General features: G+C 72.6%; 55 protein-coding genes and 1 tRNA gene (1 of these 56 running past the window's edge). 18 read left to right on the top strand and 38 right to left on the bottom strand.

Going from position 1 to position 56423, the window contains the following annotated elements; all coding sequences use genetic code 11:
* Positions 1 to 202 precede the first annotated feature (202 nt).
* Positions 203 to 276: transfer RNA gene (locus OG505_RS33540), tRNA-Gly, on the top strand.
* Between the two features lie 71 nt (positions 277 to 347).
* Here the strand turns inward: OG505_RS33540 and OG505_RS33535 are convergent.
* The 3 genes from OG505_RS33535 to OG505_RS33525 form a co-directional block, all read right to left on the bottom strand.
* Positions 348 to 1190: a hypothetical protein gene (locus OG505_RS33535; RefSeq protein WP_405430073.1), complete on the bottom strand. Its 843-nt coding sequence runs from the start codon at positions 1188 to 1190 to the stop codon at positions 348 to 350.
* Entirely contained in the window at positions 1187 to 1696 is a 510-nt protein-coding gene (locus OG505_RS33530; RefSeq protein ID WP_405430072.1) for a SigE family RNA polymerase sigma factor, read from the bottom strand. The genes OG505_RS33535 and OG505_RS33530 overlap by 4 nt, the downstream gene beginning before the upstream one ends.
* A gap of 486 nt (positions 1697 to 2182) precedes the next feature.
* Positions 2183 to 2728, bottom strand: a complete 546-nt coding sequence (locus OG505_RS33525; protein ID WP_405430071.1) for a hypothetical protein — start codon at positions 2726 to 2728, stop codon at positions 2183 to 2185.
* A 184-nt stretch (positions 2729 to 2912) separates the two neighbouring features.
* On the opposite strand from OG505_RS33525, the gene OG505_RS33520 reads away from it, so the two are divergent.
* Positions 2913 to 3254, top strand: coding sequence for a hypothetical protein (locus tag OG505_RS33520; RefSeq protein ID WP_355066199.1), 342 nt, complete (start codon positions 2913 to 2915; stop codon positions 3252 to 3254).
* Positions 3255 to 3269: 15 nt separating this feature from the next.
* Here the strand turns inward: OG505_RS33520 and OG505_RS33515 are convergent, their stop codons facing one another.
* The 4 genes from OG505_RS33515 to OG505_RS33500 form a co-directional block, all read right to left on the bottom strand.
* Complete coding sequence (locus tag OG505_RS33515) at positions 3270 to 3737, bottom strand: ribose-5-phosphate isomerase (protein ID WP_405430070.1); 468 nt, start codon at positions 3735 to 3737, stop codon at positions 3270 to 3272.
* Positions 3738 to 3825: 88 nt separating this feature from the next.
* Positions 3826 to 5025, bottom strand: coding sequence for a DUF1015 family protein (locus OG505_RS33510; RefSeq protein ID WP_405430069.1), 1200 nt, complete (start codon positions 5023 to 5025; stop codon positions 3826 to 3828).
* An 88-nt stretch (positions 5026 to 5113) separates the two neighbouring features.
* On the bottom strand, positions 5114 to 5668 hold the full coding sequence (locus OG505_RS33505) for a hypothetical protein (protein ID WP_405430068.1): 555 nt from the start codon (positions 5666 to 5668) through the stop codon (positions 5114 to 5116).
* 193 nt (positions 5669 to 5861) lie between these two features.
* The gene (locus OG505_RS33500; protein WP_405430067.1) at positions 5862 to 6485 is read right to left on the bottom strand and encodes a disulfide bond formation protein DsbA; all 624 of its coding nucleotides are present in this window, start codon (positions 6483 to 6485) and stop codon (positions 5862 to 5864) included.
* 221 nt (positions 6486 to 6706) lie between these two features.
* Between OG505_RS33500 and pepN the strand changes: the two genes are divergently transcribed.
* The gene (gene pepN, locus OG505_RS33495; RefSeq protein WP_405430066.1) at positions 6707 to 9256 is read left to right on the top strand and encodes an aminopeptidase N; all 2550 of its coding nucleotides are present in this window, start codon (positions 6707 to 6709) and stop codon (positions 9254 to 9256) included.
* Between the two features lie 82 nt (positions 9257 to 9338).
* On the top strand, positions 9339 to 9902 hold the full coding sequence (locus OG505_RS33490) for a Uma2 family endonuclease (protein ID WP_405430065.1): 564 nt from the start codon (positions 9339 to 9341) through the stop codon (positions 9900 to 9902).
* A gap of 69 nt (positions 9903 to 9971) precedes the next feature.
* Here OG505_RS33490 and OG505_RS33485 read toward each other — a convergent pair whose 3' ends face one another.
* The 14 genes from OG505_RS33485 to OG505_RS33420 all read right to left on the bottom strand — a co-directional run bounded on the left by OG505_RS33485 (position 9972) and on the right by OG505_RS33420 (position 23192).
* A complete protein-coding gene (locus OG505_RS33485) occupies positions 9972 to 10379 on the bottom strand; it encodes a DUF5130 family protein (protein ID WP_405430063.1) in 408 nt (135 codons plus the stop codon).
* Positions 10366 to 10659 carry a hypothetical protein gene (locus OG505_RS33480; RefSeq protein ID WP_405434882.1) on the bottom strand — a complete coding sequence of 98 codons (294 nt, stop codon included), beginning with the start codon at positions 10657 to 10659 and terminating at the stop codon, positions 10366 to 10368. The genes OG505_RS33485 and OG505_RS33480 overlap by 14 nt, the downstream gene beginning before the upstream one ends.
* A gap of 72 nt (positions 10660 to 10731) precedes the next feature.
* Positions 10732 to 12195 carry an amidase gene (locus OG505_RS33475; RefSeq protein WP_405430061.1) on the bottom strand — a complete coding sequence of 488 codons (1464 nt, stop codon included), beginning with the start codon at positions 12193 to 12195 and terminating at the stop codon, positions 10732 to 10734.
* A gap of 304 nt (positions 12196 to 12499) precedes the next feature.
* Entirely contained in the window at positions 12500 to 13501 is a 1002-nt protein-coding gene (locus OG505_RS33470; RefSeq protein WP_405430060.1) for an amidohydrolase family protein, read from the bottom strand.
* Complete coding sequence (locus tag OG505_RS33465; protein WP_405430058.1) at positions 13501 to 14025, bottom strand: 3-hydroxyanthranilate 3,4-dioxygenase; 525 nt, start codon at positions 14023 to 14025, stop codon at positions 13501 to 13503. Before OG505_RS33465 ends, OG505_RS33470 begins: the two co-directional genes overlap by 1 nt.
* Positions 14022 to 14453, bottom strand: coding sequence for a RidA family protein (locus OG505_RS33460; protein ID WP_405430057.1), 432 nt, complete (start codon positions 14451 to 14453; stop codon positions 14022 to 14024). The genes OG505_RS33465 and OG505_RS33460 overlap by 4 nt, the downstream gene beginning before the upstream one ends.
* Positions 14454 to 14526: 73 nt before the next feature.
* Complete coding sequence (locus tag OG505_RS33455; RefSeq protein WP_405430055.1) at positions 14527 to 15300, bottom strand: 2-keto-4-pentenoate hydratase; 774 nt, start codon at positions 15298 to 15300, stop codon at positions 14527 to 14529.
* Positions 15297 to 16355 (bottom strand): 4-hydroxy-2-oxovalerate aldolase, encoded by a 1059-nt coding sequence (gene dmpG / locus OG505_RS33450; RefSeq protein ID WP_405430053.1) that lies wholly within the window; start codon positions 16353 to 16355, stop codon positions 15297 to 15299. The genes OG505_RS33455 and dmpG overlap by 4 nt, the downstream gene beginning before the upstream one ends.
* Positions 16352 to 17275 (bottom strand): acetaldehyde dehydrogenase (acetylating), encoded by a 924-nt coding sequence (locus tag OG505_RS33445; protein ID WP_405430051.1) that lies wholly within the window; start codon positions 17273 to 17275, stop codon positions 16352 to 16354. The genes dmpG and OG505_RS33445 overlap by 4 nt, the downstream gene beginning before the upstream one ends.
* Positions 17276 to 17334: 59 nt before the next feature.
* Positions 17335 to 18132 (bottom strand): 2-keto-4-pentenoate hydratase, encoded by a 798-nt coding sequence (locus OG505_RS33440; RefSeq protein WP_405430049.1) that lies wholly within the window; start codon positions 18130 to 18132, stop codon positions 17335 to 17337.
* A 23-nt stretch (positions 18133 to 18155) separates the two neighbouring features.
* Positions 18156 to 19637, bottom strand: coding sequence for a 2-hydroxymuconic semialdehyde dehydrogenase (locus tag OG505_RS33435; RefSeq protein WP_405434880.1), 1482 nt, complete (start codon positions 19635 to 19637; stop codon positions 18156 to 18158).
* Positions 19638 to 19660: 23 nt separating this feature from the next.
* The gene (locus tag OG505_RS33430) at positions 19661 to 20998 is read right to left on the bottom strand and encodes an FAD-dependent oxidoreductase (RefSeq protein ID WP_405430048.1); all 1338 of its coding nucleotides are present in this window, start codon (positions 20996 to 20998) and stop codon (positions 19661 to 19663) included.
* A complete protein-coding gene (gene kynU, locus OG505_RS33425) occupies positions 20995 to 22275 on the bottom strand; it encodes a kynureninase (protein WP_405430046.1) in 1281 nt (426 codons plus the stop codon). The genes OG505_RS33430 and kynU overlap by 4 nt, the downstream gene beginning before the upstream one ends.
* Before the next feature lie 14 nt (positions 22276 to 22289).
* On the bottom strand, positions 22290 to 23192 hold the full coding sequence (locus OG505_RS33420) for a tryptophan 2,3-dioxygenase (RefSeq protein WP_405430044.1): 903 nt from the start codon (positions 23190 to 23192) through the stop codon (positions 22290 to 22292).
* A 148-nt stretch (positions 23193 to 23340) separates the two neighbouring features.
* On the opposite strand from OG505_RS33420, the gene OG505_RS33415 reads away from it, so the two are divergent.
* The 3 genes from OG505_RS33415 to OG505_RS33405 all read left to right on the top strand — a co-directional run bounded on the left by OG505_RS33415 (position 23341) and on the right by OG505_RS33405 (position 25380).
* Positions 23341 to 23781, top strand: coding sequence for an Lrp/AsnC family transcriptional regulator (locus tag OG505_RS33415; protein WP_405430043.1), 441 nt, complete (start codon positions 23341 to 23343; stop codon positions 23779 to 23781).
* A 228-nt stretch (positions 23782 to 24009) separates the two neighbouring features.
* A complete protein-coding gene (locus OG505_RS33410) occupies positions 24010 to 24531 on the top strand; it encodes a hypothetical protein (protein ID WP_405430041.1) in 522 nt (173 codons plus the stop codon).
* Between the two features lie 75 nt (positions 24532 to 24606).
* A complete protein-coding gene (locus OG505_RS33405; protein ID WP_405434878.1) occupies positions 24607 to 25380 on the top strand; it encodes a class F sortase in 774 nt (257 codons plus the stop codon).
* On the opposite strand, the gene OG505_RS33400 is transcribed toward OG505_RS33405, so the two are convergent.
* Complete coding sequence (locus tag OG505_RS33400) at positions 25326 to 26105, bottom strand: MerR family transcriptional regulator (RefSeq protein ID WP_405430039.1); 780 nt, start codon at positions 26103 to 26105, stop codon at positions 25326 to 25328. The genes OG505_RS33405 and OG505_RS33400 overlap by 55 nt on opposite strands.
* A 55-nt stretch (positions 26106 to 26160) precedes the next feature.
* On the opposite strand from OG505_RS33400, the gene OG505_RS33395 reads away from it, so the two are divergent.
* Positions 26161 to 27747, top strand: coding sequence for a DUF6194 family protein (locus OG505_RS33395; RefSeq protein WP_405430038.1), 1587 nt, complete (start codon positions 26161 to 26163; stop codon positions 27745 to 27747).
* A 182-nt stretch (positions 27748 to 27929) separates the two neighbouring features.
* Here the strand turns inward: OG505_RS33395 and OG505_RS33390 are convergent, their stop codons facing one another.
* A complete protein-coding gene (locus OG505_RS33390; RefSeq protein WP_354860605.1) occupies positions 27930 to 28466 on the bottom strand; it encodes an HNH endonuclease in 537 nt (178 codons plus the stop codon).
* Between the two features lie 266 nt (positions 28467 to 28732).
* Between OG505_RS33390 and OG505_RS33385 the strand changes: the two genes are divergently transcribed.
* From OG505_RS33385 to OG505_RS33375, 3 genes are all read left to right on the top strand, one after another.
* A complete protein-coding gene (locus tag OG505_RS33385; protein ID WP_405434876.1) occupies positions 28733 to 29791 on the top strand; it encodes a mechanosensitive ion channel family protein in 1059 nt (352 codons plus the stop codon).
* Positions 29792 to 30023: 232 nt separating this feature from the next.
* Positions 30024 to 31403 carry an MFS transporter gene (locus OG505_RS33380; RefSeq protein WP_405430037.1) on the top strand — a complete coding sequence of 460 codons (1380 nt, stop codon included), beginning with the start codon at positions 30024 to 30026 and terminating at the stop codon, positions 31401 to 31403.
* Positions 31404 to 31511: 108 nt separating this feature from the next.
* Entirely contained in the window at positions 31512 to 31901 is a 390-nt protein-coding gene (locus OG505_RS33375; protein WP_405430036.1) for a globin, read from the top strand.
* 33 nt (positions 31902 to 31934) lie between these two features.
* Here the strand turns inward: OG505_RS33375 and OG505_RS33370 are convergent, their stop codons facing one another.
* From OG505_RS33370 to ettA, 4 genes are all read right to left on the bottom strand, one after another.
* On the bottom strand, positions 31935 to 32519 hold the full coding sequence (locus tag OG505_RS33370) for a YbjN domain-containing protein (RefSeq protein WP_405430034.1): 585 nt from the start codon (positions 32517 to 32519) through the stop codon (positions 31935 to 31937).
* Positions 32520 to 32651: 132 nt separating this feature from the next.
* Positions 32652 to 33383 carry a hypothetical protein gene (locus tag OG505_RS33365; protein WP_405430033.1) on the bottom strand — a complete coding sequence of 244 codons (732 nt, stop codon included), beginning with the start codon at positions 33381 to 33383 and terminating at the stop codon, positions 32652 to 32654.
* Positions 33380 to 33826 carry an acyl-CoA thioesterase gene (locus OG505_RS33360; RefSeq protein WP_405430032.1) on the bottom strand — a complete coding sequence of 149 codons (447 nt, stop codon included), beginning with the start codon at positions 33824 to 33826 and terminating at the stop codon, positions 33380 to 33382. The genes OG505_RS33365 and OG505_RS33360 overlap by 4 nt, the downstream gene beginning before the upstream one ends.
* Positions 33826 to 35502, bottom strand: coding sequence for an energy-dependent translational throttle protein EttA (ettA, locus tag OG505_RS33355; RefSeq protein ID WP_405430030.1), 1677 nt, complete (start codon positions 35500 to 35502; stop codon positions 33826 to 33828). Before ettA ends, OG505_RS33360 begins: the two co-directional genes overlap by 1 nt.
* Positions 35503 to 35715: 213 nt before the next feature.
* Here ettA and OG505_RS33350 point away from each other — a divergent pair, with 213 nt between their 5' ends.
* The 4 genes from OG505_RS33350 to otsB all read left to right on the top strand — a co-directional run bounded on the left by OG505_RS33350 (position 35716) and on the right by otsB (position 40526).
* The gene (locus OG505_RS33350) at positions 35716 to 36000 is read left to right on the top strand and encodes a hypothetical protein (RefSeq protein WP_405430029.1); all 285 of its coding nucleotides are present in this window, start codon (positions 35716 to 35718) and stop codon (positions 35998 to 36000) included.
* The gene (locus tag OG505_RS33345; protein ID WP_405430027.1) at positions 35993 to 36379 is read left to right on the top strand and encodes a hypothetical protein; all 387 of its coding nucleotides are present in this window, start codon (positions 35993 to 35995) and stop codon (positions 36377 to 36379) included. The genes OG505_RS33350 and OG505_RS33345 overlap by 8 nt, the downstream gene beginning before the upstream one ends.
* Before the next feature lie 143 nt (positions 36380 to 36522).
* Entirely contained in the window at positions 36523 to 37923 is a 1401-nt protein-coding gene (locus OG505_RS33340) for a trehalose-6-phosphate synthase (RefSeq protein WP_030488230.1), read from the top strand.
* Positions 37920 to 40526, top strand: a complete 2607-nt coding sequence (gene otsB, locus OG505_RS33335; protein ID WP_405430026.1) for a trehalose-phosphatase — start codon at positions 37920 to 37922, stop codon at positions 40524 to 40526. The genes OG505_RS33340 and otsB overlap by 4 nt, the downstream gene beginning before the upstream one ends.
* Before the next feature lie 290 nt (positions 40527 to 40816).
* On the opposite strand, the gene cobA is transcribed toward otsB, so the two are convergent.
* Genes cobA through cobC form a run of 3 tightly spaced genes read right to left on the bottom strand, consistent with a single transcriptional unit; the run spans position 40817 to position 44251 of the window.
* Positions 40817 to 42049: a uroporphyrinogen-III C-methyltransferase gene (gene cobA, locus OG505_RS33330; RefSeq protein WP_405430025.1), complete on the bottom strand. Its 1233-nt coding sequence runs from the start codon at positions 42047 to 42049 to the stop codon at positions 40817 to 40819.
* Positions 42050 to 42089: 40 nt separating this feature from the next.
* The gene (cobT, locus tag OG505_RS33325) at positions 42090 to 43169 is read right to left on the bottom strand and encodes a nicotinate-nucleotide--dimethylbenzimidazole phosphoribosyltransferase (RefSeq protein WP_405434874.1); all 1080 of its coding nucleotides are present in this window, start codon (positions 43167 to 43169) and stop codon (positions 42090 to 42092) included.
* Complete coding sequence (cobC, locus tag OG505_RS33320) at positions 43169 to 44251, bottom strand: Rv2231c family pyridoxal phosphate-dependent protein CobC (protein ID WP_405430023.1); 1083 nt, start codon at positions 44249 to 44251, stop codon at positions 43169 to 43171. Before cobC ends, cobT begins: the two co-directional genes overlap by 1 nt.
* Positions 44252 to 44373: 122 nt before the next feature.
* Between cobC and OG505_RS33315 the strand changes: the two genes are divergently transcribed.
* Positions 44374 to 46503 (top strand): transglycosylase domain-containing protein, encoded by a 2130-nt coding sequence (locus OG505_RS33315; RefSeq protein ID WP_405430022.1) that lies wholly within the window; start codon positions 44374 to 44376, stop codon positions 46501 to 46503.
* Between the two features lie 9 nt (positions 46504 to 46512).
* On the opposite strand, the gene OG505_RS33310 is transcribed toward OG505_RS33315, so the two are convergent.
* Positions 46513 to 47082, bottom strand: coding sequence for a GNAT family N-acetyltransferase (locus OG505_RS33310; RefSeq protein WP_007464236.1), 570 nt, complete (start codon positions 47080 to 47082; stop codon positions 46513 to 46515).
* Positions 47079 to 48482: a cobyrinate a,c-diamide synthase gene (locus OG505_RS33305; RefSeq protein WP_405430021.1), complete on the bottom strand. Its 1404-nt coding sequence runs from the start codon at positions 48480 to 48482 to the stop codon at positions 47079 to 47081. Before OG505_RS33305 ends, OG505_RS33310 begins: the two co-directional genes overlap by 4 nt.
* A gap of 173 nt (positions 48483 to 48655) precedes the next feature.
* Between OG505_RS33305 and OG505_RS33300 the strand changes: the two genes are divergently transcribed.
* Positions 48656 to 49477 (top strand): SURF1 family protein, encoded by an 822-nt coding sequence (locus OG505_RS33300; RefSeq protein WP_405430019.1) that lies wholly within the window; start codon positions 48656 to 48658, stop codon positions 49475 to 49477.
* 43 nt (positions 49478 to 49520) lie between these two features.
* Here the strand turns inward: OG505_RS33300 and OG505_RS33295 are convergent, their stop codons facing one another.
* The 5 genes from OG505_RS33295 to OG505_RS33275 all read right to left on the bottom strand — a co-directional run bounded on the left by OG505_RS33295 (position 49521) and on the right by OG505_RS33275 (position 54695).
* Positions 49521 to 51113 (bottom strand): ATP-dependent DNA ligase, encoded by a 1593-nt coding sequence (locus tag OG505_RS33295; protein WP_405434872.1) that lies wholly within the window; start codon positions 51111 to 51113, stop codon positions 49521 to 49523.
* Between the two features lie 88 nt (positions 51114 to 51201).
* The gene (locus OG505_RS33290) at positions 51202 to 51408 is read right to left on the bottom strand and encodes a hypothetical protein (protein ID WP_007464240.1); all 207 of its coding nucleotides are present in this window, start codon (positions 51406 to 51408) and stop codon (positions 51202 to 51204) included.
* Between the two features lie 71 nt (positions 51409 to 51479).
* Entirely contained in the window at positions 51480 to 52823 is a 1344-nt protein-coding gene (locus OG505_RS33285; RefSeq protein ID WP_405434870.1) for a dipeptidase, read from the bottom strand.
* A gap of 36 nt (positions 52824 to 52859) precedes the next feature.
* Positions 52860 to 54005 (bottom strand): M48 family metallopeptidase, encoded by a 1146-nt coding sequence (locus tag OG505_RS33280; protein ID WP_405430018.1) that lies wholly within the window; start codon positions 54003 to 54005, stop codon positions 52860 to 52862.
* A gap of 66 nt (positions 54006 to 54071) precedes the next feature.
* The gene (locus OG505_RS33275) at positions 54072 to 54695 is read right to left on the bottom strand and encodes a uridine kinase (RefSeq protein WP_405434869.1); all 624 of its coding nucleotides are present in this window, start codon (positions 54693 to 54695) and stop codon (positions 54072 to 54074) included.
* A 431-nt stretch (positions 54696 to 55126) separates the two neighbouring features.
* Here OG505_RS33275 and OG505_RS33270 point away from each other — a divergent pair, with 431 nt between their 5' ends.
* The gene (locus tag OG505_RS33270; protein ID WP_354858820.1) at positions 55127 to 55528 is read left to right on the top strand and encodes a rhodanese-like domain-containing protein; all 402 of its coding nucleotides are present in this window, start codon (positions 55127 to 55129) and stop codon (positions 55526 to 55528) included.
* Between the two features lie 276 nt (positions 55529 to 55804).
* On the opposite strand, the gene OG505_RS33265 is transcribed toward OG505_RS33270, so the two are convergent.
* On the bottom strand, positions 55805 to 56423 hold the 3' portion of the coding sequence (locus tag OG505_RS33265) for a cobyric acid synthase (protein ID WP_405430016.1). Its footprint extends 923 nt past the window's final position; 619 of the gene's 1542 nt are visible here — the last part of the coding sequence; its start codon lies off the right edge, out of view — the gene reads right to left on this strand; it ends in the stop codon at positions 55805 to 55807.

The raw sequence follows: 56423 nt of genomic DNA, 5'->3' as shown, positions 1-56423 counted from the left end.
CCGGACCCTCCCGGCCCGCAAGGTCCGCACAACTTCCGGGAAAGAGGGGCCTCACACGGCAATGGAGGCCACTACATCCCTGAAGTTGTGCGGACCTTGGGCGGGGGTGGGACGCGACGCAGCGCCGTGGGGCGGCGCGGCTGCGCGTCCGGCACGATCATTGGGTACGCTGTCGGCGCGTCCCGTTTCGGCGGGGCCGAGCGCGGGCGTAGCTCAATGGCAGAGCTTCAGTCTTCCAAACTGACGGTGCGGGTTCGATTCCCGTCGCCCGCTCCACACACGAAGGCCCAGGCAGACCGCGAGATCGCGGCACCTGGGCCCACGCCCGACGAGGCGGGCTCAGCGTGTCACGTCAGGTGGAACCGTTTGTCGACAGCGAGGGCCGCCAGCTGCGGCACGGTGAACGGCAGCTTCTCCAACGCCGGGCGGTTCTCGTCGAGCTTCGCGCCCTGCGCGACGTAGACCACGACGCCGTCCGGGTGCCGGTAGGCCGCCCACTGGTCGAGCCGGTTGTCGTCGGCCGGCTTGGTCACCACGCCGACCTTCGCGGCCCCGACGGTCTCGACCTGGCACTCGCCCCGCATGCCCCAGAACTGCCGGGCCAGGGCGCACGGTTCGGTGGGCAGTTGGTTGCCGGCGGCGTGCACCTCGACGATCAGGTGCCCGATCTCCTGCCCCTGCGCCACGGCGACCGAGGTCATCCAGCTCCACAGGTCGACGCCGTTCACCCGGTCCTCGAACTGCGCCTGGTGGGTTCGCAGCGTCCGCTGGTCGGCGGGCTGGTTCGCCGGGTCCTGCGGGGCCGTGTAGCCGGGGGGCACCACCGAGACGACCTCGTCGAGCAGCCGTACGCCCTGGTCGTACTTCGACCCCGCCCGCGCCGTCCGGTCCTCCTGAGGTTTACCGTCGGGCCCGGTCGGCCAGGCCTGCTTGGTGTCTGTCGCCTCCGGGTGCCCGATGGCCTGCGGGCCGGCCCCCGGTTGGTAGACGTCGCCCTTCGGGGCGGCCACGGACGCGAAGCCGGCGACCGCCAGCACCACGGCCGTCGATCCGGCGCACACCCAGGCGACACGGCGGCGAGCCAGAGCCCGCCGGCCCGCTCCGAGCGCGGCCGCCGTAGTCGGCGGGGGTGGCGACGTCGCCTCCGCCATTTCACGGCGCAGCACCTCGCGCAGGTCATCTCCGTTCATCGCTCCCCCATCTCGATCCCGCTGTGTGTGGGTGCCAGGAGCCCGCGCAGCGTGTCCAGCCCGCGCGCCGCCTGGCTCTTCACCGTCCCCGGAGAGCACCGCAACAGTGCCGCCGTCTCCTCGACCGACAGGTCCTCCCAGTACCGCAGAACCAGCACGGCCCGTTGGCGTGGCGCCACCGAGGCCAGCGCCCGCAGCAGCACCAGACGGTTCTCCGGAGCGTTGGGTGGCGCGGGGTGCTCGGCGTTGTCGCCGCCCACGCGTTCCCGTCGCCACCAACCGCGGCGCCGCTCGTCGAGGAACGTCCGGACCAGGATCTGCCGGACGTAGTTGTCGAGCACCTCGTGCCGGGCGACCCGGTGCCAGACCAGGTAGAGCTTCACGAACGCGGTCTGGACCAGGTCCTCCGCCCGGTGCCAGTCGCCGCACAGCAGGTACGCGGTGCCACGCATGGCACCGGACCGTGCCGCGAAGTACTCCGCGAACGCCTTGTCGCGATCGCTCATTCAGGCCTCCGATCCCCGATTCGAGATAGTCACGCCGGGTCCGGCCCGGCGGGTTGCATCGCGACAGGGAGAACTCCGTGGACCAGACGGCGGACACGTGTCCGCCAACGAGATCCCTTGACAGGCCTCGATCAATGGACTGGTGTAAGGACCACTTCATGTGGCCGCCGGGGGCGTACCGGGCCGACGGGCGGATCACCCTGCCCCGGCCGTCGATCGACGAGTCGACGCTGTTCCTGAACAGTCGAGGACCCGCCCGCCCGGGTCGCCTCGCCCCGGGCCGACGCCGAGGGGCACGGCGGCGACCGCTGACCACCGCGGTTCGGGCAGACCCGAACGACGGACGCACCGGCCGGTCACGGATGAACCGTGGCCGGCCGGGTAAGCAGCGGCCTTGCCTGGTGGGGAGACGACCGGCGGCGCGGTGTTCCGCGACGCCGACGCACGGGCGGGCGGCCTGGCCGGCCCGCCCGTGCGCGCCCCGGATCAGTTCGAGGTGACCCAGTTCCAGGCCGAGACGACCCACTCGGTCTGCTGCAGCCAGGCCACGCCGAGACCGACGAGAAAGACAGCGGTGGCCAGGTGGGCACCCCGCGAGCTGCGCCGCACCCGCCCGAGCTGCCGCTCCAGCACCAACCGACCGATCACCCGGGCCAACGCGAACAGGCCGACCGCCACCAACAGGCTCAACACGAGCACCAGCAGCGGGCCGGACAGGTTGCCTCCACCCGAGAGCGCCCAGATCCCCCAGCACACGAACGCGAACAGGCCACCTGCCGCGCTCCACTCGCCGCCGCGACGTAACTGGGCCAGGCGCCAGCTCAACGGCCGGCGCGGCGCCGGCTCCCCCGGCCAGCCCGTACCGGTCGGCTCCTGCTCCACGACCGGGAACGGTTCGGTCCGTGGGGTACGCGGCTGACCCACCGGCGCCACACCCCGGCGGAACCCGTCCCGCTGCGGCGGCACCCCGACGCCGGCCTGCGGTGGGACCTCCACGGTGCGCTCCGCCCACGGCTGCGTCTGGTCTGCCATCTCGTCCTCCCCCTGACCGGCGGCGCCCCCGAATTCGAGGGTAGCCAGCCGGCGAACCCGACCGGCGGCACGAGCACCGCCCGAATCCGAGGGTAGCCAGCCGGCAAATCGGTCGCCGACCGCCGTCCGGCGCGAACCCGGCACGACGTGCCGAATTCCCCACCCGGCGCGGTACGGTCGGCTGATGGGTGATCCGGAGCGACGTAGGCGACGGCTGCGCCACCAGTCCGACTCCGACCCGGCCGGGCGCGGCGCCGACGGTTCGACGGTCAGCACGGCCGGCGTCCACGACGGCGTGGAGTCGCCGCCGCGGCGTCGGGGGCCCGGCGGCGACGACCGCGACGGCGAGCGGGGGTTACGAGGGCTGGTCGGCTCCGGCTCGTCCCAGGTGGGGCTGAGCGCCGCGCTGCGGGCCCGGGACGCCGCCCGACCGACCGACGACGACCTCGCCGAGGCGGAGGCCCGGGTGGTCGTCGTCCGCCGCAACTGGGTGCCCCGCGAGGAGCTGCCCCGCTCGCCGCGCTGAGGGCCGCGGCCCGGGTCAGGGCAGGTCGGGCAGTTCCCGGGTCTGCTCGTACGTGGCGACCTGGACGATCCGGCGGGCGTGCCGCTCGTTGCCGGAGAACGGCGTGTTCAGGAACGCCTCGACGATGCCGGTGGCCTCGTCCAGGGTGTGCTGACGGGCGCCCACCGCGACGACGTTCGCGTCGTTGTGCTGGCGGGCGAGCTGAGCCGTCTCGACGCTCCAGGCCAACGCGGCGCGTACGCCGGCGACCTTGTTCGCGGCGATCTGCTCGCCGTTGCCGGACCCGCCGATGACCACCCCCAGGGAGGTCTCGTCGGCCACCACCCGGTCACCCGTGTGCAGGCAGAACGTCGGGTAGTCGTCGTCCGGGTCGTAGCTGTGCGGGCCGACGTCGACCACGTCGTACCCCTGCTTGGCCAGGTGGTTGGCCAGGTGCACCTTCAACTCGAAACCGGCGTGATCGGATCCCAGGTAGACGCGCATACCGGGCAGTCTGTCAGGCCGCGCTCTCCGACGCCGCAGGGGCGGCGTCGGAGAGCCGGGTTCGTCACACGGTCGTGCGGATGCTCACTCAGCGCGGCAGTTCGGCGACCACCAGGCCGCCGCGCGCCTTCGGGGTGAACCAGGTGCTCTTGCGGGGCATCTTCTCCCGGGCCAGGTTCACCGCGACGAAGTCCGCCACGGTCACCGGCGCGATGAGGACGGCCAGCTCGGCCCGCCCGGCGTCGACCTCCCCGGTGAGCCAGCTCGCCGGGTAGTCACCGCCCACGTAGGTGATCCGCTTGTCGCCCGGATCCAACCCCAGGGCGTCGCGCAGCAGCAGCCGCTCGACCAGGGCGTGATCCAGGTTCTCCAGGCGGGCGTCGGCGGTGGCGGGCAGGCGTACCGCGTACCCCTGGCCGGCGAGCCGGAGATGGACGGTGCCGCCGGCCGCGGGGACCTCGACCGGGCCGTCGATCGGCTCGACCTCGGCCCCCGTCGCGCGCAACCGGTCGAGCAGCTCGGCCGGCGTGGTGGTCAGCTCGCTGACCAGCCGGTTGTACGGCTGGATGGCCACCGACGCGGGGGTGGTCACCACGGCCAAAAAGCGCGACAACCCGCCGGTCTGGGCGGCCAGGCTGCGGTGGTTGCCGTCGGCGACGACCAGCTCGCCGCCACCGGCGAGAGCGGTCAACGCGTCCTGCTCCGGGCCGGGGCCGAGCAACCAGATGGCGTGGGTGCGCCCCGCCTGGTCGGTGTCGGTCGCGGCGGGCGCCCCGGCCGCGTCGGTCGCCGCCGCGAGCGCGGCGTGCAGCTCGTCGCCGCTCCCGGTCTGCAGCAGGAGTACGGGCGAGAGCAGGTGACCCAGCGCCTCGGCCAGCGCGACACGCTCGCGCACCTTGGCGATGAAGACGTCCTCGTTGCGGATGACCAGGCCCGGCTCGTCGGCGCGGGTGGAGATCTGGTCGGTGTCCACCATTGCGAACAGCCCGTACGCCGTCTCCTCGCCCGGGGCACTGATCCGATACAGCACGATCACCTGCTCGGCGGGGGTGTAGCTGCCGTCGGCCTTGGCCTCGGCGAGGCGGGCCACCGAGTCCGGCAGCGCGTCGAGGAACGACTTGCCCAAACTGCCGGGGGCCCGATGCGGCATCTCGATGCCGAGGGCACTGTGCGGGTTCGCCTCGATGATCGCGGTGATCTCCGCGTCGTCGGCGAACTCGTCGTAGTTCTGCGCGCCGGTGCCGCCAGTGGTGATCCAGGCCCGGGCGATCGGATGTACGACCGTCATGCCCACTGACGCTACCGGCGGCGACGCCACCGGCGACGGGGACCCGCGCGGCGTCCACCAGATGAAAGTGCCGGGCCTGGACGTGATGTCAGCCGGCGCGGCCGGACGCGCCGTTGTGCCGCCGGTGTCGACCGGCCACTGCCGGTCCGGCGTTGCCGCGCCGGCTGTTCGGGACGGGCCCGGTGATGGCGTTGCGCCGGGGCGTGGCCGGCGGTCCCGGCACGGGTCGCGGTTCCGGCGGTGGGGCCGGAACGGGACGCGGGTTCAGCGGCGGCGTCGGCACGGGCCGCGGGGCGGTGGGCGCCGGTGGGGGCGGGGCGGGCTCGGCCGGCGCGGCCGCCACCACGACCGGTTCCACGACCGACGGTACGACCGGCTCCGGCGCCGCCGGCACGACCGGCGTCGACACGACGGGCGTCGCCGGTGCCGGTGTGACAGGTGTGGGCGTCAGCCGCGAGGTGACCGGCACCCGGGCCACGCCGACCACGATGGGCGGGGCGAGCAGGTCCACCACGTGGGCGGGAAGGTCGGGGCGGACCGTCGGCCAGCGGGAGTCGTCGACCGACCAGTACGCCGCGCCGGGAGTCTCGATCACCCCCTGTCGGGTCAACTGATCGTCACCGGACGCACGGTGCTTGGCCATCGGGATTGCCTCCACGAGCTGCGGGGTGCGGCCCTGCGGGTCGCTGCGGCGGACACCGAGGGAAACGACGCCGCCCGCCCAGCGGTGACGCTGTGACCGTTCCCGGCCCCCGTAGCCGCACCCCGCGTCCGGCGCGACGCACCCCCGCCCGGACAACCGACGGGGTCCGGACGGGGGCGCGTGGCGGTCGTGGTCAGTCGAAGATCGGGGACTGCTCGCGGGTGCGCTTGAGCTCGTAGAAGCCCGGGGTGCCGGCGACCAGGAGGACGCCGTCCCAGAGCCGTCCGGCGGCCTCGCCCTTCGGGCGCGGCGTGATCACCGGGCCGAAGAACGCGACCGGGCTGCCGTCCGGGCCGGGCGCGTGGACGACCGGGGTCCCGACGTCCTGCCCGACCGGGCGCATGCCGGCCTCGTGGCTGGCCCGCAGCGCCTCGTCGTACTCGGTGCTGTCGGCGGCGGCGGCCAACGCCGGGTCCAGGCCGGCCTCGGTCAGCGCGGCGACGTAGAGCTCCTGACCCTGCTCCTCCTTGCCGAGGTGGATACGGGTGCCGAGCGCCGTGTAGAGCTTGCGCAGCACGTCGTTGCCGTAGCGCTGCTCGGCGGCGATGCACACCCGCACGGGGCCCCAGCCGTTGTCCATCAGTTCCCGGTACTGCTCTGGCAGGTCCCGGCCCTCGTTGAGCACCGAAAGGCTCATGACGTGGTAGCGGATGTCCACTTCGCGGACCTGCTCGACCTCCAGCAGCCAGCGGGAGGTGATCCACGCCCACGGACAGATTGGGTCGAACCACATGTCGGCGGTGACACGATCGGTCACGGTGAGGTCCCTTCGCGACGGGTGGCGCCGGCAGTCCGGCGTCTCACCTCGATCCTCACCCCACGGCGCATCGACCGGCACCCGAATGAGAGCGTGACCTCGCCCACCGCCGGCTGCCCATACGTGGAAGACTCGGATCGGGCCGGACGTCACGAGCGGTCGGCAGACGGGCGCCGCCGGGCGTACGGCGAGATGTGGGATGGAGACGAACAGTGCCGGGAGTGCGTAACCTGACGCAGGTCGAGGCGACCGAGCGGGCCCGCCTACTCGAGGTGACCGGGTACGACATCAGTCTGGACCTGTCGAGCGCCGTGCTGGCGGCCGACGGCCGCACGTTCTCCTCGACGACCGAGGTCCGGTTCCGCTGCGGCGAACCGGGAGCGAGCACGTTCATCGAGGTGGCCGCCGAGTCGGTGCGATCCGCCACCCTGAACGGCGCCCCGGTGGACCTGTCCGACTGGTCGGCCGAGAAGGGCCTGACCCTGTCCGGGCTGGCCGGCGAGAACACCCTGGTCGTCGACGCGGACTTCGCCTACTCCAACAGTGGGCAGGGGCTGCACCGCACGGTCGACCCGGTGGACGGCGAGACCTACCTGTACAGCCAGTTCGAGACGGCCGACGCGCAGCGGGTGTTCGCCTGCTTCGACCAGCCCGACCTGAAGAGCGTCTACACCTGGCACGCCACGGTGCCGGCGCACTGGCGGGTCGTGTCCAACATGCCGGTGCAGCGCGAGGAGCCCGCCGGCGAAGGGCTCAAAACCCTCCACTTCACCGAGTCGGTCCGGATGAGCACCTACATCACGGCGCTGTGCGCGGGTCCGTACCACGAGGTGCGGGACAGCCACGACGGCATCGACCTGGGCGTGTTCTCCCGGGCGTCGATGGCTCAGTACCTGGACTCCGACAACCTGTTCCTCATCACCAAGCAGGGCTTCGACTTCTTCCACGAGAAGTTCGGCGTGCGCTACCCGCTGCCCAAGTACGACCAACTGTGGGTGCCCGACTTCAACGCCGGCGCGATGGAGAACTTCGGCTGCGTCACGCACGCCGAGTCGCACTACCTGTTCCGCTCGCAGGTCACCGACTTCGAGTACGAGCAGCGGGCCAACACGATCCTGCACGAGATGGCCCACATGTGGTTCGGTGACCTGGTCACCATGCGCTGGTGGAACGACCTGTGGCTCAACGAGTCGTTCGCCGAATGGGCCAGCCACTGGTGCAACACCCACGCCACCCGGTTCACCGAGGCGTGGACGACGTTCCTGTCGATCCGCAAGAACTGGGGCTACCGGCAGGACCAGCTCTCCTCCACCCACCCGGTCTACACCGAGATGCCGGACATGGAGGCCGTCGAGGTCAACTTCGACGGCATCACCTACGCCAAGGGCGCGAGCGTGCTCAAGCAGCTCGTCGCGTACGTGGGTGAGGAGCCGTTCGTGGCCGGGCTGCGGGCGTACTTCGGCAAGCACGCCTGGGGCAACGCCACCTTCGACGACCTGCTCACCGAGCTGGAGGCGGCCTCGGGCCGGGAACTGCGCAAGTTCGCCGCGCAGTGGCTGGAGACCGCGCAGGTCAACACGCTGCGCCCGGAGGTGACGATCGCCGCCGACGGCACGTACGAGCAGGTGGTCGTCCGGCAGGAGGCGCCGACGGCATACCCGACGCTGCGCACCCACCGGATCGGCGTGGGCCTGTACGACCTGACCGACGGGCGGCTGGTCCGCCGCGAACGCCACGAGGTGGACGTGACCGGCGAACGGACCGACCTCGCCGACCTGCGCGGCGTTCGAGCCGCCGACGTGCTGCTGCTCAACGACGACGACCTGAGCTACACCAAGCTGCGCCTCGACGACCGGTCGATGGCCACGGTGGTGCAGCACATCGGCGGCTTCGACTCGTCGCTGGCCCGCGCCCTCTGCTGGACGGCCGCGTGGGACATGACCCGAGACGCCGAGCTGGCGACCCGCGACTACGTGGCGCTGGTGCTGGCCGGGCTGTCCGCGGAGACCGACATCAACCTGGTGACCGCCACCCTGCGCCAGGCCACCACCGCGCTCACCCTCTACGCCGACCCGGCGTGGGCGGCCACCGGCTGGGCGGGGCTGGCTCGCACCGCGAAGGACGCGCTCGCCTCCGCCGAGCCGGGCAGCGGTTTCCAGCTGGCCTGGGCCCGGGCGTACACCTCGGCCGCCCGGTCCGAGGAGGACCTGGCCACGCTGCGTGGCTGGCTGGACGGCACCGGCGTGCCGGCCGGGCTGACCGTGGACACCGAGCTGCGCTGGACGGTGCTCGGGGCGCTGGTGGCCAACGGCGCGGCCGGTGCCGCCGAGATCGAGGCGGAGCTGGCCGGCGACCGCACCGCCAGCGGCGAGCGGGAGGCCGCGTACGCGCACGCGCTGGTGCCGACGGCGGAGAACAAGGCGGCCGTGTGGGCGCTGCTGACCGGCCCGGACGCGCTGCCGAACTGGCGGCACCGGGCGCTGTTGCAGGGCTTGGCCCACCCGGCGCAGGTGGAGCTGGTCGCCCCGTACCGGGAGAAGTACTTCGCGGCGATCGGCCAGGTGTGGGCCACCCGGGACAGCGAGCCGGCGCAGGAGTTCGCCCAGTTGGCGTACCCGACCTACCTGGTGGACGACGACACGGTGGCGGCCACCGACGCGTGGCTGGCCGGTGAGGGCAACCCCGGTCCGCTGCGTCGACTGGTCGCCGAGGGCCGCGACGGTGTGGTGCGGGCGCTCAAGGCCCGCGCGAAGGACGCCGCGACCGCCTAGGCGGTCTTGTCCAGCCGGGGCCGGCGTGGGTGAACGCCCGCGTCGGCCCCGGGCGTTATCGTGACGAGAGGAGGTGAACGCGATGGCACAGCCGACCTACGAGTGGCAGCCCTCGGAGCGGGGCTGGCGCGAGCAGGACCTGTTCGACCTGCCTGAGAACGGGAACCGCTACGAGATCATCGACGGGAGCCTGCACGTGACCCCTCCGGCGGACGACGATCACCACGAACTTGCCGACAGTATCCGGACGGCTCTGGGGGCCAAGGCACCGGAGGGCTGGCGGATTATTCGTGAGATCGGGCTACAGCTGCCGTCGGGCAATCTGATCCCAGACGTGACGGTGCTGAAGCCGCACACCCCACGTGGTGTGCGTTGGCATCAACCGGAGGGCGTCAGTCTCGTTGTCGAGGTGGAGTCGCCGTCAAGTCGCCGTCACGATCGGTTCACGAAACCGGCCCTCTACGCCGAAGCAGGCATCGCGCACTACTGGCGGGTGGAGCGTGGCGACTTCGGCCCGGTTGTCTACCGCTACCGCCTCGCCAAGGACGTGCACTACGACCTGGTCGGCACCATTGGGCCGGACGACGCGGTGACCGTGGACGAGCCGTGGCAGATGAGGTTGGACCCGTCCCTCTGGCCCCGCTGAAACAACCCCCGGACAGTCCGAAGCCCGACCTGCCGTGCGGCGGGTCGGGCTTCGGCGTACGAGAAGGGCTCAGCCCTTGCCGGCGTGGCTGGCCAACTGGTCGAGGCCGTTGATGATGCCGCCGGCCAGGTCACCGCCGCTGAACGCGCCAACCATGGAGAGCGCGGCCAGCTTGGCGTAGGTGTCGGGGATGCGCTTGCGGGCGTGCCGCCCGGTGACGATCTCCAACTGGCGCTGGTTGGGCGACACGGCGATCAGCACCGACTTGGCGGGATCGGCGAGCTGGCGGTGCAGCCGCTGGGCGTGGTCACGGATCGGCTCGTCCAGGCCGCCGACGAACACCGAGAAGACCAGGCCGGTGCCCTTGTCGGCCAGGCGCAGTGCCTCGTCGATGCGCAGCAGCTGGCGGGTCGAGAACGGCCCGTCCAGCACCTCGGGCGGGTTGTCCGGCCCGGCCTGCTTCTCACCAACGGTCACTTGCGCCTCCGGTTCCACCGGCCGGCGCCTCGACGCTGGCCTGCTTTAGCTTGTGGCTGGTCAGCGCGGGCGCCTGCGCCCCCGCGGTCAGCGCGGTGCCGGCCGAGTCGGCCAGCTGCTCCGGGCGGCCCAGGAACCAGACCGGAGTGAAGTCGAAGGGCCGGCCCGGCCGGTAGCGCTTGGCGCCACCGCCGCCGGCGGCACTCCCACGGCTACCGGCGTACGACAGGCCGGCGATGACCAGCACCGCGGCCAACGGGATGCCGACGAAGACCAGCAACGTCTCGGTAACAGACAATCCCAACGCCCCCAGGCGGAAGAAGGACCTCGAACAATCGGGTCGGATGGACGATCATGATGGCGACCGGCCAACTCCGTCACCATTCACGTTAGCGGAGTCGACGGCCCGCCAGATTGCGGGGTGCCGATCCCACCCGTCACTGGCGTGCTCCAGTTGCGCAGCGGTCGCGATGAGCCGTGCGTCGTCGCCGTACCGGCCGGTGAGGAGCGCCCCGACGGGCAGGCCGTCGGCCGTGGCGCCCACCGGCAGGGACACCGAGGGATCGCCGGTGACGTTGAAGATGGCGCAGTAGGGCGAGAAGCGGCGTTGCCGGTCGAAATCGGCCGCCGGGTCGCCGTCGGCGGTGAACCAGCCGACGGGTGCCTGCGGTGCGGCAAGGGTGGGGCAGAGCAGCAGGTCGCAGCCGGCGGTGCGGGCGGCGCCGAGACGTACCTGCGCCTGAAGCTCGCCGAGGGTGGCGGCCAGCGCGCCCGCGGAGACGGTGGCGCCCCGGGCCCGCAGCAGTTGTGTCAGCGGCAGCAGCTCCGCCTCGCGGTGCGGGGGCACGGGGGCGAGTGCCAGCACGTACCAGATGATCTCGAACAGCGGCCACGCCTGGGGCCCGAGCGGCGGCGGCACCTCGACCACGTCGTGGCCGGCGGTGGTGAGCAGGGCGGCGGCCCGGTCGACGGCGGCCACGCAGTCGGGGTGCACCGGCTCGTCGGCGAGCATCGGTGTGGTGAACCGGCCGATCCGCAGCCGGCCGGGCTCGGCCCGGCGGGCTGCGGCCAGGTATCCACCGGGCGGCGCGGGCGGCGGCAGATAGGGCTCGCCCGGCACCGGCACGGCCATGACGTCGAGCAGCGCGGCGACGTCGGCGACGGTCCGCCCGAGCGGGCCGCCGGTGGGCAGCCCGAACGCGCCCGAGCCGAGCGGCCCGCCGGAGACCACGCCACGACTGGGCTTGTAGCCGATCAGGCCGCAGAGCGACGCCGGGATGCGTAGGGAGCCGCCGCCGTCGGACCCCTGGGCGATCGGGACGAGGCCGGCCGCGACCGCCGCCGCCGCGCCGCCACTGGAACCACCGGCGGTGTACGCGAGCTGCCACGGATTGCGGGCCGGCGGCGCGACGCGGCCCTCCGAGTAGAGCGAGCAGCCCAGCTCGGAGGTGGTCGTCTTGCCGAGGCTGACGAGGCCGGCGGCCTTGATGAACCGGACCACGTCGGCGTCGACCGGCGGGACGAAGTCGGCGAACGCCGCCGAGCCGAAGGTGGTGCGCACCCCGGCGGTGAGGGTGAGGTCCTTGATGGCGGTCGGCACACCGTGCAGCGGGCCACGCTCGTCGGTCGGGGCGGCGTCGGCGGCGCGGGCGGCCTGCCGGGCGAGGTCCTCGGTGACGGTGACGAACGCGCCCACGGTGTCGCCGAGCGCCGCCACCCGGCGTAGGTGGTGCTCGACGAGGTCGACGCTCGACAGTTCGCCGCGGGCGATCGCGGCGGCCTGCTCCAACGCGGTCAGGTCGTGCGGCTCGGCCATCCCCTCATCCTGCCCGCTGCGACCAGCCCCAGGCGTCCGACACGGCGTCGCCGCTCCGCGTCGGCTCCGGTATCCCGACCGACACACTGCCCGACGCCCGGTTCCGGCCTGCGCCGCCAACCACCTCCTTGTCGCGCCCTTTGCTCTGCTTCACCCCACGCACCGGCAGACGTCCGATTATCGGACACCCGGTGTTGCGTGGGTTGAAGCAGAGCAAAGCCGATGCAGCAGGGGGCCGCCGGCAGCACCTCGGAAACGGGTGGGGTCCGCCGGCACCGCACCGCGTTACGGCGGCGCCCGCTCCTCAGCCGTGCAGGAAGCGCAGGGCGTTGGTGGATCGGAGCTTGTCGCGCTGGGCGTCGGTGAGGAAGTCGGCCGCGTCGACGACCGCGCCGGCCGGCCGCTCGCCCAGCGGGTACGGGTAGTCGCTGCCGACCAGCACCCGGTCCTCCCCCATCGTGTCGACCAGCAGCCGCAGCGCGGGCGGCGCGAAGACCACCGAGTCGACGCTGAACCGGTCGACGTAGCTGCTCGGCGGGGCAACGGACGCGCCCCGGACCAGGTCACCACGGCGGTGCCAGGCGTTGTCGGCGCGGCCGAGCCAGAACGGGAAGCTGCCGCCGCCGTGCGCGAAGCAGATCCGCAGCGTCTCGGGCACCCGGTCGAAGACGCCGCCGAGGATCATCGCGAGCACCGACAGGTGTGTCTCGGCGGGCATCCCGGTGAGCCAGCGGGCCATCCAGCGGTCCAGGCGCGGGCCATTCGGCATGTCCCACGGGTGGACGAAGACGGGCGCACCCACCTCGGCACAGTGCGTCAGGAAGGTGACCACCCCGGCGTCGTCCAGGTCCCGGTCACCGACGTGGTTGCCGATCTCCACGCCGACGTGCCCGGCGGCCAGGCTGCGATCCAACTCCGCGCAGGCGGCGTCCGGGTCCTGAAGGGGCACCTGGCAGAACGGCACCAGCCGGTCACCGCCGGCCGCGGTGACCTCCAGGGTGAGGTCGTTGAAGATCCGGGCGACCTTCACCGCCTGCTCGGCTGGACGGTCGTAGCTGAAGAAGACGGGCGTCGGCGACACCACCTGCACGGCCACCCCGTCGGCGTCCATGTCGGCCAGCCGCGTCGAGGCGTCCCAGCACTCGGCGCCGACCGGGCGGAACTCCGTCTCCCCCACCATGATCATGGCGGCGCGCTCGGAGTCGGCCCGCAACCAGGGCCAGCCGGACCCGCCGCACGCCGCGCCGAGGTCCGGCCACCCCTTGGGTACGACGTGCGTGTGCACGTCGACGACACCAGCGGGCATCAGCCCTTGCCCGGGTGCAGAGTGCCGCAGTTGGCGCAGGTGCGCGCCGCCTCATCCGCGTAGAACGCCTGGAACACCGGCGGCAGGTCGGCCGCGATGTCACGGACCTGCAACTCCACCTCGTGCACCTTGTTGCCGCACTCGGGGCAGTACCACTGGAACGTCTCCAGCGTGCCCTCCTCGCGGACCCGCTCGACGACCATGCCGATCGAGCCGGCCTCGGGGCGCTGCGGCGAGTGCGGGGTGTTGCGCGGCAGCATCCACATCTGACCCTCGCGCACGTGCACCGTACGCGGACCCTCGGGGGTCATCAGGTTGATGTGCATGTTGCCCTTGACCTGGTAGAAGAACTCCTCGTACGGGTCCACGTGGAAGTCGGTGCGCTGGTTGGGCCCGCCCACCACCATCACGATGAAGTCGTCCCCGCCGGGGAACATCTCCTTGTTGCCCACCGGCGGCTTCAGCAGGTGCTGGTTCTCCGCGATCCAGCCCGGAAAGCTGAACGGCTCGGCGATCTCACTCACGACTGACCTCCCGGGGGAAGAAGGGCCACGGCCTGGATCTCGATGAGCAGGTGTGGGTGCGGCAACTGGTGCACCGCCACCGTGGTGCGGGTCGGCCCGGACGCGTCGAAGAACTCCGCCCACACCTCGTTGTAGCCACCGAAGTCGTTCATGTTGACCAGGTACGTGGTCACCTGGACGAGGTCGGTGAGGTCCGCGCCGACCGAGCGCAGCAGATCGCCGATGTTCTCGATCACGGCTCGCGTCTGCACCCGGATGTCGAGGTTCGTCGTGCCGAACTCGTCGACCTCGACACCGGCGAAGCTGTTGTCCGGTCGTCGCGAGGACGTACCAGAGACGAAGACGAACCCACCGGCGACCTTGACGTGCGGAAAAGCGCCTCGCGGCACGGCCTTCCCGGCCACCACCCGAGCGCCATCGACACTCATGACGACCCACCACCAACCGGCGCCGACGCACGGACCGTGACAGGGCAGGGTTTCCGGGCAGCCCCCACGCCGATCACAAGCACGCCCGCAGCGAAGCCGTGCCGAGCTTCTCGACGACGGCCCGGACATGGGCGCCGGGACGCAGCGGCACAGCGGCGGTGGCCGCGCCGGCCAGGAAGACCCAGCCCGATTCCAGCCGCACCCCGTGCCGACCGGCCAGCCGGATGCCCTCGTCGAGCGCCCGGCGCGGATCGCCGAGGATCGCCGCCGTCGAGCCGACCTGGGCCACCCGACCGTCGACCTCCAGCAGCACGCCCAGGTTGTCCAGCCCCGACGGCACCGGCGACCACGGCCCGATCACGAACGCGGCGGCCGAGGTGTTGTCGGCGATGACGTCCGGCAGCGAGAAGCGGAAATCCGCGTACCGGGAGTCGATCAGCTCGATGGCCGGGGCGACCGCGCGGACCGCCGTGGCGAAGTCGCCGACCGGCTCGCCCGGCTCCGGCAGCCGGTCCAGCAGGAACGCCACCTCCGGCTCAACCCGGGGATGGATGTACGCGGCCGGGGCCACGGCACCGCCGTCGGGCACCCGCATCACGTCGGTGAGCCGCCCCCAGATCACCTCGTCCACGCCGACCTGGGCCATCTTCGCCCGGCTGGTCAGCCCCATCTTCAGCCCGACCAGCCGCTCGCCGCGTTCCAGTCGGCGCTGCACCAGCGCGGCCTGCACGCCGTACGCGGTGTCCACGTCGAGACCGGTCTCGGCGGCGAGCTGCCCGATCGCGGTGGCCGTGTCGGCAGCCACGCCCAGCTTGTCGGCGATCCCGATGATGTCCACGCCGATCATGGTTGCTGCTCCTTGCCGGCCAGGTCGAGTGCCACGTCGACGATCATGTCCTCCTGGCCGCCGACCATCCGACGGCGACCCAGCTCGACCAGGATCGACCGGACGTCCACCCCGTACTTCGCGGAGGCCCGCTCGGCGTGCCGCAGGAAGCTGGAGTAGACGCCCGCGTACCCCAGGGAGAGCGTTTCCCGGTCCACCTGGACCGGCCGGTCCTGCAATGGGCGGACGATGTCGTCGGCGGCGTCCATCAGCGCGAACACGTCGCAGCCGTGCTTCCAGCCGTGCAGCTCGGCGACCGCCACGAAGACCTCCAGCGGCGCGTTCCCGGCGCCCGCGCCCATGCCGGCGAGGGAGGCGTCCACGCGGACGGTCCGACCGGACGGCGAGCCGAGGGGTCCGGCGCCGAGGATGCGGCCGTGCTCGACCGCGAGCACGCTGTTGGCGACGCCGAGCGACAGGTTGTGGTGGGCGTGGATGCCGATCTGCGTCTCCGGGTCGAGGACCTGCCGGTACGCGTCGACCCGCTGCGCCACGTCGGACATCAGCAGCCGCCCGCCGGAGTCGGTCACGTAGACGCAGTGCGCCCCGTACGACTCCATGAGCTTGGCCTGCCCGGCGAGCCCGGCCGGGTCGAACAGGTGCGACATCATCAGGAACCCGGCCACGTCCATGCCGTTCTCCCGCGCCCACGAGATGTGCTGGGCGGAGATGTCGGCCTCGGTGCAGTGGGTGGCGATGCGGACGCTCGTCACCCCGAGCGCCTGCGCCGCCTTCAGGTCGGCGATGGTGCCGATGCCGGGCAGCAGCAGGGTGGTGAGCTTCGCGTTCGTCAGCACCTCGGCGGCGGCGGAGATCCACTCGGCGTCGCTGGCCGCGCCGTGGCCGTAGTTGACGCTCGACCCGGCGAGCCCGTCGCCGTGCGTCACCTCGATGGCGGCCACCCCGGCGGCGTCCAGCGCGGCGGCGATGGTGCGCACCTGGTCGACGGTGTACCGGTGGGCGATGGCGTGCATGCCGTCGCGCAGCGTCACGTCCTGGATGTAAAGGTCGGTCATGGCGCGGCCACCTCCGAAGGACGCAGGGCGACCAGCCGCTCCGCGGTGCGCAGCGCGGCGGAGGTCATGATGTCCAGGTTCCCGGCGTACGCCGGCAGGTAGTGGCCCGCCCCGGACACCTCCAGGTAGACCGACACCTGCAACGCGGTGAGCTGCCGCCCGAGCGCCGGCACGTACGCCTCGACGCGGTCGAACTGCACGTCCTGCTTGAGCCGGTAGCCGGGGACGTACTCCTGGACCGTCGCCACCATGTCCGCCACCGAGGCGGCGATGGCGGCGGTGTCGGCGTCGACGTCCGGGCAGAGGCAGTAGACGGTGTCCCGCATGAGCAGCGGCGGGTCCGCCGGGTTCAGCACGATGATCGCCTTGCCCCGCTCCGCCCCGCCGACCACCTCGATGGCGCGAGCGGTGGTCTCGGTGAACTCGTCGATGTTGGCCCGGGTGCCCGGCCCGGCCGACTTCGACGCGATCGACGCGACGATCTCCCCGTACGCCACCGGGGTGACCCGGCGGACGGCGGCGACGACCGGCACGGTGGCCTGCCCGCCGCAGGTCACCATGTTGACGTTCGGCTCGTGCAGGTGCTCGTCGAGGTTGACCGGCGGCACCACGTACGGGCCGAGCGCGGCCGGGGTCAGGTCGATCACCGTCCGGCCGTGTGCGCGCAGCACCTCGTCGTGGCGCCGGTGCGCTCCCGCCGAGGTCGCGTCGAAGACCAGCTCGACGTCGGCGAACTCGGGCATCGCGACCAGCCCGTCCACGCCGTCGGCGGTGGTGGCGACGCCGAGGCGGCGGGCCCGGGCCAGACCGTCGGAGGCCGGGTCGATGCCGGCCATCGCCACCATCCGCAGGCTGTCGCTCAGCCGCAACACCTTGATCATCAGGTCGGTGCCGATGTTGCCGGAACCGAGAACCGCCACGCCGGTCGCTGTGCCGTTGTTGGTCGCGACTGCGGGGCTCGCAAGCTCACTCCTCGCGCTCACTGGTTGCCTCCGTCGCTGAAGCAGGTGCGCACCGAGCCGAGGCCGGAGATCCGTGCCTCGTACGCGGCCCCGGGGGTGACCGGGACCATCGGGCCGAGCGCACCGGAGAGCACCACGTCCCCGGCGCGCAGCGGGTCACCGGCGCGGGCGAGGGTGTCGGCCAGCCACTGCAGGGCGTGCAGCGGGTTGCCCAGGCAGGCGGCGCCCGCGCCCACCGAGACCGGCTCACCGGCGTGCTCCAGCACCATCCCGCACAGCCGCAGGTCGATGTCGGCGAGCCGGCGCGGCGTGGTGCCGAGCACGAAGAGCCCGCTGGAGGCGTTGTCGGCGACGGTGTCCACGATGGAGATGTCCCAGCCGACGATCCGCGAGTCGACGATCTCGATCGCCGGCAGCACGTGGTCGACCGCGCGGATCAGGTCGACCGTCGTGACCTGCGGGTTCGGGAGATCCTTGGCGAGCACGAACGCGATCTCCGCCTCGACCCGCGGTTGGAGCAGCCGGTCGATGGCCACCTCGACGCCGTCGCCGACCGCCATGGCGTCGGTCAGCATGCCGAAGTCAGGTTGGAACACCCCGAAGGTCTCCTGCACCGCCCGGGAGGTCAGCCCGATCTTCGCGCCGACCCGACGTTCGCCGCGGCCCTGCCAGGCCCGCGCCTGGAGCTGCTGCACACGGTACGCGGACTCGACGTCTCCCTCCGCCAGCAGCCGGCCGCGTAGCGGTGGGCACGGCTTGCCGGTGTGGCGGGCGTCGGCCAACTCCCGGTTGGCGGCCTCGATGTCAGGTTTCATGCCCGCTCCTCGCTGCGGTGCGCTCACGACAGGTCCACGCAGACGTTTGTGAGTTCGGAATAGAAGTTCAGCGAGTGCACGCCGCCTTCGCGGCCGATGCCGGACGCCTTCACCCCGCCGAACGGGGTGCGCAGGTCACGCAGGAACCACGTGTTGACCCAGACGATGCCAGCGTCGAGCTGGGCCCCGGCGCGGTGCGCGACGCCCACGTCCCGGGTCCACACGGTCGCCGCCAGGCCGTACTCGGTGCCGTTCGCGAGGGCGTACGCCTCGTCCTCGGTGTCGAACGGCGCCACGTGCACGACCGGGCCGAAGATCTCCTCGCGGTTGGTGCGGGCGTCCGGGCCGAGGCCGGTGAGCACGGTCGGCTGCACGTACGACCCGCCGTCGCGGGCGTCACCGAAGGTGGGCGTGCCGCCGCCGGTGAGCACCTCGGCGCCCTCGGCGCGGGCCAGCTCGTACGCGCCGAGCACCTTCGCCCGGTGCTGCGGGGAGATCAGCGGCATGGTGGCGGTGGCCTCGTCGGTCGGCCAGCCGTACGCCAGCTCGCCGGCCCGCTTCGCCAGCCGGGCGGTGAACTCCTCGAAGGCCGGGCGCTGCACGTAGATGCGCTCGGTGCACAGGCACACCTGGCCGCCGTTGGTGAAGCTGGAGCGCATCGAGCCGGCCACCGCCGCGTCCAGGTCGGCGTCGGCGAAGACCAGGCCGGCGTTCTTGCCGCCCAGCTCGAAGCTCACCGCCTTCACCCCGTCGGCGGCGGCCCGCATGATCGCGCCGCCGGTGGCCGACTCGCCGGTGAAGGTGATCGCATCGACGCCCGGGTGGCGGGTGAGGAACTCGCCAGCCGAGTCCGGTCCGAACCCGTGCACCAGGTTGAACACCCCGGCCGGTACGCCGGCGGCGGCCATCACCTCGGCGAGCAGCGTCGCCGAGGCGGGAGTCTCCTCGCTGGGCTTGACCACCACGGCGTTGCCGCAGGCGAGCGCCGGGGCGACCTTCCAGGTGAGCAGCAGCAGCGGCAGGTTCCACGGCACGATGACCGCGACCACGCCGACCGGCTTGCGGACGGCGTAGTTCAGCGCCCGGCCGCCGGTCGGGGTGACCGTGGTGAACGACTCGGTGGGCGCGGTCGCCACGATCTCCGCGAATGCTCGGAAGTTCGCCGCGCCGCGCGGAATGTCCAGCGTGCGGGCCTGGGCGATGGACTTGCCGGTGTCGGCGACCTCGGCGGTGACCAGATCGTCGAAGCGACGTTCCAGCTCGTCCGCGACGCGGCGCAGCACCTCGGCGCGTTCCCGCTCCCCCATCCGGCCCCACGGCCCGCGCAGCGCCGCGCGGGCGGCGGCAACCGCGTCGTCCACCGTGGACTGTGCCGCCTCGACGACCTCGAAGACCGGCTCGCCCGTCACCGGGCTCACCTTGGTGAACGTCGACCCGCCGTCGACGAACTCGCCGCCGATGAAGTTGCGCAGCCGGGACGGCCCGGCCGGCGCGCGGCCGGTCATCAGCGTGGCGTCCCAGGTGCCGGTCATCTGCGCCTCCCTCGGCTGAGCCCCGCCGTGATCGCGCCCACCAGCAGCAGCGCGGCCCCACCCGCGACCGCCCCGAGCACCCGGTGCTGCCGGCGGACCCGGCGGCGCACCTGGGCGTACGGGGTGGTGGAGAAGGACACCAGCTCGTACTGGGAAACGTACCGGCCGGGCAGTGCCCGCTCCAGTGCGTGCTCCACCCGCCGGCGGGTCTGGAACACCGGCGAGGCGACCTTGTCGCGCATCTCCACGAAGTTGGTCAGCGCCATCTGCGCGATGGCCTCGGCGTTCTCCTGCCGGCGGCGCTGGAACAGCGGCAACGCCGCCGACCAGTCGTCGGCGCACTCGTCCAGGCAGCGGTCCAGCTCGACAACGTCCTCGAAGGCGCAGTTGGCGCCCTGGCCGTAGAAGGGCACGATCGCGTGCGCCGCGTCACCGAGCAGGCCGACGCTGCCGTTGACCTGCCAGGGGGTGCTGCGCACCGTGCCGAGCACGCCCACCGGGTTGTGCTGGTAGTCGTCGAGGAGGTTCGGGGCCAGCGGGACCACGTCCGGGTACTGCTCGGCGAAGTGCGCCCTGATCGCGGCCGGGTTGTCCAGGGCGGCGAAGCTGCCGACGCCCTCGTTGGGCCAGAACAGCGTGCAGGTGAAGGAGCGGTCCGGGTTCGGCAGCGCGATCATCATCGAGGTGCCGCGCGGCCAGATGTGCAGCGCGCCCTCATCCAGGGCGAAGTCCCCGCCGAGCGGCGGGATCGTCAGCTCCTTGTAGCCGTAGTCGAGGAGGTCCACGCTCTCGCGCAGCAGCCCGTACGCCAGCAGTTGTCCGCGTACCGCGGAGCCGGCGCCGTCGGCGCCCAACACGACCGACGCCTTCGCGCCAACCGTGCCCTGCGGGGTGTCGAAGCTCAGCGTGCCGTCGGCCGGGTCGAGCCCGACGAGCCGGTGGTCGAAGACGATCCGGACCCCGGGCAGCGCGGCGGCCGCGTCCAGCAGGGCGTTGTTGAGCGCGCCCCGGCTGATCGAGTTGATCGCCCGGTCACCGGCCGCGCTGTACGACTGGAACTGCGGCTGCCCCTCGACCGGGTGGATCATCCGGCCGCGCATCGGCAGCGCGTCGGCCAGCACCTGCTCGGCCAGACCGATCCGGCGCAGCGCGTCCAACCCGCGCTCGGAGAGCGCCAGGTTGATCGAGCGTCCCCGCTCGGCCGCGCCGGAACGAGGGTCCGGCCGACGCTCGTAGAGGGCCACCGGGTAACCGCGCCGGGCCAGGAAGCAGGCGGCCAGGCAGCCCGCCAGGCCGGCGCCGATGATCGCGATCTCGTCGCGCCGGGCGGTCACGGGTTCACCTGTCCCACCGTGGCCTCCAGTGCGGCGGCGGCCCGCCAACAGTCGAGGTACGTGGAGTAGAGCGGCACCGGGGCGAAGCGGACGATGTCCGGCTCCCGGGCGTCGGCGATGACGCCGTGCTCGTGCCGCAGCCGCTTGGTCAGCTCGGCGGCGTTGCCGGCGCCCACGCGTACCGACAGCTGGCAGCCCCGGCGGGCCGGATCGCGCGGGGTGACCACGCGCAGCGGCCGGTCGGCGGTGACCTCGTCGAGCAGTGACTCCAGCCAGCCGGTGAGTCGGAGGCTGCGCGCGCGCAGCGCCGGCATGCCGACCGCGTCGAACAGCTCCAGCGAGGTCCGCACCGGGCCCATCGCGAAGATCGGCGGGTTGGAGATCTGCCAGGCCTCCACGGTGGCCGGCGGCCGGGACACCGGCGTCATCTCGAACCGGGTCGCCGCCGTGGTGCTCCACCAGCCCTCGAAGCGCGGCAGGTCGGGATCGCCGAGGTGCCGCTCGTGCACGAAGACGCCGGCCAGCGCGCCGGGCCCCGAGTTGAGGTACTTGTAGGAGCACCAGGCGGCGAAGTCGACGTCCCAGTCGTGCAGTCGCAGGGGCACGTTGCCGACCGCGTGAGCGAGATCCCAGCCGACCACCGCTCCGGCCGCCCGACCGGCGGCCGTGATCGCCGGGATGTCCAGCAGCTCGCCGGTGAGGTAGTTGACCCCGCCCAGCAGCACCAGCGCCACCCGGTCGCCCTCGGCCGCCAGGTAGCCGGTGACGTCCTCGGTGCGCAGCGCGTTCTCGCCGGGACGCGGGCGCAGCCGGACCACCGTGTCGTCCGGGTCCAGCCCGTGGAAGCGGGCCTGGCTGCGCACCGCGTAACTGTCCGAGGGGAACGCGCTGTCCTCGATGACGATGCGGGTGCGGGCGCCGGCCGGGCGGTAGAAGCTCACCATCAGCAGGTGCAGGTTGACCGTGAGTGAGTTCATCACCACGGTCTCCGCGGGGAGGGCGCCGACCAGTCGGGCGGCCGGGCCCGTCAACAGCTCGTGGTACGGCAGCCAGGGGCGTTCCGCCTCCAGGTGCCCCTCGACGCCGAGCCGCCCCCAGGCGTCCAGGTCGGCGAGGAGTTCGTCGCGGGTGGCCCGGGGTTGCAGGCCGAGCGAGTTGCCGGCGAGGTACGCCGACTCGGGGTGGTCGCCGCCGTCGGCGGGCGGCACGTGGAAGAGGTGTCGGTGGCCCGGGTCGGCCTGGTCGAGGCGGTGGGCCTCGCTCTCTGGGGTGTGCATGTCTCGCTCTCCGGTCACATCGCGGTGCGGGCCGACCACAGCTCCGGGAAGATCACCCGGGCCATGCTGCGCTGCAACCACGCCAGCCCGGCGGAGCCGCCGCTGCCGACCTTGGCGCCCATTGTCCGCTGCACCGCCTTGACGTGGTTCCACCGCCAGTCGCCGAACTCCTCGGCGACGCCGCTCAAAGCTTCGCCGAGCAGCCGCAGGTGGTTGTCCGGGGCGCCGTCGGCGTAGATCCGCACCCAGGCCGCCTCGACCGCCGGCTGCGGGTCGTGCTCGACCGCCACGTCCCGGTTGAGCAGGTCGGCGGGGATGTCGAAGCCGCGCCGGGCCAGCAGCGCGACCACGTCGTCCCAGAGGCTCGGGGCGGCCAGCGCGGCGCTGAGCGCGGCGTGCACCTCGGTCTGGCGGCGGAACGGCCGGATCAGCGCCGGGTCGCGCAGCCCGAGCAGGAACTCGAGGTGCCGGTACATCGCGGACTGGAATCCGGAGCCCTCGCCGAGCAGGTTGCGGAACCGGTTGAAGTCGGCCGGGGTCATCCAGCGCAGGCCCTGCCAGGCGGCATTGAGCCCTTCCAGGTGCAGGGTGGCGCGGCGCAGCGGGGCCAGCGCGTCCCAGATCCGGTCGGCGCGCAACAGACGCTGGGTCTCGCGCAGTTCGTGGCAGGTCAGCCCGAAGTACAGCTCCATGATCTGGCTGACCATGAGGAAGGACATCTCGCCGGGGTCGTCGCTGAGCGGCTGCTGCAACTGGTGCAGGGCGCTGGCCCGCACGTACGCGTCGTAGGGCACCAGCTCGGCGAACTCCAGCGTCGGCTCGCCGCCGTTGCGCGCCGCGCGGGCCGCCCGCTGGCGCGGGGTCACCGGTCGTACCGTGGCGACACGGTTCGGCGCCCGCCGGTCCGTCTGATCCACCAGTCGTCTCCCTTCCCCCGAAGCTGCCGACGTCATGATCTCGCGGTTGGATCGGCCTGCGGAATGCCGGATCAACGGCACTTGTCGGCCTGACCTGGCGAACCGAAGGCAGCTGGGCGAATCCGGTTCACGAAAGTAAGGTTCGAGCGTGGACGACATGGACTGGGCGCTGCTGCGCGAGTTGCAGGCCGACGCCCGGCTCTCCTTCAGCGAGTTGTCTCGCCGGGTGCACCTGTCCCCACCAGCGGTCGCCGAGCGGGTCCGCCGGCTGGAGGAGACCGGGGTGATCACCGGCTACCACGCCCACGTGGACCTGACCCGGGCCGGCCGTACGGTGGTCGCCCTGATCCGGATGTCCTGCTACGGCGCGCGGTGCATCCTGCACGACCCGGAGGTGGCCGGCTGGCCGGAGATCCTGGAGATCCACCGGATCACCGGTGACGCGTGCAGCATGCTCAAGGTCGCCGCCGGCTCGATCGGCGACTTCGAGGCGGTCATCGACCGCCTGGCCCCGTACGGCCAACCATCGAGCACGATGGTCCTGTCCTCCCCCCTCCCCTGGCACCCCATAACCCCCCACACCTCCTAACCCCCCACACCTCCCAACCCCCTCCCTCCCTCCCTGCGCCGATCTTGCGTTTCCTGTTGGGGAAATGCCTCATGTGCCCATTTTTGTCGCCGCAGAAAGTGCAAGATCGGCGCGGGAGTGGGGGCCGGGGCGCGGGGAGCACGAGTGGGTTTGCCTCTGGGGTGGGGGGAATTCAGCGCGCGTGCCCAGGGGAGGGTTCCGGCGGTCGTCGCCGGTTGGGGGGAAATCATGCAGGGACTTCGCACGATCAACCGCGCACTCTCGTCCGCACTGACACTGGTGGGGCTCATCGGGGCGTTCGTCCTGTTGTCTCTCGCACCGGCGCGTGCCGGTGCGAACACCTTCATCGAGGTGACGCCGAACAGCGTCCCGGCGGGCAGCCGGGTCACGATCCGCGCGAGCTGCGACAACAACAACGATCGACAGGCCAACGTGCAGTCCGACGCGTTCGGGCACGTGACGCTCAGACCGGACAACGGCTTCCTCAAGGGGGAGGTCACCGTTCCGGGCAACAAGGAACCCGGTGACTACCAGGTCGACCTGCGGTGCCAGAACAACCAGACGGCCCAGACGATGCTGACCGTGCTCAACATGGCAACGCCCAGCAAGGGACCGGCGACGGGGGGCGGCGGCACCGCGGGCGGCCGCGGCATCGGGTCGGTCCTGGTCGTCGGCGGCGTGGCCCTGGTGGCCGCCGCGGTCGCGCTCGGCATGGCGGGCGGTCGGCGTCGGACCGGATCCGGCTCCTGAGCCGGAGCTGCCATGACCCGCAGATCCGCGCAGGCGCGGCCGGACCACCGTGCCCGCCTCCGGGCCGCAGCGGCCCTGCGCGCCTCCGGACGGCTGGTGGCCCGGGCCTCGGTTCGGCTGCGCCAGGTCGCCGGTCAGGCGGTGTCCGCCAGCGTCGCCACCACTGATCCCGACGCCCGCCCGCTGCCGCCGAGCCGTCCCGTCGGGTCGCCGCTGACCCGGCGTCGGCTCGGCACCGGGCCGGGACTGCCGGTCCTGGCCGTGGCCACGCTGATGGTGCTGATCGTGGCGATGCTGGGCATCGAGCAGGTGACCGGGGTCAGTCTGCTGCCGGACCGGATCAGCGCGGGCCTGCGACCGCCGCCGAAGAAGTTCCCGGTGCTGCCGGCCAGCCGCCCGACCGCTCTCACCATCGGCAAGATCGACCTGCGGGCGCCACTGCACGACGTGGGCATCGCCCCGGACGGCACCATCGCCGTGCCCGACGTGGGCCGCGCCCAGGAGGCCGGCTGGTACGACCAGGGCCCCACCCCCGGCCAGTACGGGCCGGCGGTGATTGTCGGACACGTGGACACCACCACCGGCCCGGCCGTCTTTCACCAACTCCGGGAACTGCGCGCGGGAGACCAGATCGAGGTCACCCGCTCCGACGGCCGGGTCGCGGTCTTCGAGGTCGACTCGGTGGAGCGGTTCGACAAGGACCGACTGCCGGTGGACGAGGTGTACGGCGACTTCAGCCGCCCCAGCCTGCGGCTGATCACCTGCGGCGGCCGGTGGGTGGGCGGCGAGCGGGGCTACTCGGACAACCTGGTGGTCTTCGCCTCGCTGGTCAAGGCCCGTGGTGGTTGATCGCCGGTGCCGGCGTCGAGGTACTCGGCGAGCCGGGCGGCCCCGGTGAGCATGGCCCGGCCGCGTTCGGTGAGCCGTCGGCGCCACTGACCGAGCGACGCGGCGAGCGGTTCGGCGCCACCGGCGTCGCGTACCCGACGCAGCACGTCGGCGATGTGGTCGAGCCGGTACCCGCCCCGGCGCAGCAGGTGAGCGAGTTCGGCGTCTCGGACGTCGTCGGGCGAGTAGACGCGGTGGCGGGTCACCCGATCGCGCTCCGGGCGCAGAATTCCGGCCGACTCCCACTTGCGCAGGGTCGCAGGCCGTACGCCGAGCCGGTGTGCGAGCACGCTGATCGGCACGGCTTCCCGGCCCTGCGGCGCGGGCTCCGTCGCGGTGAGAGTCGTGACCGCCGCCTCGACCGCGTCCAAGGTCTCCCGGTCGCGTTGCAGCAGCGCGTGACCGCTGTCGATCGTGCGCAACGCCGTGTCGATCTCGCCCCGGTTGACGGCGCGCATGATGTCGCCGCTGGCCGCGTGGCCGTGACCGACGATGAGCGCGAGGTAGGCGTTCAGTGCTGTGGCGTGCACCTCGGTGAACCGGCGGTACCCGGTCGCGGTGCGCTCGGCAGGTGGCAGCACGCCGTCCCGTTCGTAGTTGCGGACGGCCTGCGCCGAGAGTCCGTGCCGGCGCGCGAGGTCGACCGGTCGGCGTACCCCCGGGTTTGAGGGTTTTGTGGTTGTCACCCGCGCTCCATAGCTCTGAAGTCTCCACCGCTGGTGCAACGATACGGTTGATGCAATGACCACCCTTGTTGACCTGCTTGCCGGCTCGCCGGCGCTGCTCGCGCTCGGCGAGCCGACGCACGGTGAATCCGCGTTCCTCCAGATCCGCAACGACGCCTTCCTGACGCTGGCCGGACACGGCTACCGGTCGATCGCCCTGGAGAGCGACCGGGCCGCGGGACTGCTCGCCGACGCGTTCGTGCAGGGCGCGGCCGTGCCGCTCGACCGCGCGCTCGCCGAGGGGTTCAGCCACGGGTTCGGCGCCGCGCCGGCCAACCGTGACCTGCTGCTGCGGATGCGCGAGTGGAACGACGGACGGCCCGCCGCCGAGCGCCTGAGTTTCCATGGCTTCGACGCCCCGCTGGAGATCGAGGGCGCCCCGAGCCCACGGCGTCACCTGATGCGGGTGTGCGAATACCTCGACCTGGACCGGTCGGCCGAGATCGACGACCTCGTCGGGGACGAGGCCCGCTGGAGCGACACGGCCGCGATCTGGGAGCCGGGCCGTTCGGTCGGACGCTCGTCCGACGCCCAGCGACTGCGGGTGCTCGCCGACGACCTGCTGACCGAGTTGTACCTGCGGGCACACCGACGGCCCGAGGGCTGGCAGTCGGCATTCGTCCACGCCACGTCGGCGGTCGCGGTGCTGCGCTACCACGCGGCGGCCGCTGCGCCACTGGTCCAGGAGGAACGCTTCGCCCGCCTGGCCGCCGTCCGGGACGCGCTGATGGCCGAGAACCTGCTCGCGATCCGGGCGGTCGAGGCACACCGTGGACCCACGCTGGCATTCGCGCACAACACGCACCTCCAGCGCCACCCGAGCACGATGACGATCGGCGCGACGGAGGTGTCGTGGGCCGGTGCCGGCGCGATCGTCGGAGCGTTGCTGGGCGAGCGGTACGCGGTGATCGTCGGCAGCCTCGGCGCGAGCCCCGCGCTCGGCATCGACCTGCCTGCCGCGTCGACCTATGAGGGCCGGCTCCAGCAGAAGGTCGCCCTCCCCGGGTACGTCCGGGCGGCCGAGATCGAGCCGGCCGAGCGGAGAACGCACGACTACCGCTACTTCCCGCTGGACCAGTCCGCCATCGACCACGCCGACGCGGTGCTGCACATCCCGACCGGCCTCGACGCGACCGTGCTCGCCGACCGGATCAGCGCGCTGCCCGACGTCGAGCAGGTGGTGGCCAGCGAGGAGGACGGCTCACCCGAGGGCGCCTGGGGCGATCGGTTCTTCTACGTCGGCTCGGACCGCCGCCAGCCGTTCGCCACCATCGTCGAGCACGACGTGCCCGGCTTCGACGAAGCCGGGCAGCTGGACCGCCCCGGCGTCTTCCGCCTCAACCTGGACCTGGGCCGGGCCGAGTTCGAGAGGATGTTCGGCTTCCCACCGAAGGCCTTCGAGGAGCACCGCGACGCCTTCGACTTCGCCCGGCTGGACACGGTCACGCCGCATCCGGGGTACGCGCTGTACGGCTTCGCCAGCATCGTGATGCCGGGGCCGCAGATGCTGCCCGAGATCGACCGACTGTTGGCCGTCGCACACGCTCGGGCGGTGGACCGGCACGAGCGCGCGACCCGTCGGGCGACCGACCAGCGGGACTGAGCCCGTCCGACGCTCCTGACCTGGCGGCCGCCGCGGGCCCGGTCGGGCCAGGCGGCCGCCTCGGGCCAGCGCGGGTCAGGTCGGGCGGCCGCCTCGGGCTCGCGCAGAGGTCAGATCAGGCGGCCGCTTTGGCCCGCGCAGAGGTCAGGTCGGGCGGCTGCCTCGGGCCCGCGCAGATTGGATCAGGCGGCTGCTTCGGGCTCGCGCAGGTCGAGCCAGTCGGCCCAGCGCGGGTCGGGAGCGCGGTGCCCGAGGACCCGCCAGGCGGTGCCCTTCGGGGCGGTCGGCAACGCGTGCAGCCGCCAGCCCAGCTCCGCCGGGGTCTTGTCGCCCTTGGTGTGGTTGCACCGGGCGCACGCGGCGACCACGTTCTCCCAGGCGTGCCGCCCGCCCCGGCTGCGCGGGAAGACGTGGTCGATGGTCTCGGCCGGCCCTCGGCAGTAGGCGCACCGCCATCCGTCCCGGGCGAAGATCGCTCGGCGGGACAGCCCGACGTGGGTGCGGTAGGGCACCCGGACGAAGCGGGTCAGGCGGACCACCGACGGCACCGGCAGCGCGTCGCGGGCGCTGTGCAGGATGCCGTCACCGTCGGCGACGCAGACGGCCTTGGCGGAGAGGACGAGGATCGCGGCGCGACGCACCGACACGACACACAGGGGCTCGTAGGTGGCGTTGAGGACCAGCGCGCCGGAGCCCACCGTGGGTCGTATGTCAGGCATCGCGCTCACCCTCCCGGTTCAGCGGCTGCTGCGAAACGCCGCCGACCGGGGCCGGGCACGAGGGCCCGCACCGTCGACGCCCGTTCGATCACCGACGTCCGTTGCGCCAATAGTCCCTGATCGGACCCCGGATTGCACGTACTAATCCGGGGTCGGACATGAAGCTCTTTCCCGCACCTGTCACGATGGCCGGTTCGCCCTGGTCCGACCCGGCGCTCGGGCGCATCTCACCCAGCCGGTGGGTCGACGGCGGCCGGTCCGGGTCGTTGCGGTACGAAGACAGGGTGAGTGCCACCAGCGGAACGCCCCTTGCCCTGTCCGACGCCGTGTCGGTGAACTGTCAGGGCAGCACCTCCTGCGAATGGATCTACCGGATCACCAGGTCGGAATGGTTCGCCGAGGGCAGCTACTGGATCCTGCTCAAACCGCTGCGGGTGCTGTTGATAGTGGCGCTGGCGATGGTGGCCCGCTGGGCGCTGCACCGGACGATCAACCGGCTGGTCCGGACGACCACCGACGGCGCGGTGCCGACCATGCTCCGGCCGCTGAGCGAGCGGGTGCCCACGGCCGCGGTCAACCCGGCCGAGTTCGTGCCGGAACGCCGCCGGCAACGGGCCGAGGCGATCGGCTCGGTCCTGCGCAGCCTGACCACCGCGTTCGTCTTCGGCATCGCGCTGTTGATGATCCTGCGCGAGTTCAGCTTCGACCTCGCCCCGCTGCTGGCCAGCGCCGGGATCGCCGGCGTCGCCCTGGGCTTCGGCGCGCAGAGCCTGGTCAAGGATCTGATCGCCGGGCTCTTCATGCTCATCGAGGACCAGTACGGCGTGGGCGACAACGTGGACCTGGGCGAGGCGACAGGTGTCGTGGAGTCGGTCGGGCTGCGGGTCACCACGGTCCGCGACGGACGCGGCGTGCTCTGGTATATCCGCAACGGCGAGATCATCCGGGTGGGCAACAAGAGCCAGGGTTGGGCGCTGGTGGTCGTGGACCTGCCGATCGGCTTCAGCGGCACGGAGGAGGCCAGCGCCGTGCTGCGGATGGCCGCCGCCTCGGTGGCGCTGGACCCGGAGCTGTCGCCGGAGATCGTGGCGGCCCCGGAGGTGCTGGGCGTCGAGCAGATGACGGTGGATGGCGCCGTCATCCGTACGGTGGTGAAGACGACGGCCGACGGCCAGTTCGCGGTGAGCCGGGAACTGCGCCGCAGGCTGGCGGAGGCGCTGGAGAATTCGGGGATCACCGCGCAGATCGCCGCCGCCCGCACCTATCCCGGTGTGTCGAGCCGGCCGCTGCCGGAGGGTGAGACCGGCCAGGGCGGCGCGACCTGACACCGGCGAGACTGGCCGGCAATACAGGGGTCGCGAGCCGCCCGGCCCCTGGAGTATCGTCCGTTCGTTCAGTCGGGGATGCGACGAACGATCCGTTCGCCCTAGCTAGTTGTCAGACGATCGGGCAGAATCCGGAGCACGCGTTCCCGCCGGAGCGTGGTCACATCCTCGCTGATCCGTAGATCTGACGAGTGTCCCGGCTCGGCCGCCACGAGTTGTCGTTCCGGGACCGATGGAGGCGACGGTGCCTGACGAGCGACCTTCCGCGGAAGGCCCGGCCACTTTTCGCGAAGTGTTCGCCCAGCGCGAGTTCCGGGTTGTCTTCACGGCCGGGGCTTTGTCCTGGGTGGGTGACTACGTCGCCAAGGCCGCCGTGACCCTCCTCGTCTATCAGCAGACCAGGTCCGTCGCGCTCTCCGCCGCCGCGTTCGCGGTCAGCTACCTGCCGTGGCTGCTGGGTGGCCCGCTGCTCGCCGCCCTGGCCGAGCGGCACCCGTACCGCCGGGTGATGGTGGCGTGCGACGTGATCCGGATGGCGCTGATGCTGCTCATCGCCCTCCCCAACCTGCCCGTTCCGGCGCTGCTGGTGCTCATCTTCGCCGCCACGCTGGCCAACCCGCCGAGCCAGGCCGCGAAGTCCGCGCTGATGCCGCAGATCCTCGCCGGGGACCGGCTGGTGGTCGGGTTGTCGCTGAACGCCAGCATCGGTCAGGCGGCCCAGGTCGTCGGCTACCTGCTCGGCGCCGCCGTCGCCTCGATCAACCCGACGGTCGCGCTGCTGTTCAACGCGGCCACGTTCGGCCTCTCGGCGCTGCTGGTCCGCGTCGGCGTGCGGAACCGGCCGGCGACGATGACCAGCGCGCACCGCTCCCACCTGCTCCGGGAGACCGCCCAGGGGTTCCAGATCGTGTTCGGCACGCCGGTGCTGCGGGCCATCGCGGTGCTGGTGTTCAGCGCGCTGCTGTTCTCGATCATCCCGGAGGGGCTGGCCGCGGCCTGGGCCAACAAGAGTTCCCGCGGTGGCATGGACGCGGGCACCGCGCAAGCGGTGATCATGGTCGCCAACCCGGTGGGCTACGTCCTGGGGGGGCTGCTGGTGAGCCGGCTGTTCGGCCCGACCCGCCGCCTGGCCTTGATGCGGCCCCTCGCGGTGTTCTCCCCGCTGGTGCTGGTGCCGGCGCTGTTCGACCCGCCACCGCTGGTGGTGGCGCTGTTGGCCGCCCTGTGCGGGTTCGCGGTCGCCGGGATGATGCCGATGGCCAACGGGCTCTTCGTCCAGGCGCTGCCGGACGGGTTCCGGGCCCGCGCGTTCGGCGTGATGGCCACCGGCGTCCAGGTCATCCAGGGTTTCGCGGTGCTGGTCACCGGGCTGCTCGCCGAGCGGTTCTCCATTCCGGTGGTGGTCGGGGTCTGGAGCGCCGCCGGGGTGCTGCTGATGACGGTCGCCGCTCTGCGCTGGCCGGACAAGCAGACGGTGGACGACGCCATAGCCAAGGCCGCCGCGGCCAACGCCGAGCCGACCCCCGATCTGGGGGGCACCGCCGCCGACGGCACGCCGGCCGGCACCGACCTCCGGCCCGCCGACGGCCACCGCCGGCACGCGGTCACCTGATCCACAGCGTGAGCCGGCGCACGGCCTCCGGGTCGGGTCGGCGGCCGACGCACCTGGCAGGATGGAACGGTGAACCCCGCAGGTGAATCCGACCGACCCGATGTGTCGATGACCCTCTTCGAAGCGGTCGGCGGCGAACCCACCTTCCGCCGGCTGGTGGACGAGTTCTATGTCGGCGTCGCCACCGATCCCCTGCTGCGACCCATGTACCCGGAGGAGGACCTGGGCCCGGCGGCCGACCGGTTGACCCTGTTCCTGATGCAGTACTGGGGCGGGCCGAACACGTACTCCGCACAGCGCGGGCACCCACGGCTGCGCATGCGGCACGCGCCGTTCCGGATCGGCGTGGCCGAGCGGGACGCCTGGCTGCGGCACATGCGCCAGGCGGTGGACCGGCTCGACCTGGAGCCGCAGCTCGCCGTCGCTCTCTGGGACTATCTGGAGCGGGCCGCGTACTTCATGGTCAACGTCATGGAGGACCCGGCCGAGCCCGCCTGACGGCGCGTTCCGGCACGGACGCCGCGGGGCGCCTCAGAGCAGGGCGCCCTCGTCGTGCAGCCAGTCCACGAAGCTGGCGGCCACCGCCGCGCCGCAGTCGAGCATCTCGACCAGCAGAGCGTCGTGGGTGCCGGCGCCCAGCGGCACCTGCAACTCGGCGTAGATCGGCAGCTGCCCGCGCTCGGTCGGGTCGCCGATGTACGCCTTGCAGAAGCGGCGGGTGTGGTTCCACTCGTTGACCACCCGGTAGGCCCGGTCGGCCCAGTCCGGCGGAACCGTGGCGTGCGGGCGGGCCCGCATCACCAGGATCTCGTCCTCGGGGCCTTCGAGGGTCACCAGCACGGCGTGCCGCTCCCACATGGCCAGCAGGTTGCCGTCGCCGTCGGCCAGGTAGCGCACGTCGAGCAGGTCGAGTGCGTCACAGACACGGCGCAGGTTCACCGGCTCGATGGTCGCCGGCATCTCGGTCAGTACGGGACGGTCGCTTCCCGGGCAGTCGTCCCCCGGTTGGCGAGGACTCGGCGGGCCGACCCGGACCGCGCTCTCCACTGTGATCCCGCTTCGGGTTTCCGGATCGCCGCCGTCGGCGGGACCGGGGCGCCATGACCACCACGGCATCGCTCGTCGCACCTCACTCCCCAGCGGATCCAGCCGCCTACGGTGCGTTGGATCCGAGGATGGACGGTACCCGGACAGCCGAGTTGAAGCACCCCCCCAACGACCGCACCGGCCCAGAAGAATGAGCCGGGGTCATCCGTTCGGACGAGTAGTGAGGGGCGTCACGGCAAGATCGGTGGCCTTCTGCAACCAGGCCGCTCCGTATGGTCCCACCAGGCCCACCCAACGGCCCGCCACCCGCACCTGAACCTCGGAGCGCGCGCCAGGCGCGGCCGGCTCGTCGACCGCGCCGAGAAAGCCCATCCGGACCAGCCCCTGCACGAGCCGCTGCGGCACCTCGACGGCAGGGCCCGGCGGATCGTCCGGCGTGACCAGCACGGCCACGTGGTCGAGCAGCGCGTCGCGCAACGCGCGCTGACCCACCGCGCGGCCCGCCACCCCCTGCTCGCTCGCGGTGCGCAGGGTGCCCGCCGCGGCGTCGGCGATCCGCCGCACCTCGACGGCCGGCAGCACCTCCACCGGCTCGCTGCGCGCCGGTGGCAGCGGCCAGCGCCACTGCGCGTCGCGGCGGGCCGGCAGCGTCGCGCCCCCGCGCTCCAGCTCGGCCAGCAGGTCGGCGGCGCCCACGGTGACGTCTCCGGCTGCCCCGCCGGCGACCGTCCGGGCCACCAGCACCTGCCAGGGCAGCCGGGCGAACAACGCGACCCGGCCGGGAGCGCCGGCCGGCCGCAGCCGAACCGGCGCCGCCGGGTCCAGCCGGACCAGCCGGGCCAGGAACGCACCCGCGTCGGCCACGCCGGTCAGGCCGTGCCCGGACGGTGACGCCGCGACCCGGTCCGGGCCGGCGGTGCCCGGCCGACTCACGCGCCGCCGCCCTGCGGGGCGTACGTGAGCAGGAAATCCCGCTCCTCGGCCGTGATCCGCCGGGGCACCTGGCGGGTCAGGTCGAACGGCACCAGCACCGAGCGGGCACGGCTGGCCAGCACCTCGCCGTCGTACAGCTCGTACGCGACGGTGAACCGCGATGCCTTGATCTCCTCCACCCACAGCTCGATGCGGACGGTGGGCGCGGCCTCCGCGGTGGCCCGACCCAGCGCGTAGGCGACCGGACGCAGGTAGTCGACCTCGTGCCGGCGGATCACCACGCCGTCGGCGAACGAGCCAACTCCCCAGGCCCGACCGCCGGCGAACATCAACGCCACCCGCGCCTCCTCGTAGAGCGTGAGGAAACGCGAGTTGTTGACGTGGCCGTACGCGTCCAGGTCGGACCAGCGCAGCGTGCAGTGGTAGACGAACCGGTCGGACATCAGTCGCGGGTCAGCTTGCGGTAGGTCACCCGGTGCGGCCGGGCAGCCTCCGCGCCGAGACGGTCGATCTTGTTCTTCTCGTACGCCTCGAAGTTGCCCTCGAACCAGAACCACTTGGCCGGGTCCTGGTCGTCACCCTCCCAGGCCAGGATGTGCGTGGCGACCCGGTCCAGGAACATCCGGTCGTGGGAGATGACCACGGCGCAGCCGGGGAACTCCAGCAGGGCGTTCTCCAGGCTGGAGAGCGTCTCCACGTCGAGGTCGTTGGTCGGCTCGTCGAGCAGGATGACGTTGCCGCCGATCTTCAGGGTCAGCGCCAGGTTGAGCCGGTTGCGCTCGCCGCCGGAGAGCACCTTGGTCGGCTTCTGCTGGTCCGGGCCCTTGAAGCCGAACGCGGCGATGTACGCCCGCGACGGCATTTCGACCTTGCCGACCATCAGGTAGTCCAGCCCGTCGGAGACGACCTCCCAGACGGTCTTGTCGCCGTCGAGGCCCTGCCGGTTCTGGTCGACGTACGACAGCGAGACGGTGGGGCCGACCCGGACCTCGCCGCCGGTCGGCTCCTCCAGCCCGACGATGGTCTTGAACAGCGTGGTCTTGCCGACGCCGTTCGGGCCGATGATGCCGACGATGCCGTTGCGGGGCAGCGAGAAGGACAGGTTGTCGATCAGCAGCCGGTCGCCGAAGCCCTTGCTGAGCCCGTTCGCCTCGATCACCGTGCTGCCCAGGCGCGGGCCCGGCGGGATCTGGATCTCCTCGAAGTCCAGCTTGCGGGTCTTCTCCGCCTCGGTGGCCATCTCGTCGTACCGGTCCAGGCGGGCCTTGGACTTGGTCTGCCGGGCCTTGGCGTTGGAGCGGACCCACTCCAGTTCATCGGTGAGGCGCTTCTTCATCTTGGCGTCGCGGCGACCCTCGACGGCCAGCCGGGCGGCCTTCTTCTCCAGGTAGGTGGAGTAGTTGCCCTCGTACCCGATGGCCCGGCCGCGGTCCAGCTCCAGGATCCACCCGGCCACCTTGTCCAGGAAGTACCGGTCGTGGGTGATCGCCATGACGGTGCCGGCGTACTTGGCCAGGTGCTGCTCCAACCAGGAGACGCTCTCCGCGTCCAGGTGGTTGGTGGGCTCGTCGAGCAGCAGCAGGTCGGGCGCCTCCAGCAGCAGCTTGCAGAGCGCGACGCGGCGGCGCTCGCCACCGGAGAGCTGGGTCACGTCAGCGTCCGGCGGCGGGCAGCGCAGCGCGTCCATGGCGAGTTCGAGCTTGGAGTCGATGTCCCACGCGTCGGCGTGGTCCAGCTCCTCCTGGAGCCGGCCCATCTCCTCCATCAGTTCGTCGGAGTAGTCGGTCGCCATCTGCTCGGCGATCTTGTTGAACCGCTCCAGCTTGGCCTTGGTCTCGGCGACCGCCTCCTCGACGTTGCCGAGGACGGTCTTGGCGTCGTTGAGCGGGGGCTCCTGGGCGAGCATGCCGACGGTGTAGCCGGGCATCAGTCGGGCCTCGCCGTTGCTCGGCTTGTCCAGCCCTGCCATGATCTTGAGGAGGCTGGACTTACCGGCGCCGTTCGGGCCGACCACACCGATCTTGGCCCCCGGCAGGAAGCTCAGCGTCACGTTGTCGAGCACGACCTTGTCGCCGTGCGCCTTGCGCGCCTTTTCCAGGACGTAGATGTACTGGGCCACGGTGCGGGCTACCTCCGTCGGATTGCTGTCGCCTGAGTCGGCGGCGCGGCGCGGGCTGGGACCTGCACCCGCCGCCGCCGGCCGGGAGCCGGCCGCGCGCACGCCATCGTCAATCCTGACAGGTACGGCGCGCTTCGCCCACATCACCCCGCCCCAGGAGTACGCCAGCGAGCCTCCTTGCCCGGCACGGTATCACCCGATAGCGTCCTTGGTATGACCAAGAAGATCGCCATCAGCGTGCCGGATGACGTGGCTGAGCGGCTGGCCGAGGAATCCAACGTCTCCGCGTTCATCACCGACTCCGTTCGTCAACGGATGGCTGGCGAGCGCACGCGGCAGGCGCTCCGACAGGTGGGCTTTCAACTCACGGACGAAGGCCTCGCCGAGGCAGGCAGGAAGCTCGACGAGGCACGCACGAAAATCACTCCGGAGCTGCGAGCCAAGGCAGCGGCCCTGCTGGGTGAGGCGTCTCGCGGGCGGATGACCATTCGTGACTGAGACCGGCCTCGTCCTCGACACAGGATGCCTCCTCGCCTACTCGGAAGGCATAGAGGCAGTCGGGGAGCAGATCGCGAAAGTCGCGGACAAGGGGCAGACCGTGATCGTCCCAGCGCTCTGCCTGGCAGCCGCCTACCGACAGGTGACCAACGACGGCTGGCCACTGCTCGACATCGTCGGCGATCTGGAGCAGGTCATGGTTACGCCCGTCGAGCACGACATGTGCGCCATTCTCGGCGGCTGGTCGCGAAGCCTCGGCGGCATGGACCTGGCCCAGGCCGCGATGGAAGCTGCGCGGGCGGTCACGCCAATCATGACGGATCGGCGGGAGTTGCTCGGCGAGGTGCTGCCCAAGGAATGGCCGATCATCGACCTCTGACCGGTGCGGCTGTCGACAAGATCACCGTTAGGATTCGGCGCAGGCGAGGCGGGTAGGAGACTCCGGCACGGGGCACAAGACGCCGCAGCTACGCTCAGTACGCTCATCGCGGTGGACCCGTCAGCACCCGGAGGTGGCCGATCGTGACCGTCCGTAGCTCCTTTGTCGTAGTGGCGAACCGTCTGCCGGTCGACGAGGTGAGCACACCCGAGGGACGGCAGTGGCGACGCAGCCCCGGCGGGCTGGTCACCGCGCTGCATCCCGTGCTCGCCGAACACCAGGGCACCTGGGTCGGCTGGGCCGGTGGCACCGGCGCCGCCCCCGAGCCGTTCGACCTGGAGGGCATCCGGCTGCACCCGGTCCCCCTGAGCGCCGAGGAGTTGGAGCGCTACTACGAGGGCCAGTCGAACGCGACGATCTGGCCGCTCTACCACGACGCGGTGGAGACACCGGCATACAAGCGGCGCTGGCGCGAGGCGTACCGCCTGGTCAACGCGCGGTTCGCGGAGGCCGCGGCGGACGTGGCGGCCGAGGGCGCGACGGTCTGGGTGCAGGACTACCAGCTTCAGCTCGTCCCGGCGATGCTCCGCGAGCTGCGTCCGGACCTGCGGATCGGGTTCTTCCTGCACATCCCGTTCCCGCCGATCGAGCTGTTCATGCAGATGCCGTTCCGCACCGAGATCCTGCGCGGCCTGCTCGGCGCGGACCTGGTGGGCTTCCAGCAGCGGCTGGCCGCGCAGAACTTCGTTCGGCTGGCCCGGCACCTGCTCGGGCTGCGCTACGAGGGGCAGATGATCCAGGTCGACGGTCGACAGGTGAAGGCGGGCGCCTTCCCCATCTCCATCGACACCCAGGAGATGGAACGGATGGCCGCCGACCCGGCGATCCAGGCGCGGGCCAAGCAGATCCGCGCCGAGCTGGGAGACCCGAAGACGATCATCCTGGGCGTGGACCGGCTCGATTACACCAAGGGCATCGAGTTGCGGCTCAAGGCGTTCCGCGAGTTGCTCGCTGACGGAAAGTTGACAGTTCCGGACGCCGTTATGGTGCAGGTGGCCACGCCGAGCCGCGAGCGCGTCGAGCACTACCAGGCACTTCGGGTCAAGGTCGAGCGCGAGGTTGGTCGGATTAATGGCGAATTCGGCCGAGTCGGCGTGCCGGCCGTGCATTACCTCCATCAGTCGTACAGTCGCAGTGAACTGGCCGCGATGTACGTTGCTGCGGACGTGATGATGGTGACCCCGCTGCGAGACGGCATGAACCTCGTGGCCAAGGAGTACGTCGCATCACGCGCCGACCAGGGCGGTGCGCTCGTGCTCAGCGAGTTCGCTGGCGCCGCAACGGAGCTGCGCCAGGCTTTCCTGTGTAACCCGCACGACCCGGACGCGGTCAAGGACGCCCTGCTCCGGGCCGTGCACGTGGAGAAAACCGAGGCACGCCGCCGGATGCGGACAATGCAACGTCACCTGCGTACCCACGACGTGGGGCACTGGGCCAAGTCTTTCCTCTCCGAACTCGGAGTTCCCGAGGCGGAGGCCGAGTGAACACGTCCGTCAACGACGGAGCGGCGATCGCCACCGGGGTGCTGGACCCCGAGCTGCGCTCCGCCATCGGCCGGATCGCCCGGGTTCCGCAGCTCCTGATCGCCTGCGACTACGACGGCACACTCGCGCCGATCGTGGAGGACCCGAGCACCGCCGTACCGCTGCCCGAGGCGGTGGCGGCGATCCGCGCGCTCGCCGCGCTGCCGCAGACGAGCGTGGCAGTGGTCTCCGGCCGGGCGCTGCGGGATCTGGCCACGCTCTCCCGGCTGCCCAGCGAGGTGCATCTCGTCGGCAGCCACGGCTCCGAGTTCGACATCGGCTTCGTCGAGCGCCTTTCCCCCGAACTGGTCGCGGTGCGCACCCAGGTGCGCAACGCGCTGCGCGAGATCGCCGCCGACCACCCCGGCGTCCGGCTGGAACGCAAGCCGGCCAGCGTCGCGATGCACACCCGGGGCGTCGACCCGCAGGTCGCCGCCGCGGCCATCGAGGCGGTCCGCAACGGCCCGGCCACCTTCGACGGCGTCACAGTGACGCAGGGCAAGGAGGTCATCGAGCTGTCCGTGGTGGCCACCCACAAGGGCACCGCCGTCGACCAACTCCGGACCCAGCTCTCGGCCAGCGCGGTGCTCTTCATCGGCGACGACGTCACCGACGAGAACGCCTTCGGCAACCTGCAGGGACCGGACCTCGGCATCAAGATCGGCCCCGGCGAGACCAAGGCCGGCTTCCGGGTGGCCGAGCCCATCGAGGCCGCCCGCGCGCTCGGGCTGCTGCTGGAGACCCGCCGCCACTGGCTCTTCGGCGAGCGGGCGGTGCCGATCGAACGGCACTCCATGCTCGCCAACGGTCGTACCGTCGCGTTGCTCACGCCGGAGGCGAAGGTCAGCTGGCTCTGCCACCCCAAGCCGGACTCGGCGGCGATCTTCGCCGACCTGGTCGGCGGCAGCCCGGCCGGCCACTTCAGCGTCGCCCCGGAGCGCGGGGGCATCCCGCTGGGCCAGCGCTACCGCTCGGGCACGATGACCGTCGAGACCCGGTGGTCCGGGCTCACCGTCACCGACTGGCTGGACAAGCCGGCCCGCGAGACGACCCCCGACGGCCCGGCGGTGGTCACCGGCGACTCGACCCTGGTCCGGGTGCTCACCGGCAGCGGTCGGGTCCGGGTGGAGTTCGCCCCGCGCCCCGAATTCGGTCAGGTCGCCGTGCAGTTGCAGCCGCTCGGCGACGGCCTGCTGGTGCTCGGCTCCAACGAGCCGGTCGCCCTCTACTCCCCCGGGGTCGAGTGGCAGGTCAACAACGACGGCGGGTACGAGACCGCCAAGGCGATCGTCGACCTGTCGGCCGCCGGCGGGCAGGTCGTGCTGGAGCTGCGCTTCGGCACGCACAGCCTGGAGCACCACCGGGTGCCGATCCACGAGCGGCAGGCCGCGGCCGAGCAGCCGTGGAAGGACTGGGTGGCCTCGCTGCGGCTGCCGTCCACCTCCCGCGACCTGGTGGTCCGCAGCGCGCTCACCCTGCGCGGGCTTTGCCACGAGACGACCGGCTCGATCCTGGCCGCGGCGACCACCTCCCTTCCCGAGGAGCTGGGCGGCGTCCGCAACTGGGACTACCGCTACTGCTGGCTGCGCGACGCCGCGCTGACCGCCCGCGCGCTGGTCGACCTCGGGTCCATCGACGAGGCCGAGGCGTTCCTGCGCTGGGTCGACGGCTGCATCGAGCGCACCGGCGGTCACCCGGAGCGACTGCACCCGCTCTACACCATCGACGGTTACGAGCTGGGCGCCGAGGCGGTCATCGACACGCTGCCCGGGTACGCCGGCTCCCGGCCGGTCCGGGTCGGCAACCTCGCCAACCACCAGCTCCAACTCGACGTGTTCGGCCCGATCGCCGACCTGATCGCGGCGGTCGCCGACGCGCGCGGCTCGGTCCGCGACGACGAGTGGCGGGTCCTGGAGAACATGGTCGAGGCGGTCCGCCGCCGTTGGCACGAGCCCGACCACGGGATCTGGGAGGCGCGGCTGCCACCCCGGCACCACGTCTTCTCCAAGGTGATGTGCTGGATGACCGTCGACCGGGCGCTGCACGTGATGCGCCAGCACGGCGGCGAGGACCGGCCGGAGTGGAAGGACCTGCGCGACCGGATCGGCGCCAACGTGCTGGAGCACGGCTGGCACGACGACGTCGAGGCGTACAGCGTCGCGTACGGGAACGAGGACATGGACGCCTCGTCGCTCTGGATCGGCCTCTCCGGCCTGCTCCCGGGTGACGACCCGCGCTTCCTGTCCACCGTCCTGAAGATCGAGGCGGACCTGCGCAGCGGCCCGGTCGTCTACCGCTACCACTGGGACGACGGCCTGCCCGGCCGTGAGGGCGGTTTTCACATCTGCACGGCGTGGCTGATCGAGGCGTACCTGCGCACCGGCCGCCGCACCGACGCCGAGGAGCTGTTCGCGCAGATGGTGCTCACCGCCGGCCCGACCGGCCTGCTCCCCGAGCAGTACGACCCGCTCGCCGAGCGCGGCCTGGGTAACCACCCGCAGGCGTACAGCCACCTCGGTCTGATCCGCTGCGCCCTGCTGCTGGACAACATGCTCAAGCAGTAGCTGACAGCCAGTTCGACGAAGGGCCGGAGCAGCGCTGCTCCGGCCCTTCGTTAATTGGGCCGGCGCCGGTCGGTTGCACCCCACCGGCGGGTACCGGTCGCCCGAGAGCCGCCGTCATCGCCCTCGCATCGCCCTCTGCGCGTCCTTTGCTCTGCTTCACTCCACGCAACACGAACGCCTTCTCCGCGTTGCGTCGGTTGAAGCAGAGCAAAGGACGCGCAGGGACCAGCCGGTCTCTGCCGCCCGCACCGCCCGGGGCCGCTCCGCGCCCGCGTGGACCGTGCCACCGCTCACCCGTCGAGGGCACCCACCACGTCGCCGAGCACCACGACCGCGGGCGGGCGCACCTCGGCAGACAGCGCGTCGGCGGCCACCGCGCCGAGCGTGGACCGCAGCGTCCGTTGGGCGCCTGTGGTGCCCTCCTGGACGACCGCGGCCGGCGTATCCGGCGACCGACCGTGCGCGACGAGCGTCTCGGCGATGGCGGCGAGGTTCTTCAGCCCCATCAGGATCACCAGGGTGCCGCGCAGGCCCGCGAGGGCGTCCCAGCGCACCAACGAGGCCGGCGAGTCGGGTGCCACGTGGCCGGAGACGACTGTGAACTCGTGCGCCACCCCCCGGTGGGTGACCGGGATCCCGGCCGCCGCCGGAGCGGCGATCGAGCTGGTCACTCCCGGGACGACCGTCACCGGCACGCCGGCCTCCGCGCACGCCAGCAACTCCTCGCCGCCCCGGCCGAAGACGTACGGGTCACCGCCCTTGAGCCGCACCACGAAGGCACCGGCCAGGGCGCGGTCGACCAGGATCTGGTTGATCTCCTCCTGTGCCCGGGACGGGCCGTAGGGGATCTTCGAGGCGTCCACGAGCTCGACATCGGGGCGTAGCTCGTCCAGGAGCAGCCCGGGCACCAACCGGTCGGCGACCACGACGTCGGCCTCGGTGAGCAGCCGCCAGCCCCGCACGGTGATCAGCTCCGGGTCACCCGGCCCGGCCCCGACGAGCGCCACCCGCCCGCCGCCCGCGTTAGGAAGGGCCCCTTCCTCTACCGCAGGCGTTAACAGGGGGCCCTTCCTTGCACCGAGGAGGTTGCGGATGGCGTCGCGGACGGTCATCGCACGGCGGGGGTCGCCGCCGCCGAGCACCGCCACGGTGACCGGGCCGTGTCGGGTCACCGCCGGGGTCCAGGCGGTGGCGGCCGTGCGGTCGTCGGCCCGGACGCAGAAGATCCGCCGCTCGGCGGCGACGGCGCTCACCGCGGCCGCCGCCATCGGATCATCGATCGCCACCTGGACCAGCCAGGCCCCGTCCAGGTCCTCGGGCGCGAACCGGCGCGGCACCCAGTGCAGCCGACCCGCGTCCACCCGGGCCCGCAACGCCGGGGTCAGCTCCGGGGCCACCAGCAGGACGTCCGCGCCGGCGTCCAGCAGCGCCGGCACCCGCCGGGTGGCGACCGCGCCGCCGCCCACCACGACCACGCGCCGCCCGTCGAGCCGCAGGCCGAGAGGGTACGGGCTGGCGCTCACGCCACACCACCGGGCCGGACCGCCCGCTCGTTGGGCGTGGTCACTTCTCGGCCACCCCGGCGGAGTCGAAGGTGGCCACGTCGTGCAGCACGCGGACCGCGCCGGTGACCACGGGCAGCGCCAACAGCGCGCCGGTGCCCTCGCCGAGGCGCAGTCCCAGTTCGATCAGCGGGTCGAGGCCGAGGTGACGCAGCGCCACCGTCGCGCCCGGCTCGGCCGAGCGGTGCCCGGCGACCATGGCCGCGACCGCGTCCGGTGCGAACGCGGCGGCGGCGAGCGCCGCCGACACCGCGATCACGCCGTCCAGCAGGACCGGCGTACGGCGGGCCGCGGCGCCCAGGATCAGCCCGGCCAGCGCGGCGTGCTCCAGGCCACCGACGGCGGCGAGCACGCCCAGAGGGTCGGCCGGATCGGGCGTGTGCCGGGCCAGCGCGGCCCGCACGACGGCCACCTTGTGGGCGTACGTCGGGTCGTCGATCCCGGTGCCCCGGCCGGTGGAGTCGAGCGGGTCGACGCCGGTGAAGGCGGCGATCAGCGCGGCGGCCGGGGTGGTGTTGCCGATGCCCATGTCCCCGGTGAGCAGGATGCCCGCCCCGGCGTCGATCAGCTCGTCGGCGATCCGGATACCGGTCGACACCGCGGCCAGCGCCTCGTCCCGGGTGAGCGCGGCGGTCACCGTGAGGTCCCGGGTGCCCCGGCGCACGGAGGCGGTGACCAGTCGGGGCGCGGACGGGTCGGCCGGCTCGGGAGCCTCGGGGACGGGCAGCGGGGTGGCCACCCCGACGTCGACCACGGTGACCGAGGCGCCGGCCTGGCGGGCGAACGCGTTGACGACCGCACCGCCGGCCAGGAAGTTGCCGATCATCTGCGCGGTGACCTCCTGCGGCCACGGGCTGACCCCCTGGGCGTGCACCCCGTGGTCGCCCGCGAAGATCGCCACGGCCGCCGGCTCGGGCACCGGCGGTGGGCAGGCCCCGGCCAGCCCGGCGAGGCGTACCGACAGATCCTCCAGCAGGCCCAGCGAGCCCGCCGGCTTGGTCAGCCGGCCGTGCAGCTCGCGGGCGGCGGCCATCGCCGCCTCGTCGAGTGGCCGGATGGCCGACATCGTGGTCTCCAGCATCATGCCTCCATGGTCTCGCGCAGCACCTCGATGAACGCTTCGGTGGTGTTTCGGTCGCGTACCGCGACGCGCAGCCAGTCCGGGCCGAGCCCGGGGAAGGTGTCGCCCCGGCGTACCGCCCAGCCCCGGTCGCGCAGGGCCTCCCGGACCCGGTTCGCGTCGGGCAGGTGCAGCAGGACGAACGCGCTGGCCGGGCGGCCCGCGACGCGTACGCCGGGCAGGTCGGCCAGGCGCGCGACCAGGTGGTCGCGGTCGGCGGCGAGGTCGGCGGCGATCGCGCGTTCGGCTTCGACCGCGACTCGGGTGGCGCAGGCCGCGGCGGCGGCCAGCGCGGGCGTGGAGACGGCCCACAGCGGCTGCACGGCGGCCAGGCGGGCCAGCAGCTCCGGGGCGCCGAGGAGGTAGCCGATCCGCAGGCCGGCCAGGCCCCACGTCTTGGTGAGGCTGCGCAGGACGAGCAGCCCGGGCAGATCCCGCCGCTGGGCCAGCGACTCCGGCTCGCCGGGGTGCGCGCCGCCGGTGGTGTCGGCGAACGCCTCGTCGACCACCAGCACCCGACCCGGGCGGGCGAGCGCGGCCACCGTCTGGGCGGGGTGCAGCACCGAGGTGGGATTCGTCGGGTTGCCGATCATCACGAGGTCGGCGTCGTCGGGCACCAGGGACGGATCGAGCCGGAACCCGTCGGCCGGGTCCAGCAGCACCCGCTCGACCGGATGGCCGGCGGCCCGTAGCGCCGCCTCCGGCTCGGTGAACTGCGGGTGCACCACCACGGGTCGGCGGATGCCACGCAACGCCTGGGCGATCAGCACGAAGCCCTCGGCGGCGCCGGCGGTGAGCAGTACCTCGTCCGGGTGACGCCGGTGCCGGGCGGCGACAGCGGCGCGGGCCGGCGCCGGGTCGGGGTAGCGGGCCAGGTCGGTGAGGGTGGCGGCGATGGGGTCGGCCAGCCAGGCCGGCGGCGGCGCCTGGCGGACGTTGACGGCGAGGTCGATCAGGCCGGCGCCCACCTCGGCGTCGCCGTGGTGCGCGAGGTCCGGCTCGGCCTTGGTGGGCGGGGCGACGGCCTCGGACTGATCACGCATGTCCGCGATCCTGCCGGGAAGGTGGCCTGCGGGACAGTCGCTGTCGGCGTAAGCCATGTCACCACCTCGCGGGTTTATGAGTTCTTCTCATGTACGAATCGGAAATGTCATAACTTGGCCACGTGAGCACCCGACCCCTTGCTGCCGCTGGTCGACTCGTCCCTCTTCTCCGCGCCGGGCTCATCGCCGGCATCGTGATCGCCGCCGTCGCGTACCCGGTGGTCGCCCTCACCGGGCTCGGCGCGAAGGCCACCGCGCACGCCACGGAGCAGAAGACCAGACTGCTGACCACCGCCCTGCCCGCCGAGACCTCCTACCTGTACGCCCCGGACGGCAAGACCGTGCTGACCATGTTCTACGAGGAGTACCGGCAGTACACGAAGCTGTCGGACATGTCGCCGAACATCCAGCAGGCGATCATCGCCGCCGAGGACAACCGCTTCTACCAGCACCACGGCGTCGACCCGAAGGGCGTGGCCCGCGCCTTCGTGTCCAACGCCCGCTCCGGCGGCTCCCAGGGTGCCTCGACGCTGACCATGCAGTACGTCCGGATGGCCCTGCGGGACAGCGCGAACACCCCCAAGGAGGTCCAAGAGGCCACCCAGCAGACCAGCCTGCGCAAGGTCAAGGAGATGCGCATGGCCTTGGACCTGGAGAAGGAGATGAGCAAGGAGCAGATCCTCGAGCGCTACCTGAACTCCGCGTACTTCGGCCACCGGGCGTACGGCATCTACGCCGCCAGCGAGATCTTCTTCTCCAAGACCCCGAAGGACCTCACCCCGGTCGAGGCGGCCACCCTCGCCGGGCTGGTCAAGTCCCCCTCCGAGTACGACCCGGCCGACACCGACCAGAAGGACGCCACCGGGCGACGCAACTACGTGCTGGACCGGATGAGTCAGCTCGGCTACCTCTCCCCCGACTCGGCCGCCGCCGCCAAGTCCGAGCCGATCCGGCTGAAGCTCACCACCCCGCCGAGCGACTGCGCCTCGCTCATCGAGAAGTACCGGAGCTGGGGCTTCGCCTGCGACTACCTGAAGAACTGGTGGAGTTCGCAGCCCGCGTTCGGGGCGAACCGGCTGGAGCGGATGGACAAGCTGCGTCGGGGCGGCTACCGCATCGTGCTCAGCCTCGACCCCAAGATCCAGGAGGCGGCGGAGAAGAACGTCGGCGCCAAGGAGGGCACCGGCAGCCCGTTCGCCAACGGGATCGTGGTCTCCGAGCCGGGGACCGGGCGCGTGAAGGCGATGGCGGTGAACCGGAACTACTCCCTGGACCTGGCCGACAACCCACCCAGCTCCAACCCGGAGGCCGGGCCCAAGGTGAAGGCCAACTATCCGAACACGGTGGCGCCGCTGCTCGGCGGCGGCGACCTGCCGGGCTACCAGGCCGGGTCGACGTTCAAGATGTTCCCGATGCTGGCCGCGCTGGACTCGGGGATGACGCTGTCCACCTCGTTCAACGCCCCGTACCGCTACAAGTCGAACGTCTACGACGGCTGGGAGCCCTCCAACGCCAGCGGCGCGATGACCGGACAACAAACCATGTGGTCGGGCTTCGGCAAGTCCGTCAACACGTACTTCGTGTGGCTGGAGGAGAAGGTCGGCGCGGATCGGGCGGTCCGGCTGGCCGAACAGCTCGGGCTGCGCTGGCGCACCGACGTCGACCGGGAACACGCATCCCCGGACAAGGCCAAGACGTGGGGCGCGTTCACCCTGGGCGTCTCCGACGCCACACCGCTGGAGATGGCGAACGCCTACGCCGCCGTGGCGGCCGACGGCCGCTACTGCGAGGCGATCCCGGTGCAGGCGATCATGAACCGGGACGGCACCCCGGCCACGTACGCCACTCCGGGCGGTCTGCACCGTGAGGTCGCCAAACCGCGCTGCCGCCAGGTGGTCAGCGCCGACGCCGCGCGGGCGGCCACCGACGCCGCCCGCTGCCCGACCGGGGACACTCCGGCACGCGGCGGCTGCGGCGGCTGGTCGACCGCCGACAGCGTCCGGGGCACGGTTGGCCGCCCGGTCGCCGGCAAGACCGGCACTACCGACAGCACCCGGTCCGCCTGGTTCGTCGGCTACACCCCGGAGCTGGCCGCGGCGAGCTTCATCTCCGACCCGGACAACCCGTTCAACGCCGTTGGTGACGGGCAGTCCCAGATCCCGATCGCGGCGGTGGCCGAGACCCTGCGCGACGGGCTGAAGGGCACACCGACCCGCCAGTTCACGCCACCGTCGGACGCCATCGTCGGATGACGGCGCGGATCAGCGCAGATCCGCCGCCACGAACGACCACAGTTCGAGGTCGACCCGGCCACCGCCGACGAAACCGGCGTTGCGCAGCAGCCCCTCGTAGCTGAAGCCGGCCTTCTCGGCGACCCGGCGGGACGCCAGGTTGCCGGGCGCCACCCGCAGCTCGACCCGCTGGAAGCCGTGCTCCAGGATCAGCGCGATGGCCACCGCGTCCACCGCCTCGGCGGCCAGGCCGAAGCCCCGCGCGTGGGGGGCCATCGCGTAGGAGACCTCGGTGAGCCGGGCGCCCCAGTCGGTGCGCCGCGTCCACAGAGAGCCGACCACCTGGTCGTCCTCCCGGCGGACCACCGCGTAGTGGTCGCCCTCGCCGCTGTCGCGCCGCTGCCGGGCCAGATCCGTGCACCAGGCGTGCCCGTCGATCGGGCCGGAGTCGTCGGCCAGCGGCAGCCACCGCCGGGTCAGCTTGTCGGCGAAGATCTCCCCGGCCGCCGACGCGTCCGCCGCCGTGAGCCGACGCACCTCCGTACGCGGGGTGGAGACGGTCAACGCCGGAAACCGGCGGACCGCCAACTCACCGATCACGCGGGCACCACGGGAGTCGGCGCGGGCACCGCCTCGGCTGCCGGCTCGCTGACCGCCGCCGCCACCACCCGGGCGGCGGTCGCGGCGTGCCCCGCCCAGTGCAGGGTGAGCTGCGAGGCGTGCACGTTGCGCCACACGAAGCCCTCCGGCGTGCCGCCGTCCCAGCTCCATGCCGGCCGCTGACCGGCGCGCGGGGTGAGCACCGCCCGGTGCTCCTTGTGCCCCACGACCACCGTGCCGCGCGCGGCGACGACGCTGTCGGTCTGGGCGGTCGCCTCCCGGTAGCCCACCACGAGGCCGTCGCGGCGCACGCCCACCGCGTCCAGCACACCGCACATCGGCAGCCCGTCCAGCTCCCGGGCCAGCCACAGCAGGCCGGCGCCCTCGGCGACCACCGGGCGGCCGGTGCGGGCCAGCTCGGCCACCGCGATGCAGAGCCGCCGGTTGGCCGACAACTGCTCGGCGTACGACTCGGGCAGCGCACCCCCGACGACCAGCGCGCGGGTGCCCGCCGGCAGCGCCTCGTCGCGCAGCGGATCGATCGTGACCACCTCGGCGCCGGCGGCGGACAGCAGCTCCGCGGTCTCCGGGTGGCTGAAGCTGCCACCCGGCCCACCGGCCAGCGCCACCAGCGGACGCTGCGCCGGGACGACCAGCTCACCGAGCGCCTCCTGCGGCGACCACGCGGCCGCCGGCAGTGGCGGGGCGGAACGGGCCAGCCCGAGCAGCCGCTCCAGGTCGACCGTGGCGGCGACCGCCTCGCCCAGCCGGCGCACCGCCCGCCCCGCGTCGGCCGAGGAGTCGACCACCGGCGCCACCCCGTGCCGGCGCGACGGCAGCACGGCCGGCAGGTCCTGGCGACGCAGCGCGCCGTAGACCGGCACGCCGACGTCGTCCAGCGCCTCGCGCAGCATCGCCTCGTGCCGCGACGACGCCACCCGGTTGAGGATCACCCCGCCCAGCCACAACTGCTCGTCGTACGAGCGGAAACCGTGCACCAGGGCGGCCACCGACTGCCCCATCGCGGCCACGTCGACCACCAGCACCACCGGACTGCGCAGCGCGGTGGCCGCGGCGGCCGTGGACTCCTGCTCCGGGCGGCCGCCGACGGAGTCGTACAGGCCCATGCTGCCCTGCACCACGGCGAGCGCGGCGCCCGCGGCGCCGTGTGCGACCAGCGCGGCGAGCCGGTCGACGCCGACCAGCCGAGGATCGATCACCCGACCGGGCCGGCCGGCGGCGAGACCGAGGTACGCGGCGTCGACATGGTCCGGGCCGAGCTTGAACCCGGCGACGTCGACACCCCGCTCGGCCAGGGCGGCGAGCAGCCCGATCGCCAGCGCGTTCTTTCCGTGCCCGGAGGACGGTGCGCTGAGCACCAGGCGCGGCACGACGGTCATTATCGACTCCTCGCGGGCGGCGGCGGGTACGCGACGGACAACCGAGGAGGTCGATCCGTCGGCGTGACGATACCCGTCCGATCCGACGGGCGAGCACCGCCAACCGGAGGTCGGCGGACCGTCCCGGCCCGGTCGCGGTGAGTGGGCCCGGTCATACGGGTAGCCTCGGTGCCGTGTACCGGTTCCTGCTGAGCCCACGCTGGTTGGGCGCCCTCGCGCTGACCCTGGTCGCCGCCGCCGTCATGGTGTGGCTGGGCAACTGGCAGCTGGACCGCTACCGGGGCCGTACCGAGATCAACGAGCGGATCGACGCGGGCGAGCGGATGGCCCCGGGGCCCCTGGCCGGCGCGTTCCGCGCGCCCACCGGCGGCCCGGGGATCGCCGGCCCGGCCCCCGCGAAGGACAAGGTCTGGACCCGGATCACCGCCACCGGCCGGTACGACACGCCGAACACCGTCCTGGTCCGTGGTCGGACGGTCGACAGCCGGGTCGGCTTCGAGGTGCTCACCCCGCTGGTGCTCGCCGACGGCAGCGCGCTGCTGGTGGACCGGGGCTGGATCCCGCCCGCCCCGGGCGGGGCGACCGCTCAGCCGTCGGTGCCCGCCCCGCCGGGCGGCGACGTGACGGTCAGCGGCCGGGTGCGCGAGACCGAGAGCGGCGCCGGCATGGTGGACCGCCGCGACGGCCGGCTGGAGACGCGCCGGATCGCCGTACCGCGCCTGGCCCGCGAGCTGCCCTACCCGATCTACGGCGGCTACCTGCTGCTGGACGACCAGACCCCGGCCGCCGACCCGGTGTTCAAGGCCGTGCCGGTCGGGCACACCAACAACTGGCAGAACTTCGGTTACGTCGTGCAGTGGTGGCTCTTCGCCGCGATGGCGCTCTTCGGCTACGGCTGGGTGGCCCGACGCGAGGCACGCCGGGCCGCCGGGCTCGCCAGCACGACAGCCCCGCTGGACCGGGTGGCCGAGCCGACGCCGAGCGCGTCCGCCTGACCGGGCGGCCGGCCCGGCGCGACGCGAGGGTCGCTGTGGCCCGTCAACCGCTGGGGCGACCGGCGTGGATGGCGCGGACCGCGTCGATGGTGTCCGCCTCGGCGGCGGACTTGTCGTCGCGGTAGCGCACCACGCGAGCGAACCGCAGGGTCATCCCACCCGGATATCGGGTGCTCGTCTGCACCCCGTCGAAAGCGATCTCCACCACCTGTTCCGGGCGGACCCGGACCACCCAGTCGCCGCGCTCCACGGCGAGGTCGAGGAACCGCTCGGTCTGCCAGCGCAGCAGCTCGTCGGTGAGCCCCTTGAACGTCTTGCCGAGCATCACGAAGTCGCCGGTGCGCGGGTCGCGGGCGCCCAGATGCAGGTTGGACAACCAGCCCTTGCGCCGGCCGCTGCCCCACTCGACGGCGAGCACCACCAGGTCGAGGGTGTGCCGTGGTTTGACCTTGACCCAGGCGGCGCCGCGCCGGCCGGCGTCGTAGGGCGAGTCCGGGTCCTTGACCACCACGCCCTCCTGGCCGGCGTCGAGCGCGGCGGCGAACGCCGCGGCGGCCTGCTCCGGGCCGTCGACCTCCATGCGCCCCACCAGCAGCGACGCGTCCACCGCGCCGGCGAGCGCGGCCCACCGCTCCCGACCGGGCAGGTCGATCAGATCCTGGCCGTCGAGGTGCAGCAGGTCGAAGAAGTACGGGGTGAGCACCGTCGCGCCGGTGCTGGCGGCGGCCGCGAGCACCGCCGGGGCGACCGGGGTCCGCCCGGTGGTGCTCGGTGTGGTGCGCCGGGCAGCCCGGCTGGAGGTCTGCTGGAACGGCAACGGGCGGCCCGTTTCGTCCAGGCCGATCGCCTCGCCGTCGAGCACCAACTCCCGGCCGGGCAGGGCGCGAACCGCCGCGACCACCTCGGGCACCCGGTTGGTGATCTCGTCGAGGCTGCGGGTGAACACGGCGATGTCGGCGCCGGACCGGTGCACCTGGATGCGGATGCCGTCGAGCTTCACGTCCACCACCGCCGGCGTGCCGGTCGCGGCCAGCGCCTCGTCGACCGAGGGGGCGCTCTGCGCGAGCATCGGCGCCAGCGGCCGGCCGACCCGCAGGCCGAACCCGGCCAGCTCGGCCTCGCCGCCGGCCAGCGCGGCCACCGCCACGGCACGCAGGTCACCGGCGAGCAGCAGGGCCCGACGGACGGTCACCACCGGCACGTCGGCGGCCCGGGCCACGGCGTCGGCGAGCAGCCCGGCCTGGGCGCCCTGGCGTAGCTCACCGCCGAACAGGCCGGTGAGCAGTCGTTGCTCGTCGGCGGTGGCCGCCGCGTAAAGGCCGCCGAGCAGAGCCCGGCGGCGGGCCTGCGACCCGGCGCCCTGCACGGCGGCGATCTGCGCGATGGCCGCGTCGACGGCTGCCACGGTCAGCGTCGGCTCGGTGGCCGGTGGCGGCAGGTCACGCAGACTCGCATACCCCACGCCGGTCTGCCGCTGGCGCAGCTCACCGGCGAGATAGCCGGCGCCGGGCTCCACCTCGGCCGGGTCGAGCCGGCGCAGCGCGTCGGCGAGCAACTGCACCTTGGCCCGCCGGCCGCTGGTGGCGCCCACGGCGGCGGAGGTGGCCGCCAGGTCGATGAACCGCACGAAGCCCATCCTGCCAGCCACCTCCGACACCGCCCGGGCATTGCCGTGCCCGGGCGGTGTCGGCGCGGTGCCGCAGCCCACGAAGGGGCGGCGGGAATCAGGCGGAGACGGGTTCCTCGATGCGCAACCCTCGGGCGCGGACCTCGCCGGCGACCCGGGAGAGCACCGAGTCGAGGGCGACCAGGGCGGCGGACAGTTCACCGAGCTGGTCGTTGAGCGTGTCCTCGGACCACGCGGAGACGTCGACGTCCCCCAGTGCGCTGACGGCGGCCCCCAACCGGGCCATCACCTCGTTCGTACTCATGTTCGAAAGCCTATAGCAATCCCATCGGCGACACGCCGCATACGCGCAGATCAGACGCAAACTCGGCGTTCTCAGGCGGTGGCAGCGGCCACCTTGCCCAGCAGCAGCGCCTCGGCGAGGCAGACCCGGGCGAACTCCCCGAGGTGCAGACTCTCGTTCGGGCCGTGCGCGCGGGCGTGCGGATCCTCCACACCGGTCACCAGGATCGCCGCGTCCGGGAACATCTCCTGGAACGTGGCGATGAACGGGATCGAGCCGCCGACACCGATGTCGACCGGGTCGGTGCCGTCCCAGGCGGCTCGGAACGCCGAGCGGGCGGCGTCGAACATCGGCCCGGACGCGTCGATCACGCACGGGTCGCCGTCGTGCTCGAACGTGACCGTCACCTGGGCGCCCCACGGCGCGTGCTTCTCCAGGTGGGCGCGCACCGCCGCGTACGCCCGCTTCGGGTCGTCGCCCGGAGCGAGACGGATGCTGAGCTTCGCCTTCGCGGCCGGGACCAGGGCGTTCGGGGCCTCGCCGGTGGACGGCGCGTCGATGCCGAGCACCGCCAGCGCCGGCTTGGTCCAGAGCCGGTCGGTGAGCCGGCCGGTGCCGATGAACTGCACACCCTCGGCCAGTCCGGCCTCGGCGCGCATCCGGTCCTCGGGGTAGTCGACGCTGGTGCCCACCCGACCGACCAGCCCGTCCACCGCCACGTCACCGGCGTCGTCGTGCAGCGTCGCCAGCAGCCGGACCAGCGCGGTCAGCGCGTCCGGCACGGCGCCGCCGAACATGCCGCTGTGCACGGCGTGGTCCAGCGTGCGGACCTCGACGAAGCAGTTGACGATGCCGCGCAGCGAGGTGGTCAGCGCCGGTACACCGATGTCCCAGTTGCCGGAGTCGGCGATCACGATGACGTCCGAGGCGATCTCGTCGCGGTGTTCGGCGAGCAGCCGCTCCAGCGAATCGGAGCCGTACTCCTCCTCGCCCTCGATGAACAGCACCACACCGACCGGCAGCGCGTCCCCGTACGCCCGCAGCGCCGCGACGTGCGCCATGATGCCGGCCTTGTCGTCGGCCGCGCCCCGGGCGTACAGGCGGCCGTCGCGCTCGACCGGCTCGAACGGGTCGGACTCCCACAGCGACCGGTCACCGATCGGCTGCACGTCGTGGTGGGCGTAGAGCAGCACGGTGGGCGCACCGGGTGGGGCGGCCCGACGGCCGATCACCGCGGGCTGCCCGCCGGAGCGCACGATGTCGACGTCCAGGCCGCAGCCGCGCAGCAGTTCGGCGACCGCCTCGGCGGAACGCTCCACGTGTGAGTGGTCGAAGCCCTCGAAGGCGATGCCGGGAATACGCACGAGGCGTTCCAGGTCAGCGCGGACGCCGGGCATCTCCCGCTCGACGGCGGCCCGTACCTCGGACTCGGACATGATCGGTGAGGTCATGACCGGAATCGTATGCCGGCCTTACTCGGGCGTGCCGGCCGAGCCCGTACCGTCACCGCCGCCCGCTGGGCCGGAACCCGCCCGCGTGCCCGGGGCGGCCCGGCCGGCGCGGTGCGCGCGGCCGGCGGCCTCGGTGGCGGCGTCCATCCAGGAGCGGGCCCGGCCGGCCGTGCCGCCCACCCACTCGCCGACGTCGCTGGCGCCGTCGCCGAGGCGGCGCAGCAACCCGACCAGCGGGTCGGTGGAGCGGCTGAACTCCTCCCGGTACGACTCGGCGGCGGCCTTGATCTCCTCCGAGACGCTGGTCGAGGCGTCGTCGTCGCGGCGCGGATAGTCCCCGGCCAGCACCCGCCCGTACGCCCCGGAGTCGATCCACTGCCGCAACTGCGCAGCCCGCGCCACGGGCGCCGGGTGCGTGCTCCACGCCGTCATCCGGATCTTGTGCAGGCTGTCGCGCAGGTCGCCGCCGCCGGCGTACTCGGCGGCCTGCTCCAGGAATGCGGCCGTGTCGATCTGCGACAGGTCGCCGCCGCCCGCGAGCTTCATCAGCAGCCGCAGCGCGGCGGCCGGGTCCTGCCCGGCGAGCAGGCCGGCCCGGTCGGCGGACAGCTCCGCCTTGCGCCACCACTCCAGCATCGCCGCGATGATCGCCCGCAGCGCGAACGCGCCCACCGGCAACCAGCTCAGGTTGGCCGCCCACCGGGTGAGGATCATGAGCATGGTCTTGTAGACCGCGTGCCCGCTGCCCACGTGCCCCAACTCGTGGCCGAGCAGGCAGCGCAGCTCGTCCTCGTCGAGCTGCTGCACGCACGCCGAGTTCAGCACGATGAACGGCCGGTCCAGACCGACCGCCTCGGCGCCCAGCCAGGGCGACTGCGTCACGTACAGCTCGGGCAGCTCGACGACGTCCAGCGCCGCCGCGGCCTCGGTGTAGCGCTGCCACACCGCCGGATACTGCCGGTGATCGACGCGGATGCCGGACGCCAGCACGGACAGCCGGAAACCCCGCTCGTTCCACATGCCGAAGAACGCCCGCACCACGTCGTCGAAACCACGCAGCTCGCGCAGCGCGACCAGGGCGCCCCGGTCGGCCGGATGCTCCCAGGCCCGCGAACTGATGCCGGTGAGAGTGATCCGGCGCCGCGCTGGCGCGTCCGCTGCCGTCATGATGGCCCCCCGTTCGCCGTGACTCCTCGCATCGTGCCCCAGCGGGTGGCCCGCGTCCATGCCCGGTCAGCGAATCCGCACGTAGTACCGGGACGCGTCCAGCGACAGCGTCGGCGCACCGTCGACCACCAGGTCGGCACGCGTGGCGGTGTCGTCGGCGGCGAAGTGCGCCCGCTCCCCGGCATGCCAGCGGCGCAGCTCGGGCAGGATCCGCGGCCCGTCCCGTTCGACCGCCCGGGCCAGCCGCAGCGGCGCGGGCGCGGTGACGAAGACGGCGAGGGTCAGCTCCGGCCGGACGACGGCACGTGCCGCGCTGACCCCCTCCACGATCAGCACCGGCCTCACCGGCACCGGCACCGGGCGGGGCAGGAAGCACCGCCGCACCCAGCTGTAGCGCCGGTAGGCCCCCGGCTCCTCCTGGCGCAGTGGGGTCAGCACCTCGCCGTCGAGACGAGGCCAGAAGGTGAGCTGATCGTCCCAGCCGTCGAGCAGGTCGTCGGTGTGCACCACCGGCGGACGCCCGCCGGGCAGCGCCGCCAGGGCGTCCGCGAGGTGCGCGGCGAACCGGCTCTTGCCCGCGCCGCTCGGCCCGTCGACCGCGACCAGCCGGGTCCGCCCCAACCGCGCCGGGCCCGCGAGCACCCGACGCGCCAACTCGGCGTACGCCTCGACGACCACCACCGGCGGCACCGGCGGGGCGGATGGCTCGGTCGGCCCGCCGACCCCCGCGCCCTCGTTCCCGCCCTGAGCCCCGCCCTCGTCCACGCCCTCATCCCCGTCCCGGCCCGTGCCGTCAGGGCCGCGCCGCTGTGGTCCCTGCGGGCAGGCTCCCTGGTGACGAGTCCGTGCACGACCGAAGTATGCCCCGTTCACGAACCGGCGACGGGGGTCACCGCCGGGATCAACTCGGCCTCATTGATGTCGGGGTCGGCCAGCACACCCCGACATCACGGAAGCCGAGTCGATCACGCCGGTTTCGGTGGGGTGACACGTCCGGCTGACGCCCTGGGCCGGTCATTCTCACGACCGGGGGAATTGGGGCGGCGACGGGTGACGGGCGGCCCATTCGGCGCGTGGGTTGGTACCCGAGTCGGCATGATCGGGTGGTGCTCCGAGACGTGATGAGCCCCGGCATCGACGCCCTGCTCGAACAGGCCCGCGCCGGGCTGCACCGATTGACTCCACAGCAGACCGTCGAGGCGGTCCGCGGTGGCGCTCTGCTGGTCGACACCCGTACCGACGCACAGCGCCGCGAACAGGGCGACCTGCCCGGAGCGGTCGTCATCGACCGCACGGTGCTGGAATGGCGGCTCGATCCGGCCAGCGCCTGGCGCATCCCGGAGGCCACCGCGTACGACCGGGAGATCGTGGTGGTGTGCCGCCAGGGTTACAGCTCCAGCCTGGCCGCCGCCAGCCTCCAGACCCTCGGCCTGCGCCGGGCCACCGACATGATCGGCGGCGTCGACGCGTGGCTGGCCGCCGGCCTGCCCACCACGGACCGCCCCGCCGACATCCGGCCCTGAACCGCAGGGCCGCGCCGCGTCGGCCCCGCCCCGCCGCTGGAGACCGCGCTGGAACCGCGTGCCTGCACGCCCGTCTCCCCCCGCCGCTGGAGATCGCGCTAAAACATGGATGCAGTGGCATCCCGGCGTCGTCGATACCACTACTTCATGGATCGAGCACGATCTTGCGGCAGCGCACGGCCGCGCCCGCAGCGCACGACCACACGCACGGCGCACGGCCGCACGGATCCAGTGGCACCCCACGGATCGTGCGTCTTCGCGGTCCCTGGGTGGGGCTCAGCTGGGCGGGGCGCCGGGTGGGATGAAGGGAAGACCGGCGGGTGCGCCGCTCTCGATGAGACGCCAGAGGGCGTCGGTGTCCAGGTGTTCCTCGACGAGGTCGCCGAGCAGGTCGAGCGAGCCCTCGCGGGCTGCGGCGAAGCTGGTGCCCGGCGCTACCCGGAACCCGGTACGCCCCGCCAGCCGGGCGGCCTCGGTGAGGAACCAGCGGCGGAACCCGTCGGACTCGAACGCCCCGTGCCAGTGCGTGCCGTGCACCGCGCCGAGCACCGCGCCCTCACCGCTGCCGTCGGCCCCGGTCAGCAACGGAGTCAGGGCCGGGTCGGTCTGCGAGACGTACCCGTGGTGGATCTCGTAGCCGCGGACCGCCACGTCGCCGGGGCCGGTGCCGACCGACTGCCGGACGGTCTTGCGCGGATCGAAGGTGATCTCGATGGGCAGCAGGCCGAGGCCGGGCACGCTGCCGTGCCGGCTTTCGACCGGATCGTGGATGGCCCGACCGAGCATCTGGAAGCCGCCACAGAGGCCGAGCAGCGGCTTGCCGGCTGCCACGTGTCTGGTCACCGCGTCGGCGAGGCCGGTCTCGCGTAGCCAGGTGAGGTCCGCGACTGTCGAC

It is taken from the genome of Micromonospora sp. NBC_00617 (assembly GCF_045161355.1).
Taxonomy (GTDB): Bacteria; Actinomycetota; Actinomycetes; order Mycobacteriales; family Micromonosporaceae; genus Micromonospora.
The sequence above is the reverse complement of the archived record's forward strand: the minus strand, read 5'-3'. Positions and strand labels throughout refer to the sequence as shown.

What these genes read in the sequence shown, in the direction of transcription:
- OG505_RS33350 (WP_405430029.1), top strand. Translation starts at nt 35,716, where the DNA reads ATGACCAAGAAGATCGCCATCAGCGTGCCGGATGACGTGGCTGAGCGG.
- OG505_RS33285 (WP_405434870.1), bottom strand. Translation starts at nt 52,823, where the DNA reads ATGTCCGAGTCCGAGGTACGGGCCGCCGTCGAGCGGGAGATGCCCGGC.
- OG505_RS33290 (WP_007464240.1), bottom strand. Translation starts at nt 51,408, where the DNA reads ATGAGTACGAACGAGGTGATGGCCCGGTTGGGGGCCGCCGTCAGCGCA.
- OG505_RS33390 (WP_354860605.1), bottom strand. Translation starts at nt 28,466, where the DNA reads ATGCCTGACATACGACCCACGGTGGGCTCCGGCGCGCTGGTCCTCAAC.
- OG505_RS33515 (WP_405430070.1), bottom strand. Translation starts at nt 3,737, where the DNA reads ATGCGCGTCTACCTGGGATCCGATCACGCCGGTTTCGAGTTGAAGGTG.
- OG505_RS33280 (WP_405430018.1), bottom strand. Translation starts at nt 54,005, where the DNA reads ATGACGGCAGCGGACGCGCCAGCGCGGCGCCGGATCACTCTCACCGGC.
- OG505_RS33455 (WP_405430055.1), bottom strand. Translation starts at nt 15,300, where the DNA reads ATGATCGGCGTGGACATCATCGGGATCGCCGACAAGCTGGGCGTGGCT.
- OG505_RS33510 (WP_405430069.1), bottom strand. Translation starts at nt 5,025, where the DNA reads ATGACGGTCGTACATCCGATCGCCCGGGCCTGGATCACCACTGGCGGC.
- OG505_RS33460 (WP_405430057.1), bottom strand. Translation starts at nt 14,453, where the DNA reads ATGAGTGTCGATGGCGCTCGGGTGGTGGCCGGGAAGGCCGTGCCGCGA.
- OG505_RS33370 (WP_405430034.1), bottom strand. Translation starts at nt 32,519, where the DNA reads ATGCCGTGGTGGTCATGGCGCCCCGGTCCCGCCGACGGCGGCGATCCG.
- OG505_RS33520 (WP_355066199.1), top strand. Translation starts at nt 2,913, where the DNA reads ATGGGTGATCCGGAGCGACGTAGGCGACGGCTGCGCCACCAGTCCGAC.
- OG505_RS33440 (WP_405430049.1), bottom strand. Translation starts at nt 18,132, where the DNA reads ATGAAACCTGACATCGAGGCCGCCAACCGGGAGTTGGCCGACGCCCGC.
- dmpG (WP_405430053.1), bottom strand. Translation starts at nt 16,355, where the DNA reads ATGACCGACCTTTACATCCAGGACGTGACGCTGCGCGACGGCATGCAC.
- OG505_RS33530 (WP_405430072.1), bottom strand. Translation starts at nt 1,696, where the DNA reads ATGAGCGATCGCGACAAGGCGTTCGCGGAGTACTTCGCGGCACGGTCC.
- OG505_RS33375 (WP_405430036.1), top strand. Translation starts at nt 31,512, where the DNA reads ATGACCCTCTTCGAAGCGGTCGGCGGCGAACCCACCTTCCGCCGGCTG.
- OG505_RS33295 (WP_405434872.1), bottom strand. Translation starts at nt 51,113, where the DNA reads ATGGGCTTCGTGCGGTTCATCGACCTGGCGGCCACCTCCGCCGCCGTG.
- OG505_RS33490 (WP_405430065.1), top strand. Translation starts at nt 9,339, where the DNA reads ATGGCACAGCCGACCTACGAGTGGCAGCCCTCGGAGCGGGGCTGGCGC.
- OG505_RS33395 (WP_405430038.1), top strand. Translation starts at nt 26,161, where the DNA reads ATGACCACCCTTGTTGACCTGCTTGCCGGCTCGCCGGCGCTGCTCGCG.
- OG505_RS33505 (WP_405430068.1), bottom strand. Translation starts at nt 5,668, where the DNA reads ATGGCCAAGCACCGTGCGTCCGGTGACGATCAGTTGACCCGACAGGGG.
- cobT (WP_405434874.1), bottom strand. Translation starts at nt 43,169, where the DNA reads ATGCTGGAGACCACGATGTCGGCCATCCGGCCACTCGACGAGGCGGCG.
- OG505_RS33535 (WP_405430073.1), bottom strand. Translation starts at nt 1,190, where the DNA reads ATGAACGGAGATGACCTGCGCGAGGTGCTGCGCCGTGAAATGGCGGAG.
- OG505_RS33475 (WP_405430061.1), bottom strand. Translation starts at nt 12,195, where the DNA reads ATGGCCGAGCCGCACGACCTGACCGCGTTGGAGCAGGCCGCCGCGATC.
- OG505_RS33360 (WP_405430032.1), bottom strand. Translation starts at nt 33,826, where the DNA reads ATGTCCGACCGGTTCGTCTACCACTGCACGCTGCGCTGGTCCGACCTG.
- OG505_RS33380 (WP_405430037.1), top strand. Translation starts at nt 30,024, where the DNA reads ATGGAGGCGACGGTGCCTGACGAGCGACCTTCCGCGGAAGGCCCGGCC.
- OG505_RS33435 (WP_405434880.1), bottom strand. Translation starts at nt 19,637, where the DNA reads ATGACCGGCCGCGCGCCGGCCGGGCCGTCCCGGCTGCGCAACTTCATC.
- OG505_RS33525 (WP_405430071.1), bottom strand. Translation starts at nt 2,728, where the DNA reads ATGGCAGACCAGACGCAGCCGTGGGCGGAGCGCACCGTGGAGGTCCCA.
- kynU (WP_405430046.1), bottom strand. Translation starts at nt 22,275, where the DNA reads ATGCACACCCCAGAGAGCGAGGCCCACCGCCTCGACCAGGCCGACCCG.
- cobC (WP_405430023.1), bottom strand. Translation starts at nt 44,251, where the DNA reads ATGCGTGATCAGTCCGAGGCCGTCGCCCCGCCCACCAAGGCCGAGCCG.
- OG505_RS33410 (WP_405430041.1), top strand. Translation starts at nt 24,010, where the DNA reads ATGCAGGGACTTCGCACGATCAACCGCGCACTCTCGTCCGCACTGACA.
- OG505_RS33305 (WP_405430021.1), bottom strand. Translation starts at nt 48,482, where the DNA reads ATGACCGTCGTGCCGCGCCTGGTGCTCAGCGCACCGTCCTCCGGGCAC.
- OG505_RS33470 (WP_405430060.1), bottom strand. Translation starts at nt 13,501, where the DNA reads ATGCCCGCTGGTGTCGTCGACGTGCACACGCACGTCGTACCCAAGGGG.
- OG505_RS33270 (WP_354858820.1), top strand. Translation starts at nt 55,127, where the DNA reads ATGAGCCCCGGCATCGACGCCCTGCTCGAACAGGCCCGCGCCGGGCTG.